The following is a 57,671-nucleotide window of genomic DNA, read 5'->3' on the forward strand; positions in this document are numbered from 1 at the left end:
GGAGGACGATCAAGGCAATACACAAACCTTTACCACCATGGTTGATGCCGATGGCGACTTCTCTATAGAAGTACCGACTGCATTGGCTGAAGGGCCATACAGCATCGAAGCAAGTATTAGCGATGTCGCAGGTAACAGCAATGATATTACCGGTAGCGGTAACATCGATACCACCGCGCCAAGTGTGAGTGTGGATGCACCTATACTCACTAACGACAGTACGCCAGCGGTGACAGGCAGCAGTGATGCGCCTAACAGCACCATCACGGTAATGTTTACTGATGCTGCAAATGTCACTCAAACCATTGATGTGCAAACGGATATCAACGGTGACTGGAGTGCCACCCCTCCAACTGATTTAGCCGAAGGGAGTTACAGTGTTAGCGCCAGCATTACTGATGCTGCAGGCAATACTGGCACAAGCACAGACAGTGGTGAAGTGGATGTAACCCCACCAGATCTGAGAATTATTCCTGCATTTGCAACTGGTAATTTAGTTTCACTTTCGGGAGAGTCGGATTTACCTGAAGGTTCAGTGATCACAATTACTCAGTATTTAGTAGGTGGCGCTGTAGGCGCGACTTACACAGCTACGACAAATGCTGATGGCTCATGGGGTGTTGCAAATATAACAGTTCCCTTACTTGGTCTTGCTTATGTAACAGCAAGTGCAAGTGATGCCGCTGGTAACGTTGTTACTGTTAACTCGCTTGATTTTGATAACGAAGCACCAGCGCTCACAGTGACTGTTGATGCCTTATCGAACGATGCTACGCCTGTAATTTCTGGCGTCACTGATATGGAGGAGGGAGCTGCGATACAACTTACCGTTGTTGATAGCGCTGGGCAGAGTCAAGAATTTACGGCTATTGTTCAAGCAAATGGAGGTTGGTCTGTTGAAGTACCAACAGAACTCTCTCAAGGTCAGTACACTGTAACTGCAGAGGTAAGTGATGAAGTTGGTAATTTAACTAGTGAGCAAGCACAAGGTGAGATAGACAGTATTGGACCGACTCTTAGTGTTAATCCTATTGATACTACAGCAGATACGACGCCAATTATTTCAGGCACAAGTAATGAGATTGGTGCTGATGTAACCATTATTATCGGCGGTCAAACACTAATAGCAACGGTGGATACTGATGGTAATTGGCAAGTCGATGTCCCCGTAGCGCTTGTTGATGGTGATTATACTGCGCAAGTAAGTATTACCGATATCGCTAATAATACCAGCAGCACGACAATTGATTTAACAATTGATACCCAAGTACCTGTTGTTGTGCTTAATGATATAACGGTATTTAATACTGCTACACCAATAATAAGTGGTACTTCAACTGAACCACAGAATACGGTGGTCGATATAGTTATTACAGATAGCAACGGTGATAAACATACTTTAACCGCAATAGTTGATGCTAACGGCGATTGGCAAGTTACGGCGCCAAGCTTGCCAGGTGGCAATTATGATGTAGAGGTAAGTATTACCGATGACGCTGGCAATGCAGGCTCCGATACAGGTTCGAGTTTTATTGATACTCAAGCACCAAGTATTACTATAAACGCATTAGGTACAATTAATGAGAGCACGCCAACTATTTCAGGCACATCTAATGAACCTGAAAACACGAGTATTACAGTAACTGTGACTAACGGAGGTAATACCGAGATTTACACAACTGTTGTTAGTGCAGGAGGTACTTGGACTGTAGATATTACAGATGCACTGACTGATGGTGAAGTTACTGTTTCTGCAAGTGTTACTGATGTCGCAGGGAATGAATCCGTTGCAAATAGTACCGCAATATTAAATACCAATGCGCCTACAATTAATATTAATACAATTGTTGATACAAACGATCAAACACCTGCAATATCAGGCACAAGTAGTGCGACAGATAACACAGAAATCACAGTCGTTATAACTGACGTTAATAACGTTTCACATACTGTAACTACATCTGTGGTAGGCGGGGTGTGGAGTGTCGATGCGACAAATATTCTCCCAGAAGGTGAATTTACTGTTTCAGCTAGTGTTACTGAAGGTGGCTTAACGAGTAATGCAGCGGGCGAGGGCGTGATCGATTTAACTCCACCAGCACTTAATATTACACCGCCGGTAATGTCTAATGATACTACACCTACAATTTCAGGAAGTTCGACAGCTCCACAAGGCGCAATAGTTGTAATTCTACTTACTGACAGCCTAGGCGATGAGCAAACGATTAATGCGACGGTAGGGGCTGATGGTACTTGGTCGGTTGCAGCAAGTATAGAGCTGAGTGAAGGTTCATATACTATAAACGCATCAACTACAGACACAGCTGGTAACCCTGTAAATACGAGCTCTACAGGTATAGTTGATATAACCGCACCAATCGTAACTATTGACGACATTGTTGGAAGTACCGATTTAACTCCCAGTGTGTCAGGTAGTGTTACCGGAGCAACGGTAGGTGATAGCGTTGTTGTCGTATTTATTGATGCACAAGGTAACGAGCACTCTGTAAACACAACAGTGCAAGCCGGCGGTGCTTGGACTGTTGAGGCCGGTAATAGTCTCTCACAGGGAGATTATTCTGTTGAGGTGTTTATTACCGATAATGCAGGAAATACCGGTGATGCACTTGTCACCGCGACTATAGATACCATTGCACCTGAGATTAGTATTAACCAAAGTTCACTAGTACTTACACAAGACAGCACACCTCTGATCTCGGGCACATCAAACGAAGCCAACGCCAATGTTATTGTTACCTTTACTGATTCTGCAGGGGCTTCTCATCAAATGACAGTCCAAACAGACGCTGATGGTAACTGGCAAGCGGCTGCTGATAATATTTTGGCTGACGGTGTTTACAGTGTAAGTGCAACTATTAGCGATGCTGCAGGCAATATTTCTACTGATAGTAAAACCGGTGGCGAAGTTGATACCGTTGGACCTGAGTTAACAATAGTGCCTTCATTTTTAGTTGGAGGGCTATTGTCACTATCTGGTACCTCTGATTTGGGCCCTAATCAAACTGTAACTGTAACAACTAGACTTGCAGGAAGTTTAGTTGATAGTACTTATGAAGTACTCACCGACGCTAATGGTGATTGGGAATTACTTGGCCTGACAATTAATGTTATAGGCTTGTCTACAGTGACTGCATCAGCTACAGATGAAGCGGGTAATACAACGACTATAACAACAGCAGATATAGATAACACAACGCCGCTACTCGATGCAGTCGTTAACTTTGTAACTGGAGAGGGGGATCTGCCTATAATTAGTGGGTCAACCGATCAAGCACCAGGCACGGAAGTGTTAGTTAGAGTTGTTGATAGCGAGAACGCGGTACAAGAGCTAGTTGCAATAGTGCAAGACGATCAATCTTGGGCTATTCGAGTACCACAATCTCTCGCTGAAGGATTATTTAATGTAACCGTAGATATAGTAAACGAAGTCGGTTTAACAACAACAACCTTAGTGAGCGATGTTGTAGATACCATATCACCAACACTTGGCTTAGAGGTTATTGGATCAACATCAGATTCATCGCCAATAATTCAAGGTACCAGTGATTTAATTAATGGTGTGGTAGAGATTCAGCTGGACGGTGGTTCAGTACTCACAACGACAGTGAATGCAGCTGGGTTATTTTCACTCCAGATAGATGCGCTAACTGAAGGGCAACACGTTGCTAATGTGAGCATTACAGATGATGCAGGAAACGTAGTTACCGATACGCTTGAATTCGTCGTTGATACACTGGTGCCAGTGGTTGATATTTTACCACTGAGCATTAGCAATACTGATATATTAACAATTTCAGGTACATCAGAAGAAGCACCAGGTACAGACATTGATGTAACTGTTATTGGCAGTAATGGTGAAGAAACAGTTTTCGATGCTATTGTCGGTAGCGATGGCAAGTGGTCTTTAGTAACAACTAGCCTATTAGATGGTATTTATAGTGTGTATGCGAGTATAACTGATGCTGCAGGTAATACTGGGCAATCACTCATTGAGCAAGTGACTATAGATACCATTCCGCCTGCGTTAGAAATAGATGCGTTCGGAGTACTTAATACTTTAACACCAACAATTACAGGCTCTAGCGATGAAGAAGTAGGGAGTCTAATTACAGTAAATATTACTGACTCAACAGGTGGTGTACAAACAGTAACAACTACTGTTCTTGGAGATGGTAGTTGGTCTGTGATTGCTTCTGCATTACCTGAAGGAGAAATTACAGTGGAGGCTATAAGTATTGATAGCGCTGGTAATAAAACCACTGTAAATCAAATTGGTACAGTTAGTACAACCCTGCCAAGTTTGTTGATAGACCCAATAATTGATACAAGCGATATAACGCCGACCATTAGCGGCACAACAGATGTATTAAATGGCAACGTAGAGGTCGTTATTACTGACAGTGACGGCACGGCTACCACTTATAATACAATGGCTATAGCAGGTTTATGGACTTTAGTACCTGCAGTACCATTAGCTGAAGGCACTTTTACAGTGACTGCTACGGTTGAAAATTTAGGTGGTACAAGTACTACAAGCCTTGATGGCGTAATTGATTTAACACCGCCAACAATTGAAATTGAGCAGTTAGCAGTTACTAATAATCCGCTACCTACCATTACAGGGACAAGTAATGCACCAGCAGGTACAACGCTGAGCGTAGTTATTACTGATGCTAATAACGATTCACAAACTATTACCGCTCAAGTTTCAGGAAGTGGCACATGGTCAGTAACAGCGACTACCGAGCTTAGTGAAGGTAGCTTTAGTGCAACAGCATCAATAAGTGATACTGCGGGTAACTCATCAAGCGATACAATGGTTTCAAGCACTGATTACACGGCACCTATTGTATTTATAGATGCTATCGCAGTTGGTCAAGAAACAACACCTACCATTACGGGTTCTGTAACTGGAAGCTTTGCAGGTGCAGCGGTTATAGTTACGTTTACAGATTCAGCTGGTGCTTCGCACAGTGTTGAAAAAACAGTTGGTGATGGTGGAACCTGGAGTGTTGAGGCTGAAGAAGTGCTTAGTGAAGGTAATTACACTGTAGATGTAAGCACTGCTGATGGTGCAGGTAATATTGGTACGCAATCCACAAGTGGCACAATTGACTCAGGTATTACAATTGACTCTGGGTTAGAAATAACAGCAGATCAAACCCCAATTATAACAGGTACAGCCGCTCCTGGTGAGTCTGTAACTGTTACCTTTAGTGGTCCAACTGAAAGTATTGTATTAATAGAAACTGTTGATGCATCAGGTGTATGGAGTGCTACAGCTAATACGACCTTATCTGAAGGGGCTTATACTGTAACAGCAGTAGCAACTGATGCATCAGGTAATACAACCTCAAGCGGTAGCGTATCTGGGTTGGTTATTGATACAACACCAATTAACTTTACAGTAACGCCTGAGTACCTCCTAGATGTGTCACTACCATTTCTACCTCCTGTGAGTGCTTTAGTTGGTTACGAAGGTACATCTGATGGCGGTGAGGGAAGTAAAGTCTATATTTTCGACTCATTAGTTTTAAGCATTGATTTAGCATTAACTTCAGCACCATATGCAGTTGTAGATGCTCAAGGTAATTGGGACTCTACTAATTTAGATCTGAATCTCTTAAATTTACTGGGTACAGGTCTTGAAAATACGTATTTCTATACTGTGGACGAAGCCGGTAACTATCAAGTTAAAAATGGTAATGATGTGTTTATAGAGTCCGGCAATATTTACGATAATGGAGCAAGCTCAGGTGCTGGCGACACTATGCCTGCGTCATTTTTTGATGAGTCAGCATTGGGTGATACGCAAGGTGATGGAGTGTTAAACACCGAAACCATCAATTTAGCAAATGTTGGAACAATGGCAAGCGCGGCAGAGCAGGTGGTAGAGGTTAGTGAAACAGAGCCGCTAAGCATAAACGATGTAATAATTGACTCTGAAACAGAGCAGTTAGTCGCTTTAAATAATCTACTTGATGAAGAAGGCTCTGCAATTGCTTATAGCCCAGCACAAAGTGGAGGAAGTATTGACGATGCCACGCCAGCAGCCGATGTTCAAAACCAATCAGAGGAAATGATTAAGCACTTAATCGAAAATGGTAATAACCAAACAGATATTTAATCTTTGGTTATAAAGCTAAATATTAAATATATAGATAAGGCCAAAAGTATTCACTTTTGGCCTTATTATTTTTAGGCAATAGAGCCTCTTTATTTAAACTGTATATTTATAAGTTCAAAGCAGTGCTTTTAATTTATAAAGCAGTTCGTGCGCTTGGCGAGGCGATAAATTATCAGGGTCAATAGCACTTAATTGTTCTTCGACTTGTGAAGGCTCAATAACAGCGTCGTTATTAAATGTAAACGCTTGTTGCTCTGTATTAGGCGTAGTAACACTTTGGTGATTTTCAAGTAACTTAAGTTTTTGTTTAGCTTGCGCAATTACCGTTTTAGGCACACCGGCAAGTGCAGCTACTTGTAAACCAAAACTCTTGCTTGCTGCACCGTCGAGAACTGTATGCATAAATGCGATTGTGTCGTTATGCTCTATTGCATCAAGGTGTACGTTTACAAGCCCTTGGGTTTGCTCTGCAAGCTCTGTTAGTTCAAAGTAGTGGGTTGCAAACAGTGTTTTAGCTGAAATTTTTGATGCTAAATGATCAGCTGTGGCATACGCAAGCGAAAGCCCGTCGTAGGTACTTGTACCTCGCCCAATTTCATCCATTAACACCAAAGACTGCGCTGTAGCATTATTTAAAATAGTGGCGGTTTCGGTCATTTCTACCATGAAGGTTGAGCGGCCAGAGGCTAAATCATCACTTGCACCAATACGCGTAAATATACGGTCTATATTACCAATTTTTGCGCTATCAGCAGGGACATAACAGCCAATGTGCGCCATTAATACAATAAGCGCTGTTTGACGCATATAGGTTGATTTACCACCCATATTTGGACCTGTAATAATCAACATTTTGCGCTGGCTATTAAGCTCTACAGGATTTGCAATGAAGGGTTCTTTCATTACCTGTTCAACAACTGGGTGACGACCTTGTTTAATGCTAATGTTGTCGTTGTCGCATAATTGTGGTTTAGCATAATTAAGTGCAAAGGCACGCTCTGCTAAGTTATTTAATACATCTAAATCAGCAAGCGCAGCGGCCATTATTTGCAGCTGTTCAATGTGCGGGGCTATAAATTCAAATAACTCTTCGTATAGTTGTTTTTCAAGCGCGAGCGCTTTTGATTGGCTGCCAAGTACTTTATCTTCATGCTCTTTAAGCTCTGGAATAATATAGCGTTCATTATTTTTAAGTGTCTGGCGACGAATATAATCAGCAGGTACTAAATGTGAATTGGCGCGACTCACTTCTATAAAAAAGCCGTGTACTCGGTTATAGCCAATTTTTAATGTACTAATGCCTGTACGTTCACGCTCGCGTTGTTCAAGTTGTTCAAGTACATCTGTGGCACCTTTACTTAGGTTACGCCACTCATCTAACTCGCTATTATAACCCGGCGCAATCACGCCCCCATCACGAATAAGTACTGGCGGATTATCAATAACAGCACGCTCTAGCAATGCTTGTAGATCTGGTAGTTCTGGCGAGTGTTGGATAATACTTGTTATGCGCGGGTCACTCGCATCACTTAATAAATTATGCAGCGGGGCAAGTGCTTGTAATGCACTGCGCAGGCGTGTTAAATCTCTTGGGCGTGCAGTACATAGCGCTAATCGCGCTATTACACGTTCTATATCACCAATATCTTTTAGTGATTCGTGTAATTCGCTGCAAAGTTGTACGTCTAAAATTGCACTAATAGCATTTAAACGAGAATTAAGCTCATCTTTATTACGTATAGGTGTGTGAATTCGGCGTTTTAATAAACGTGAGCCCATCGCTGTTGCCGTTTTATCAAGTACTTGTGCGAGGGTGTTTTCAAATCCGCCTGATAGATTAACCGTTAGTTCTAAATTTTTACGGGTTGCGGCATCTAAAATAACCGCATGCTCGTTGTGCTCAAGCGTAATAGCACGAATATGAGGTAAAGCAATACGTTGTGTATCTTTTACGTATTGCATTAAACAGCCGGCGGCTACGAGTGCTGAGTGAGCTTTTTCTACACCAAATCCAACGAGATCCTTGGTACCAAATTGCTCGCACAATAAGTGCTGCGCCGTATCTAAATCAAATTCCCACTCAGGGCGGCGGCGGGCGCCTTTTATATGTTCAATTAAATGTGTATTTTCAAAGCTTTCGCTATAGAGTAATTCTGCTGGCGATAAACGCTGTAGCGTTGAGCTAAAAGCTTCGTCAGTATTTACTTCTACAATGTTAAAACGCCCTGAGTTTATATCAAGGTAAGCAATGCCGTATTGGCCTTTTTTGTTTTGCCAAACACTGGTAAGCAGATTGTCTTGTCGCTCTTGTAGTAGTGCTTCATCTGATATAGTACCGGGTGTGACAATACGTACTACTTTTCGCTCAACAGGGCCTTTACTGGTTGCGGGATCGCCAACTTGTTCACAAATAGCAACCGATTCGCCCATTTGTACTAAACGGGCTAAGTAGTTTTCTACGGCATGATAAGGTACACCGGCCATAGGTATTGGATCGCCGCCCGCTTTACCGCGGTGCGTTTGCGATATATCAAGAAGTTGAGCTGCGCGTTTAGCGTCATCAAAAAAAAGTTCGTAAAAATCTCCCATACGATAAAACAATAAAATATCGCGATGCTCTGATTTTATTTTTAGATACTGCTGCATCATAGGGGTTTGTTGTTTTATAGTGTGTGGTGCATAAAGATCAAACGACATGTATTTACCCAAAGGCTGAATATGGAATTACATCAAGAGATTAAAACACTTGCTGCGCAATTAGGCGCTATTTTAACGGATAAATGCTTATGGATCACTACTGCTGAATCATGCACTGGTGGCGGAGTGAGTTATGCGCTTACAGATACCCCTGGTAGCTCGCGGTATTTAGGGCGTGCGTTTGTTACATACAGCAATGAGGCAAAGCACGAATTAATTAATGTAGCGACGAGCACATTGAAGCAATTTGGAGCGGTAAGCGAGCAAACAGTGAAGGAAATGGCATTTGGTGCCATAAACGCGGCTAATGCCGATGTTGCAATTGCTATTTCAGGTATTGCAGGGCCGGGCGGCGCTACTCCCGGTAAGCCTGTTGGCTTTGTGTGGTTTTGCATACAAATTGCTGGTAAGCAATTCACTTTTAAGCAAGTATTTAGTGGTGATAGAACGCAAGTTAGAGTGCAAGCTATTGAATTTTCATTGAAAAAAACTATAGAGAAGATAAATTTATAAATTTCGCTTGATACTGTGGTTTCATACAGTATACTTGTTCGCATTAGCTGGATTTGGAGAACAAAATGAACGATAACAAACAAAAAGCGTTGGACGCTGCACTATCACAAATAGAGCGTCAATTTGGTAAAGGATCAATCATGAAGCTGGGCGACAATAAAGCCCTAAACATTGATGCAGTATCTACTGGTTCATTAGGGATCGACATTGCTTTAGGCATAGGCGGTTTACCTATGGGTCGTATTGTTGAAGTGTATGGTCCTGAATCTTCAGGTAAAACAACACTTACTTTACAAGTTATCGCACAAGCTCAAAAAGAAGGTAAAACATGTGCCTTTGTTGATGCTGAGCATGCTCTAGATCCAGTATACGCACAAAAACTAGGTGTTAACATTGATGAGCTTTTAGTGTCTCAGCCAGATACGGGTGAGCAAGCACTAGAAATTTGTGACATGTTAGTACGTTCAAGTGCGGTAGATGTTGTTATTGTCGATTCTGTTGCTGCACTTACACCAAAAGCTGAAATTGAAGGCGACATGGGCGACTCGCACATGGGCTTACAAGCACGTTTAATGTCGCAAGCATTACGTAAGCTTACGGGTAATATTAAACGTTCTAATACGTTATGTATTTTCATTAACCAAATTCGTATGAAAATTGGTGTAATGTTTGGTAACCCTGAAACAACAACTGGTGGTAATGCCCTTAAGTTTTACGCATCAGTTCGTATTGATATTCGTCGAATTGGTTCTGTAAAAGAAGGCGATGAAGTTGTTGGTAACGAAACGCGCGTTAAAATTGTTAAAAACAAAGTAGCACCTCCGTTTAAGCAAGCCGAATTTATCATCATGTATGGTGAAGGTATTTCTAAGCAAGGCGAGCTAATTGATTTAGGTGTTAAGCACAAAATTGTTGAAAAAGCAGGTGCTTGGTACAGTTACAATGGTAATAAAGTAGGCCAAGGTAAATCAAACTCAATTAAGTTTTTGAAAGAAAACGTAGAAATTGCAGATGAGATTGAAGGCAAACTACGCGACATGTTATTGCTAAAAGCGACTATTGAACCAGAAGACGGTGAAGATAAGTTAGGCGATGACGCAGACCTTTAAGGCTTAAAACGTTCTTTAAGCTTGATTTGACCCGAGCTTTATAAAAAACGCTAACCAGCAATGGTTAGCGTTTTTTTGTTTGTGGGAACCTGTAATATAAATTAGCAGTAATACTTATTTCCAACCTGCATAAGTCTTTGTGAAGCCTAATGAATTAAGTTACACCATAACGTGGTTAAAAGTTTTATTTAGCACAACCAAATAAAAAATATTGCCTAGATTTAGCGCAATTTTTTTAACGCTAGTAAGACCTTATATAAGTAAATTAATATTAATTATTTTAAGCTGCCAGCTTAATGCAGACTATTTAACTGCTTGCAATATAGAGCAATTAAATAGCAAGGAAGTGATGATGTTTTAGCACTCGATAGCTAATAATATAGATTGGAATTTAATTAGCTTTAAAACTGCCGCCTAAAAATAAAAACGACACATATAATGTGTCGTTTTTAAATTAAGCTTATAAAAAATCTATGGTTAGATAGCGCATGAGCATACACTAGTAATTGCTTTGCTCAATTCGGTGCAGAGCAATCATGCGCTATAAATTTTACCCAGTAAAAGCATTTTCTAATAGTTAAAGAATGAGCTCTAAGTAAAATAGTATTTTAAAAGCGGTAAGTTAAGCTAACTTTTCCGCTAATAGGTGAGCCATAAAATCCCACATTAGCTAAGCTAGTAATATATTTTTCATCTGTAATATTATCAATGTTAGCTTGAATTGATAGGTCTTCGTTAGCTTCCCATCTAGCAAATGCGTTCATTAGTAAATAAGAATCCTGTTTAACATTACTGGCTATATTTGCTGTTTTTGATTGCCATTTACCGGCTAAGCCGAATTGAAATTGAGGTAGTTGAGGTAGCGTATAATCTAAAGAAAAATTAACAACATTTTCAGGCTCCCACTCATGAGAGCTATCGCCAGCATCATCATTAATATCTAAGTATGTATAAGCAAATACAGCGTTTAGATCATCAGTTATTTGTCCTGTTAATTCTAATTCAAAACCCTGCGTATCTTGGTCGGCTCCTTTATAGTAAGTAAACCCAGATGCATTTAGCCCAGCATAAGTTGCAATGTTATCTTGCTTTGCGCTAAACACTGCAAAGGTTGCAAGCAGGTGATCATCAAACCATTGAGTTTTAACACCTACTTCGTAATTAACGCCTTTACTTGGATCTAAAAAGTTACCGTCGTAATCGTATTGTTCTTGTGGTTGATAAATATCGGAGTAGCTTACGTACAAGTTAACATCATCATTAATTGCATAGGTTGTTGCTAGGTAAGGGCTTACTTCACTCTCATTATTATCTATATCAACGCCTTGGCTAAATCCTGAGCGCTCATAATCAATAGCGTTAAAGCCTGCAATAACAAATAGGTCACTTGTTAGGTTTAATTTAGTTGAACCAAAAAAACGCTTCAAAGTAACATCAATATCAGCATATTTAGTTTGCTCGCCCCAAATAGGTTCAGCGATCGCATCTAAAGCATATGGAAAAGCAGGAGCTAAACCATAAGCTTCTGTCGTTGCAGCATCGTAAGAGTTAGTAAAAGAGTAGGATGTGCTTTGTGAAATACTTCCACCAAGCATTAATTCATGCTCTTGACCAAACAAGCTGTATTCACCCTTAGCCGTTATATCAAATAAATCAGCTGAGAACTCTGTATCGTATCGTCCAGGAAGACTGACTAAACCTAAATTAGTTTCACTATCAAACATTCCATAAGCGTCATAAAGATAAAGCAATTTGCTTTGATCTTCTGAGTCTTGGTAATTATAAGTTGTTTTAATTTCCCAGTTATTATCAAATACATAAGTATATTCAATAAAAGCAGTGGTATTAAGAGTGTCCCATTTAGTCCATTCTTGAGTTGGACTTGCACTTACGTCCCACTCTGCTTGCGTACCATCGGCATAAGATAGTGGTAAACCTCCCCACATTGTTCCATCTGTATTTGCATCTTGATATGAGGCACCGAATGAAAGTGTTGAATTACCAGTAAGTTGTCCGTCGATTACAGCAGAGAAGTAAGTGCGATCGTTTTCTAAGCCGTCTAGGTATGAATCAGAATCCTCTGCAGCAGCAACAAATCGAGCAGCCCAACTGCCTGAATCTGTTAATAAAAATGAATAATCTGCTTGCAAGCGTTTGAAGCCATATGAACCTACAGATATACCCACTTCACCTTCATTCTCATTTGTTGGGCGCTTTCGAACATAGTTAATAGTGCCCGCAGCATTACCTACACCTGTTAATTGCCCATTAGCACCACGAATAACTTCTATTTTTTCATAACCGTAGCTTTCCATAGCACCTGTAACAAGGCCCCAGTTATTAGGCAGTCCAACACCGTCAACTTGAGTACTCTTAATATCAAAGCCTCGTGAGGTATATCGTGTACGGTTAGTTTCACCTTGCTCTACAGTGATGCCTGTGGCCATTTTCATAGCGTCATTAATGCTGTTTGCTGCAAAGTTTTTAAGTTGTTTGGCATCTATTACACTAATAGATTGTGGTGTTTCATTAAGCTCCATGGTTAAACCTGTAGCACCTTGACTAACTCGGTCTTGACGTACACCAACTATTAATATTTCTTCCATTTTTTCATTATTATTTTCAACTGTACTAGTAGCTGCTGTTTCTTGTGCGTGAGCAGAAAAACCCATAGCCAAAACTAATGAAGAAAGTGCAAAAGTGCGATTGAGTTTCATGTTTTCCCTTAATTAATAGAACTTATTATTTGAGTTTATTTAAATATTTGCCACATTCTACTATTTGAAAATAATAAATTCAAATAAAAACCATTATCATTTGCAGGTTTGTTTCCATTATTTAAAAATCAGTATTTATTTATTAAATATAATTCCGATTGTCGAAACTATATTATTATCAGAGGGTTTTTTAACTAATTGGTTTTATTTGATAATTTTTGGTGTGGGTGGGTGTTTTTACAATTTATTTTGGTTGAATCTTCCAGCTATAAGACTAGCTCACATTAAATTAATGTAGATAGATTATTATGCTTTAAGTTAAGTTTTATAAAAGGATACCTTAATAAGCGCTAATTCAGGTAAGGAAAGAAGAAAATTCCATGTTGTTGCAGGGTCTTATGACAATAAATTAAATTTATAAGTACAAAATAGGCATGTGATTAGATGAATACTTTTTTAATTTAGTTAAAAAAAGCGGCTAAGGCCGCTTAATTGATCATACTGTTTTTACTAATTAAAAAGAGTATTTAACAGAGAATTGTAAACGATCTAAATCGCCATCAACACCGCTTTCTGTTTCACGTTCGGCATGCTTAAACTCAGCACCAAATGTTAAGCGTTTAACTGGCGAGTATAAAATGTTGGCGCTAAAGCTTTGGCTAGACTCAACCGGATCGCCAGAAATAGCTAATAAGTCAGTGTTGTTATCAGCACTAAAGAACGAGTATAAGAACGTAGAGCGCCATTGGCTTGTCCACTTATGTTGATAAGCTACAAAGCCCGATGTTGAATCAATTGCATCAAGCTCATCGTCATTAAGTACTGCGCCATGTGCCACATTTAAGCCTACGTAACGGCCTAAACCTTTACCTTGTGTAAGCATAAATTTAAGGTAGTCTTCACCAAAGTTAACGCGACCAGACGCGCTAATACCAAATGATGTTTCGTCAGCATCGACATCGCCTACTTTATATGTAAGTTGGCGCGCAAGTGCAGCAACTACAATGTTACCCCAATCAGCTTTGTGAGTATAACGGGCGGTAAAGTCAGGCAGTGATGCGTCGTCAGTTTCTACGCGTGTGCCGCCTTGTGTAGTTATGGTGCTTTCTGGATTTTCTAATGAGAAAGACCAAGCACCCGTTGTATATTTAATTTGAGTTTGACGAACAAACACAGTGCCCTCAGCAGGGCCTACAAAATCGAGTGTTTCGGCCAAAGCACCTACATTTTGAAAATTTGACCATGTTTGACCAAATAACCAGCCATCATAAGCCACAAAAGCATGGCGAATGCGCGGTGCGTACGAATTTGATACACGCTCATTGCCACCAGGCGCTGATGCTAAAAAGTCTAACTCAATTTTGGTTTTTACTGTTTTACCGTTATCCATTAACGTAGAAGTACCAAAGTTGAAGCGAGATTCACGTGCATGCATATCAAACACAGCATCAGAGTCATTGTCATCGCCAACAGTAAGTGTACTTGGTACGTAAAAATCGCGACCAACACTTGAGCCAGAAGGTGCACCCGCAGAGTAATCACTCCACATTGTGTCTAATTTAATGTATCCACCGTAGGTAAATTCGGTATCACCAATTTTTGCAGCTGTTGCCGCATAAGCAGTACTTGATAGTGCACATAGTACAGCGCTTGCTGCCAATTTTTTTAATGGGGTAAATTTCATTGTGGTGTCCTTTATAGGCTACTTGTTGTTTGTTGCTTTTTTTTCATATAAGGCTGTATTACTTGCTACTAGTATTACTTACGAATAAAAAAGGGTGCTAATTTGGCTTTTCAATACACATATTGTTTTCATTCGTTAAATAAAGCTTTGGCATGTAATACTGCAAATAACTTTATTAATTACACAAACACTTTTGAATATGCGTAATATTTACTCAATTACCTATTGGTCTATAAGACTAAGGTTTTAGAGTGAACTTGTTTGTATTTACTTACATTTAACATCTTGTATTGGTTATGTAAAATAATTGAAAGCAGATGGATTATAAACTACAAATAGATAAATAAAAGCAGAGTACAACTAAGGTCTAATACTTAATAAAGCACTGCTGAGTAATCCTTGAAAGGAGCCTAAGGCAAGCAATCTTAATGGAGACGAAGATGTCACAAAGTATCTATTCAGTTCCGGCGCATATTAAAGATGCGACTCTTGTTGATAAAAATAAATATAATACGCTTTACAAGCAATCTATTGATGACCCTGAAGGTTTTTGGGGTGAACACGGCAAACGCCTTGATTGGTCCACTCCCTATACTAAAGTTAAAAATACTTCTTTTGATAAAGGCCATATCAGCATTAAATGGTATGAAGATGGCTATTTAAATGCGTCTTACAACTGTATTGACCGCCACTTGAAAACTAAAGCAGACAAAGTTGCGCTTATTTGGGAAGGTGATAACCCCAATGAAAGCGAAAATATTACTTATCAACAGTTACACGATGAAGTGGCTAAATTCGCTAATGGCCTTAAAAAGCTAGGTGTACAAAAAGGCGATCGTGTTGCTATTTACATGCCCATGACTCCTCAGGCTGTTTATGCAATGCAAGCGTGTGCACGAATAGGTGCAATTCATTCTGTGGTATTTGGTGGTTTTTCGCCATCGGCTATAGCGGACCGTATTAAAGATTCTGGCGCTAAAGTGGTGATCACCTCAGATGAAGGGCGACGTGCAGGTAATTGTGTGCCACTTAAAGCGAATGTTGATGAAGCGGTATCGCAAGACTCAGTAACCACAATTGAGCACGTTATTGTGCATCAATTAACGGGCGGTGAAGTTGATTGGAATGATCATGATATTTGGTGGCACGATTTAGTCGCTGATTTACCAGCGCAGTGCGAACCAGAGCCTATGAATGCTGAAGACCCTTTGTTTATATTGTATACATCAGGTTCTACTGGACAGCCTAAAGGCGTGGTACATACCACTGGTGGCTATTTAGTTTATTCATCAATGACTCATGAATACGTATTTGATTTACAAAATGATGATGTTTATTGGTGTAGTGCCGATGTAGGTTGGATCACGGGACACAGCTATATTGCATATGGCCCATTAGTAAATGGGTGTACTCAAGTATTATTTGAAGGTGTACCTACTTATCCAACTGCTGGGCGCATGGGGGAAGTGGTTGATAAACACAACGTTACTATTTTATATACCGCTCCAACCGCTATTCGTGCCTTAATGGCCAAAGGCGATGAGCCAACTGAGTCTTCGCATCGCGATAGCTTACGTATTTTAGGTTCTGTAGGTGAGCCAATAAACCCAGAAGCGTGGACGTGGTATTACGAACAAATTGGTAAGTCAAATTGTCCGATTGTAGATACGTGGTGGCAAACAGAAACCGGTGGCATTATGATCACGCCATTACCAGGTGCGACCGACACTAAACCAGGTTCTGCGACACATCCATTTTTTGGTATTGCACCAGCATTATTTGATGCAGAAGGTAATACACTAGAAGGCGCTGTTGATGGGAACTTAGTTATATTAGATAGCTGGCCTTCACAAGCGCGCACTGTTTATGGCGACCATGAACGCTTTGAGCAAACTTACTTTAGCGCATACCCAGGTGTTTATTTTACAGGTGATGGTTGTCGCCGCGATGAAGATGGCTATTACTGGATCACAGGTCGCGTAGATGATGTACTTAATGTGTCTGGTCACCGTTTAGGTACTGCTGAAATAGAAAGTGCATTAGTTGCGCATGAAGCCGTAGCTGAAGCCGCCGTTGTTGGTTACCCGCATGACATAAAAGGCCAAGGTATTTATGTATATATTACGCCTAACGAAGGCGTAACTGTGAGCGATGAGCTAACTAAAGAGGTACGCAGCTGGGTTCGTAAAGAGCTTAGCCCTATAGCATCGCCCGATATGATTCAGTGGTCACCGGGTTTACCAAAAACACGTTCAGGTAAGATTATGCGCCGTATTTTACGTAAAATTGCTGCAAATGAGCATCAACAATTAGGTGATACGTCAACACTTGCAGATCCGTCTGTAGTGGATGATCTAATCGAGAACAGATTAAATCGTTAAATGCGCGTTAAAAACTTGATTACAAGTTGATTCTAAACGTAGTATATCGGCTGTCAGAAAAGATTTTATATCTTACTGGCGGCCGAATTTATTAGGAGTGAACCATGAGTCAGTTTTTAATAGCGGACGATCATCCGTTATTTCGCGAAGCACTAAAGGGCGCATTGAGTGCAAAGTTTGAAGATTTAGAGGTTTTTGAATCGTCAGATTTTGACAGCACATTACACGTGTTAAGCGAGCAAGAGGATCTTGATATATTACTGCTAGACCTTCACATGCCAGGAAATGGTGATTTATATGGTCTTATTCGTATTAGAGAAGATTATCCGAGCTTACCCATTGCAGTAGTTTCAGGTAGTGAAGACGTTAATATAGTCTCAAAAGTAATGGGCTACGGTGCTATGGGGTTTATTCCTAAATCGTCATCGTCTGATGATATTGCCAGCGCAATAAACCAAATACTTGAAGGCGATACATGGCTACCAAAAGAGCTTAAAAATAAAGTAGCTGAAATTGAAGGTGAAGATAGAGAAATTGCAGCACAGGTTGCATCGCTAACACCACAGCAATACCGAGTGCTTCAATATTTACACGAAGGTTTACTCAATAAACAAATAGCTTATGAATTAAACATATCAGAAGCAACAGTAAAAGCACACATTACAGCCATATTCAGAAAGCTTGGAGTTTACAATCGTACTCAAGCCGTTTTAATTGCAGCTAAATTACAATTAGAACCAATAGAACAAGCATAAAAATTTTAAAAGAGCTTACACGGCTCTTTTTTTATACTTAAAATCTACACGTTATTTACCTTTTATACATGATCTCATTTGCAAACAATGCTAGGTTAGCGAAATTTTGTAATTTATAGAGCTAAGTATGACAGACTCCACACATTCACCTAATAATCAACCTAAAGGCAATAACGGTTTATTTAATCGCTTTTTAGCGACCGTTGAGTTTTTAGGTAATATGCTACCCCATCCTATTACTTTATTCGCGATGTTTGCAGTTTCAATCGTGTTAATCAGTGGCATTGCCGACTGGTTTGGCTTAAGTGCTATTGACCCGCGCCCGGTTGGCGCTGCTGGTCGTGCACCTGATGGTGTTATTGAGGTTGTAAGCTTACTCAGTGCAGAGGGCCTACAACGTATTATGGCAGGTCTTGTGACTAACTTTACTGGTTTTGCGCCCTTAGGTACCGTATTGGTAGCATTACTCGGTGTAAGTGTTGCAGAGCACTCAGGGTTGCTCTCTGCAGCTATGCGCGGCATGGTAATGGGGGCTTCAAAACGCTTAGTTACCTTTATGGTGGTGTTCGCGGCCATAATGTCTAACACTGCATCTGAGCTTGGGTACGTTGTTTTAATTCCTTTGGCTGCAATGATATTTCATAGTTTGGGGCGCCATCCTTTAGCTGGCTTAGCGGCTGCCTTTGCTGGTGTATCTGGGGGTTATAGTGCTAATTTATTATTAGGAACAATAGACCCTCTATTAGCAGGTATTACCACGCCTGCAGCACAAATGATTGACCCTACTTATGAGGTTGGCGCTGAGGCTAACTGGTACTTCATGATGATATCGGTATTACTTATTGCTGCGCTTGGTACGCTAGTGACCGAAAAAATAGTCGAGCCACGGTTAGGTAAATACAACCCAGACGAAGCAAGTATAGATTTATCGCAAAACAATATTGATACGTTAAGCGCACATGAAAAGTTAGGTTTGAAGTGGGCAGGCGTTGCTTTATTGGTTGTGTTGTCGTTATTTGCTTGGACGATTATTCCTGCTGATGGCATTTTGCGCCATCCAGAAACAGGCCAAGTGGCAGGCTCACCTTTTTTAAAAGGGATTGTGGCAATTATATTCGTCACGTTTAGTGTGCCAGGCTTTGTTTATGGACGAGTAGTTGGCAGTATGAAAAACGATAAAGACGTTATTAATGCAATGAGTAAAAGCATGAGCTCTATGGGCTTATATATTGTGTTAGTTTTTTTTGCAGCACAATTTGTAGCCTTTTTTAAATGGACATACTTAGGCACTATATTGGCAATTAATGGTGCGGCTCTTTTGCAGGCGTTGAATCTGACTGGACCAGAAGTGTTTGTACTATTTATTCTAATGTGTGCACTGGTTAATTTGAGCTTAGGTTCATCATCGGCTCAATGGGCCATTACAGCCCCTATTTTTGTACCTATGCTTATGCTCATTGGCTACGCACCCGAGACTATTCAGGCTGCTTATCGTATTGGTGACTCCGTCACAAACTTAATTACCCCAATGATGAGCTATTTTGGGTTAATTTTAGCTGTTGCAGTAAAATATAAAAAAGACATGGGGATAGGGACGTTAGTTGCCACTATGTTGCCATACAGTATTGTGTTTTTTATTGGTTGGGTAATTTTATTTTACGTGTGGGTGTTCGCGTTAGGGTTACCTGTTGGACCTGAGTCACCTATTTATTATAGGCCTTAATAAGGTGCCAATTTTTACTCGGTTATTATATTTTTAAATGAAGAATTGAGTTAAATTATTTGGTATAAAAAAGCCAGCATTAGAGAATCTAATTGCTGGCTTTTAGAATGTATAAAGGTGTTTTAGCTAAACACGACGGTTTTATTGCCGTTAATAAATAGCTTGTGTTCAGAGGCTAGTTGTAGAGCCTTACTAAATACGGTTTTTTCTACGTCTTTACCCATTTTAGCCATCATTTCGGCGGTATTTGCATGTGTTACGCTGGTTACGTCTTGCAAAATAATAGGGCCTTCATCTAGCTCATTGTTTACAAAGTGAGCTGTAGCACCAATAATTTTTACGCCGCGTTCAAATGCTTGATGATAAGGCTTTGCGCCAATAAAGGCAGGCAAAAATGAATGATGAATATTAATGATTTTATTTTCAAAACGGCCAACAAACTCAGGGCTTAAAATACGCATGTATTTAGCTAAGCCAATAATATCTGGGTTGTAAGAGGCAATAACATCACCTACTTGTTTATCGTGCTCTGCGCGAGTTAAGCCTACATGCGATACAACATGAAAAGGTACATCAAAACCTTTTGCTAAGGGCTCTAAATCAGGATAGTTAGCTATTACAGCTAATACTTCAATATTTAATGCTTGCTCAAATTGCTTAAGCAACACAGTGCCTAAACAGTGTGCCTCTTTAGTGGCGAGTAAAACTACTTTTGTTTTTGCGCCATTATGTAAAGTAAGCTGAGCGCCTTTTGGTAATAGTGCTTCTAACTTATCTAAAAAGTCGCTTTGAGGTTCACCAGTTAGTTCTGTGCGCATAAAAAAGCGTTTTGCGTCTTTATCTACAAATTCGTTATTACGTGTAATGTTTAAATTGTGTTCATGACACAGGCCTGTAATTTTGGCTATTAAGCCTACATCATCGGCACATTGGGTGGTTAGTATGTAACTCATTTTCCTCATTCTACCCTGTGGTTAATACGTTATTATTTGGGTTTTAGCGTATAAAGCAAGGGCTTTGTGCACTAATACAGTATTAATCATGTTGTTGAGTATAAAAGAGGTAATAAAGTTAATTGAGGCATAAAATAATGCCACCTTATTTACAAGGTGGCATTATTTGTAACGTTTACTTAGGCTTTAGGTTCGCCAGATAAATTTTCTTCTTGTCTGAGGTAACCCGCAGCTTCCTCGTCATCTTTCGTGATAGCTTGCTGAGTAGGCATCGCACGGGTTTGTTGGTTTAGCTGATGTATTTGCGACGCGTTACCTAAATCGCGCTCACTCGTAATTGAAGCAATAGATTCGCGGTCTTTCAAAAACGCAACTACGTCGTTTTTGATAGCCTGTAATTGGCCTTCGTCTTTATGCATTTCCATAATATGGCGAGGGTGCTCTAGGTTTTTCATACCTGTTGCTGCAAATGTTGTAGAAATAACACGAGATACAATAATCCAAGGCGTTATACTACTACGCACTAATGTATTTTCAGAGCGAGTACTGTCGTGAATACCTGTACCCGTTGAAATTTTCGATTCAGTAAAAGTACCTTCACATTTAAAGTACACAAGTAATGACTCAAATTGCATCTCGGCAAAAAACAGATGCGCATTATTAATAAGCAACTGAGCAAACGCTTTTATAAGTATACCTATTAGTAAAAAGTGAAAACTTGTCATAAGTAGTTCACTAAATTGAATAATGTGCTGGCTATTAAATGCTTGCTCAATAGTATTTATGTTTGTCGCATCAACATAGTGGTAAATACTAATAAGCGAGTAGGCAAAAAGTACAGTGAATGTGAGTGCTACTATATAAAGTAAATTACCGCTTAATAAAGCAAGCAAACGGGCAAGTGAGAAGTTTTTACCTAAATCCATAGGATGTAATTTAGGTTGAACCTCTTGGATCATTTCACCTTTAAAGCCGCCTTTACCTTCTATTTGCTCTTGTAGTTTAGGATCTAATTCGCGGTAAACTCTATTTGGAACCTCTTTATAGCGGCGATTAGCCATTACTAGGTTATCAAGGTTTATAAATATTTCATCTGGATGAACAGACTCTTGCCAATTCTCACGAAGCTCTGATACTTCAGCTGTAGGCGTTACCGAATTTAAACGTGCTTTTATCATTACAAAAACAAGTGCACAGCTAAGAGTAGCCAATACAATAATAGCCACTAAATATAAGCCTGCATGTAAGCTAGGTAATTGTTCTAACCAGCTATCAATTTGCGATTTACTTATATGCTGCTCTTGCATTAACCACGACATAGAAAGGCCAATAACAACAGGTAAAATAAACGACAAAGAAATAATCTTAGCAAGTGCGCCAGTACCTAAAGCTTCGATATTTTTTTCTGCATTACGCGAAATAGGTTTGCCTGAAGAGCGCCAAGAAAAAAGCACATAAAACATCAATATGGCACTGTATACAGGAAAAGCTAATTCACCGGCTTCACCAGTAAAACCAGATAGAGATACAAATGCCACAAGTGCATAAGCGACAAGGGCAACTAGTGTGCTGACCCATGAGCCAAATAAGCGCTGAGCAATGTTACGAATAGGATAAGGTAAAAATAAAAGCTTAGGGATTAGGCTGTGTAACAAGCGAGATAAAAAGCCGTTGGGTTCTTTAAATGTACTGTTTTTACGACCAACTAGCATTTCTTCAAGAGATTGAGCTGAGTAGGCTACCTCTTTTTTCTCTTCTTGTGCGGTTGAGCTTTCTGATTTACTGAAATTATAAGCTAACGACGTTGGGTGGTTTCTGCCCACAAAATACTTGAGGGTAGCGTATATTCCCGATGATAAAGAGCGAATGCCCATTGCTAAAATAAGCATGCCAAATATCATTAAAATCCAACCGGCAGTTGCATCTTCTTTTACCGAACCTGCAGCGATCACAAGTAAACTCACACCAGCGATAGACTCAATAAGCCCTCTTAGTGCAGTAACTTTACCTTCAAGCTTGAAGGGGTTTTTTAGTCCAAGATCAATCGATCCATAATCAAAAGCCATTGAATGCTCCTTTTTAACAGCATACCCAGTTAAGGGGGGATATAAGCGTTATTAAACTAACGAATATAATATGTATTTTTATCTTTTATGGTTTTTGATTATATATCAATAATCTTGTTCAGTTTAAGGTTATTTTAAAATGGTACATTTTATATTTAGCCGTATGCTTTAAATATAATTGGAGGGTAAATGAAGCTAATTTACGTTGACGATAATCTGCCAGGGATCACTCGCAAACTAAAGCATAAAAGCTGGCTTTATTTTGATCCAATCGGTAAGCAAATAAAGGAACAAAATATAATTGATCGTTTGAATGGATTGGCGTTTCCGCCTGCCTATAAAAACGTTTGGTTTTGCCCTGAAGAAAATGGACATATTTTAGCGACAGGGTTTGATAGTAAGGGGCGAAAACAATACCGCTATCATCCTGAATTTAGATCGCAACAAGAGGCAAAAAAATACCAAGCATGTGGAGTATTTGGTAATAAACTACCTTTGTTAAGATCGCGTTTAGAAACAGATTTACAAGGCGATGAGCTTAATATTGAACGTACTTTAGCGGCAGTGGTAAGGCTTATGGATTTAGGTGCGCTGCGGGTAGGTAACGAACGTAACGTAAAGCAAAATAAAAGTTTTGGCGCCACAACACTACGCACACGCCATGCAAAACTCACGGGTAAAAATATCCAGCTAAAGTACCGTGCTAAATCAGGCAAGGAGCGTGAAGTAAACATAACCGATAGGGTGCTTAGCCATGTAATAAAAGACTTACAAGATTTGCCCGGGCAGCATTTGTTTCAGTATATAAATGAGGGTGAGCGCACTAATGTTACATCAAGTGAAATAAATCAGTACATTCAACAAATAATGGGTGAGGAGTTTAGTGCAAAACACTTTAGAACTTGGCGAGCAAGCGTGATTGCATTTAAACAATTAGCTAAAGCTAAAGGAGCGCTTACTTTAAAAAGTATGCTTGATAGTGTCTGCGAGCAACTCGGTAATACCCCCGCTATAGCACGTAAATCGTATGTGCATCCTGATCTAATTTCGCTGTGTAAAGAAGATGAAGATACTCAAACCACATGGAGGGAGTCACTTTCATTACCACGAAAAACGAAGTACTTAAGTCGTTATGAGCGTGGCTTTTTAGCTTTTTTAAACGATTAATTGCCATAGCAACTTTACACACTTGGGCATATTAATTACATATTCACTCATCTAATTTGTTTACGTATAAAACACGGAGTTTAAAAAAACCACTAACTTTCAATGGTTTAGTTTGTTTTTTAATTTGGCATTACCGTTGCACCTTCAAAGTACTACTTAGTGGTAAGTACATAAGCATTTATCAACGATATTTAGCGAGGAGGTACACAGTGAAGGGTCCATTTTCAAATCTAGCGTTTACTAAAGCAAAGCGTTTTACTTTAAAAACTGCATTGTTTATTAGCATGAGCGGCTTATGCTCAGCCCCCACTCTTGCTGCAAATGAGCTTGAGAGTGTAGTGCTTGCAAACTCTTCACTAACTACTTACAACTCACAAAAGTATATGCAAGCTGATGACAGCTATTACTTTGACCAATATTCAGCGCAGTTAATTGAACGTACAGAAAAAGCCATTAATTGGTATCAAGAAATAGTTAACAACGGTGGTTTTACACACTTATATAACGACGAATTACTTGAGCTAGGCAGTAATAGTAAAGAGGTGAGCTTACTTGCGCAGCGTTTATATCAAGAGCGTGACTTAAAAAGTAATGGTTGCGACGAAACCATATGCATGTTCGATAAAGATATAGAACAAGCTGTAAAACAATTTCAAAGTCGTCATGGTTTAAAAGTTGATGGCCGAGTAGGTAAGCGTACCTTTGCAGCGCTTAACATTCCCGCAAAGCAAAAGCTTGATAAGTTAAAACTTAACTTTTACAGAATAACTAACTTTGCAGGCGCAAGTGATGAGCAATATGTGTATGTAAATATTCCTGAGTACAGCTTACGATTTGTAAAAGCGGGCGACGTAAAGTTAAAAAATAATGTAATTGTAGGTAAACCAAGTTGGGAAACACCTGCATTTAGTGACGAAATAGAAAAGTTTGTAGTTAATCCTGAATGGCGTATACCCACTTCAATCGCTACCAAGGAAATTGCTCCAAAAGTAGCCGAAGATCCTGACTATCTTGTAGAAAATAATATTGAGATTAGAAAAAACAGCTACCTAGATTCACAAACTGTCAATCCTAGCAGTATTGATTGGGAATCTATTAAGCCGTACCAATTTGATCATTTTTTAGTAAAACGAGCAGGGAGCCAAAATCCTCTTGGAGAGGTTAAGTATTTATTTCCTAACGCTGAAGCAATTTATGTTCACGATACACCAGCTAAGCAGCGCTTTAACCAATCAAATCGTGCTTTATCGCATGGCTGTATAAGGATAGAAAAACCTTTTTCGTTAGCGCGTGAGATTATTAAGCACGAAGGAGAGGCACAAACACTCAGTCATATTGATAGCGCACGTGACCAAAATAGTACTCAAACGTTTCATTTAGATGAGCCTCTTCCTATTCATTTAGTCTATTGGACTGCATGGGTTGATGAAAACCAACTGGTTAACTTTAGAGATGATATTTATCAACGTGATAAAAAAGCACTTTTAAGCAATAGTAAACAGTCGGTAATTGCTGCTTTGTTAAAAAATAAATAGTGAGAGGATTTATGCAATTTATTCATTATATTTCTATCGCCATATTCACACTTATATTTAGCAATAGTGTATTTGCCGAAGCGCCGGTAAAGGCTGCGCATCAGGTGGTTGACATAAAAAATAAAGCTAACTTTGAAGATGCAGAATTTAGCCTAAAAATTAACGATATAGTTATGCCGTACTCCGTGTTTTCGGTATTTGTAATGCCCCAAGAGCAAGTTGAGTTTGAGGTGCTTTTTGCCCAGTCAAAAAATGCCTACACGCTAATTAACACTCAAGGTAAATCGAAGCTTACAGACACCAACCGTTGGCAATGGCAAGCACCCAAAGAGTCTGGTTTAACAACGGTAATTATTGAGTCGCCCGATAAAAAGCAGCGTATGAAAATCAACGTTTTTGTAAAAGTACCCGCAGACAACGTTGAAGGAGGAAAGCTCAAGTATTACCATATTGGCCACTACCCTAAACCTTCGCAGATTAAAGACACTGCTCATTACATAGTGCCCGATGGATTTGTTGAGGTGACGCCTGAAAATGAAAACGTAAAAATTTCACCTCACTTTTCACTTAAAGAGTTTGTTAGTAAACAGCGAAGTAAGCACCCAAAGTATTTATTTTTACAAAATAAGTTACTACTTAAACTAGAAAAGATACGTAAAGAACTCATTTTAGAAGGTATACCGGTTAGTAACATGGTGGTTATGAGCGGTTATAGAACTCCCTACTACAATAAATCAATTGGCAATGTAAAACTTAGCCGACATGTATTTGGTGATGCTGCCGATATTTTTATAGATAACGATGGTAACTACCGTATGGATGACATTAATAAAGACGGTAAGCATTCAATAGGGGATGCTAAAGCGATGGCAAATATAGTTGAGTCGTTAGCTAGACGAGAGTCATTTAAAGGTTTACTAGGTGGTTTAGGTATTTATGGGCCTAAGTCGCACAGAGGCGTATTTATTCATGTTGATACACGTGGTTTTAAAGCGCGCTGGGTGAGTAAATAATTGCAGCTTCTACACCGCTTAGCACATAGCTAAACTAATTAAGTCGTATATGCGAGAAATTAACGGTGCTAGGTAAAGGAAGCTTTCTTGGCTTTTAACGCTCTTTGATTTAGCGGCATTTTATATGCTTACTGCGCTAGCCTTTTTTGTTTTAGGCTAAGGCGCTTATGCGAGCTATAAACATGGTGTGTATCAGCTGCTTTAACAAGGTATGCATCAATTTCTACAGATATTAGCGCCGATAATGGTTTTATTTCTAAAGTCCCAATACCGTCGAGGTCTGCAGATAGCAGCGTTTTATTACTAATAGCAAAAAGCGTTGTATCAAAATCGTGTAAGTGGTTATTTATATATAACTTAATGCCACCAAACCAATAATTAACTACTTTAATTTTGTTTGATTTGATTGCAAATTCAAATGTCTTTCTCATTAAAATCCCCTAATACTGAAGGTGTGAAGCAACATGTTTATTTTGTAAGAAAAAGCTTTAAATATAAAGGCTGCATAAGCAGCCTTTATATTATGTTATTGCAACATAAACGTTTCATACTCTAAATTTTCAAATTGTTTAGAAAGCCAAAATAGCCCAACAACAGAGGTAATTATAGTGGCTAACGCAAAGCCATAACCATAAAACTGTGGCCCTAAAGCAATTGAAAGTAAGGTTAAAACTACATTTATAACTAAAAATAATCCAGCCAAAAAGAGCACGGTTGACCGTTTATCTAAATAAAATAAAATATTTAAAATAGACAAAAATATAACCTGCACACCTACACCAACTACATCAATAAATAACAGTGTTTTGTAGTTAGGATCAATACCAATAAAGGTAAGTATTTGCTCGCCCCATAACAACAAGCAAGCCACGGTTATGCCTTGAATTTTAAATATGTCGTAAAGCCCAGAGCGAGCGGTTTGGATCATATTATCTTTTAAATAGTAAATTTCTTCTAACGATGAGCCTTCACGAATAGCGGTATAAAAACGGTCGTACTCTTCTACAAAGTCGGTTTCCATTTTTACTAAAAATACTGCCATACCAGGAATGATAGAAAGGTAAGCTAAAAATATTGGTAAGTCGTAAATTGGGCTGGCCCTGAGAGTGCCAATAATTTGAATTGACGTACTAGGCGAATACCAAAAAATAACTTTATCAGCCCACACGCCAATGTTATAAAATAGGCCACAAAAAAACAGACTGTAATACACTTTTTTATTATTTAGAAAATCAAAGCTTATAAACTTCTCACCTGGGTAGCGACGAATAATCATAAATAAGAAGCTAAAAAAGAGTAAAGCCTCTCCTGCAAAAAAGGCAAAAAATAACCCATCTATTTGCCAGTCTCGTAGTAAAAAAGCCAGTAAAACCATAAAGCTGTAACCACTGAGCATAGTAATGAGTATTAACCTGTACTCTTTCATTCCAGAGAGAAATATAGCGCCTAACCATTGATTACATAGGCTTACAAAAGCGCCTAAAATTATTATTTTAGTAACAACTGGCAAGGGTAATAATGGCCACACAGCTAGCCCTACTAATAGTGCCGCTATAGTCGTTACAAGTTGTGCGCCAAGTAAGTTAGGCAGTACCTTTGCATCTTCTTTTTGAAAAAATAAATCAGCAATAAAGCGAGTTAAGAGCAGTTGTAGTCCACCGGTTAAAATAAGTGATGCTGCCATCATGTAAGTTACAAGTGTTAAAAACTGAATGATCAGTACTTTTGGCAGTACTATTCCTAAACTTAATATACCAATAAGCATTAGTGCTAAAATCGAAAGCAGCCAAGGCCCAGAGCCAATTAATCCAGCATAACCATAAGCTTCAAAAACTGAGAGTAGGGTGTTCTTTTTGAGAATTTTACGTATCTCAAAACCTATTCCGGCCATGCCATTGTATCCTTATAAAGTTTATCGTAACGGGCAAACATGTGGCTCTCGTCATAAAATTTTTGCACACGGGTTAAGCCGCTTTGTTGGTACTCTAACCACATTTGCTCATTAGTTAGCATGTTTGAAATTTGCAGTGCAGTTTCGCTTGGAGAGGCAATTGAGACTACTTCACCGGCTTTACCTAATGCTTTATCTTCTTCAGAACCGCCTTCTATTATTTCACGGCATGACCCTACATCACTAGCAAGTACTGGTACACCTGCAGCCATAGCTTCTAAAAGTACTAATGGCTGCGCTTCAGAAATAGAGGTAAGCGCGACAATTCCTAGCTTTGGTAAAATTTGAGCTATATCTTGCATACCAGTAAATTTAATGGTGCTTTGTAAGTCTAAACTGCCTACGAGTAATTGGCACTCTTTGTAATATTGAGGGTCTTCTTCAAAGGGGCCTATGATCCAGCCTTCAACATTTGGCAGGCTCGACTGGGCTTCTTTAATAGCACGTATAAAGGTTTTAATGTCTTTTATAGGCACTACGCGACCTATTAAACCTACTACGGGTGGTATTTTGCTAGGTCGCTTTGCTAGAGATTCAACAAAGCGTGAGGTTTTTATACCATTGGGTACCACAAAGGCTTTATTGGGAGTTGCGCCATCTTTTATTTGGCGCTGCCTGTTTCCCTCATAAAGAGAAATAATTTTGTCAGCTTCTTGATATGTTGTACGGCCAATTTGTTCAAAAAAACTGATCCACATACGGCGTATAAAACCCATTTCGGTATTTAAGTTTTTTCCTAGACTTTGCTCAGACTCTTTAATCCAACTGGCTTGGATAAGATCTATTTTCCGCTCTTTGGTATAAATACCATGCTCGGTTAGCAAAAATGGCGTGTTACTTATTACACTGGCACCTGCGCCTAAAATACCCGCATAACCTGTAGATATAGAATGAATGAGTTTAACGTTAGGAAGTCCGCGTGCAATTTCGGCTATTTTAAATAAAGGTTTATATAGATTACGATACGACCAAAAAAAGTCGATAAAAGAAGATTCATCACAATATTTTAAATAGTAATTAGCAAGTACTTGCCACGATGATTCGCTGTATAAAAAGTCAGCTTCGTTTATGCCATCTTTTTTAGACAATGTTTCAAAAGCAAATTTTAATAACTCTGTAGGTATAGGCTCGTTGCAATCTCTAAAGTAACTTTGCAGTTGCTGCCAAAAATCAAATAACTCTTTTTTATACTTAACGCCATGCTTAGCTTTAATTTCAACAGTGTTATTTTCAACTAAATAATGAACATGCAGTTTGGTTACGTTTTTAGGCAATGTATATTGAATTTCGCTATAATGCTCAGGTGCTCCACCTACAAATATAAGTTCAAAGTTATAATGAGGGAGCCCCTCAATAATCTGATGAACCCAGCTCGAAACACCGCCACGCACGTAAGGGTATGTACCTTCTAAAAGTAGCAAAATATCGGCGTTTTTATTGCTCATGCCAGTACTCCTGTAAATGACGTAACTCGCTACCTTTAGGCTGCATAGGAAGCTCGTTTAGGTAGCGTTTACAGTCATCAAACTTGTTCATACAAAAAGCTACTTCAGCTTTGTATGGCAATACATGCCGCCTTGCCATACCAAACTCTGTGGCGAGTGCTAAATGCTCATGTGCTTGTTGATACTGACCAAGCGCAAGGCATATTCGACCTAAAAATATAAAAGTGGCAGGGGTTTTTACTTGCTCAACGCTTTGCAGCGCAAGTGCTTGTGCTTTTTCTAGGACGTATTGTTTTAGTGCGCCTTGCGCTAAGCCTAAATAGCTTAGCTCCCAGTACAATTGAGCAAGCTGTTTTTGTAAATTGCTTAGTTTGGGTTGCTTGGTTGTATGGGCTATTTCTTGCTGATATAGACTGACTTTTTCATTTATTTTGGCTTCTTTACCATCAAGCGTTGAGTAGGCTAATAAGCGAATATCGTCTTCTAAATCTTTAAGGGCTAGTTTTAATATAGGAATAGCTTGTGAATCGCTCATGTGACGTGCGGCCATCACAGCGCTCAAGCGTTTATTAGGCTCACTGGCATGTTTTAAAATTGCTTTTAAGCCGCCAATTGAGTAGGTTGGCGTCGCTGATATAGCCCTGGCTTCAAAGGGAAGCTCAGGTATTTTATGCTCTTCTATTTCTATATCATCATTTTTAAGTGGTTTACAAAGGGCGTATGTGGTCGCGAATACTACACCAATAACTCCTAAGACAGGCAGTGTAAAAAGTAGTAAAAACAGTAATGTAAAGGCGCTAAAAAGTGTGGTTTTATAATTTTGGGGTATAAAAAAATAGCTAACCACAGCAAACAGAGCGCTCGCTATGGCGTGTAGTGATATTGCCAAAAGCCAATTAGGTTCTTTTAGTACTTCTATTAGTGCAAAGTATTGGCAAATACACCCCACTATAGCGGCCACTATAATTATAATCATGACAGTGAAACCATTCGCTTTATGTCATCAGAGCTTACTGGTAAAGAAACTTGTTGCTCGATAACAATATCAAGCTCAGCTAAGGTGTTGCCTGTACGCTCTTTACACCAGGTGTTCATTCGGGCAATAAAACCTGCTTTTTCAAGCTCATCGGCAAGGGGCATTAATAGCAGTAACACTTGGTTTTCATTGTCGTATAAGTAAATATCTAGCCCACGGCGAGCTTCATTTAAATACCCCATAAGTTGGGTCGATTTATCTGAAATACTCATGGCTCTTATTTTGAGCAGCTGCGATGGAATGTTGTAACGTTCGGCTTCTTTGTTAGCACGTTTAACTTGGCTAATAAAGTAAGGTGACTCTTCTTTATTCATAACTGGGTTTGTTATTTCATGGCGAAGTAGATCGCCAATGTGCCCAGCCATTACGGCAAGAAGCGTAAGTGTGGTATTTTTGAGTGCAAAAAACTGTATCTTTTCAACCAATATAGCGCCATAAATAGTGTTGTTTACATCTATTAGAGGAATAGCGATATGGTACTTACTTAGGCCTGATGATGCTTTTTCATCTTTTACAGATACAAGCTCTTTTTCTTCAAACATAGCAAGTACAAGCGGATCGTTTGCCTCAGGTGTACCCATTTGGCCAATGCTTGCAAGGGAAGGCTCTAAAATAGTATCGTTTTCTACTTTGTATAAAGCCGCTTTTTCTAGCATGCCGTACTCGACAAATAGATCGATAATTTTTGATGCTGCACTGTCTAATCGTCTTTCTTGTAACTGGCCTATGGAGGTTCTAACTTCTTGTAAAGATTCGCGTAAGCTCAGAGTATGTCCTGCTAACATTTGCTCTATTTTATCGTGCGATGAGCTAATTAAATGATATTGGCGAGTAAAGGTTTCTAGTCTGTCAGTTACGTATTCAAGCTCAATACTTTGCTTTTGATTAGTACGTTCCCATATATCTCTAAATTCGCCGGCAATCATAATAACAATGATATAGCCAATCATCGCGTTAATATTAAACCCGCTTTGGGCAGATAAAATAGTTACTTTTAGTAATAATAATTGCCCTACAAGTAAGCATAAAATACTAATAAAACCTTTTGAAAAACCATAGCGTAAAGCAACTAATAATGGGCCAAGTACTGGCCACGAAAAGCCTCCCTCAGTCCAAAAAGGGTCTTCGGCGTTAAATAATACAGGCAGCCCTAAAGCAAGCGCGGTAAATATAACCACCTCAGCCCATATTTGTAGCTCAGGAACCTCTCTGGGTCTAAGGAAATGTGTTTTCACTCACTAACCTCTATGTACGAAATTAAATCAGCAATTACATCTTGTGCTGTTGCAGCAATACTGTCTCGGCCCCAGCCACTTTTAGCTATAGTGCCAGTCCATACTGGAGTTGTTTGTCCATTAACGCTAAGTGATAAAGTAAGCGCTACAACTGGTTCGCCATCAAGGCCTGCTTTATAACGCCACTCTTCAATACTGCCAGATAATACATAATCGGCTTGTTGAGTACTTAACCATTGCATTGCATTATCTAGACGGTACTGATCGTCAAGAGGAGGGAGTTCTTTGGTATTAACGCGAGGAGCACGGATTAATGCCGGTAATTTATTTTGTTGCCAAATGCTTGCTAAAATATCCTCAGCGCGCTCACCTGCAAGTGGGGTTTGTGCGTGGTTTACAAGCGGTAGTAAAGCCACTGTAACACTAGAGTTTAGCTCTACATCATCAGCTACTCTGCTGGTGGTACATGCTGATAATAGTAATACCAAACACGGTAAAATTAAACGAAACATACTCTCTCCTAACATTTAAAAATGTACGTAATAACCTAATTGTAATTGTGTATCTGAGTTACCTACTTTATTGCTACTTTGATAACCCAGCTGTAATTTAAATAAATCGTCGCCCATTACAGACCAGCCTGCGCCACTTGAAACAGATACATCAACCGTATCGTTAAGTGTTTGATACCCAGTACTTATGTCGAATAGCCATGAAGGACTTGCACCTAAATAAGGTGGCTCTAATGAGCCCGTTGATGCAAATGAAGTACCTAGCGCAAAGCGTCTAAAGGGTTGCAAATCAATTATTAATGGTCTTTGCTCTGTATTTATTAATGCGTTAACGCGTTCAAAGTCTTGCCATTGGGCGCTAAAATACGCATTCCAAATTGGACGATCTTTTAAAATACTGTACTGGTAACGAGCGTTATACTCTTGGCCGTTAATTAATGAACTGCCATTATCTCTTTGAGAAAATGACATTGCTGCCGCAGACAGCTGCACGTTTTGTCTATTATCAATGTTGTAATTAACGTAGGCCGTTGCTTTATCTAATTGGGCATAGCTAAGTAGCGCTTCGGACTGGCGATTCTCTACGTTATATTCAAGCTTTAAACCGACTTGTGTTCGCGCATTCCACTGATAACGTGAATCTAAACTTAGGCCTTGGCGGCTTGCAAAACTTCCCTGGTGGGAGTCAATTTTGGCATCAAAGTACCAACGGCCTCGCGTTATTTTGTCTTCAATAGCAAACAGCAATCCATTGTTATTTAAGTTTTGCTGATCGCTAATACTAAGCTTCCACTGACCATTAACATAAGGAAAGTAAACATTTACATCATATTGACTGCTGTTTAATCCGGCTTCTGGAGAGGCATTAACTTCAAGCGCTCTAAAGTACGATGTACGAGCATTTCTAAGTAAGCTCAATTGTGATTCGTTAGGCTCATCGGTTAGCTCTTCGTACCATCGCTGCATAGTGGCATAAGGCTGTTTTAAATAGAGCAGTGCATTAAGTTCATCAAGTTTACTTAGTGAGCCCTTAGCCATAAGCTGTTTAACTTTATTAAATTCACCATTGGTCATATAAAGTTGAAGCTTTTGCCAAGGCTCTAATTTTGTTGCGGCCCGCCTTGCAAGCCACCAATTTGTTCGCGGCTCGCCAATGGTGTCTGAGGCTAGTTCATCCATTGTATTAAGTTGCATTAAGTGAGGCATCGCCATAGCACCTGCCCAGCGAAACATTAAGCCTCTGTATGCGTACTTATCTTTTGGTAAATGCTGCAACAAATAATGATTTAACTCAGTTGCGTTTGCGTAATAGCCTAACTGCTTCATTACGTCAGCTAAGTTAACTAAGGTTGTTAAGTCGCTAGGGTCGCTTATGGCTAATTTACGTAGGTAAAAATACGCGCTGTTATATGATTTTTGATGTATTGATAAGCTAGCTAAAAGCTGTGTCCACTCGTAACTCGGATCATTTTGAGAGTAGTTAGCTAAAATACGCTCTATCATTACAGTATCGTGCATTTGTAGTGCGAGCCAACCTTGCGCTAACACAACATCAGGATTGTATTCACTCAATTTAGCCGCGCGATTTAATGTAGTGTACGCATAGTTTAAGTCACTTTGGTTTTGATACCAGTTAGAAAGCAGCAACCAAGCAGGGTAGAGCGCTTTGTTATAACGCTGCTTATCAAGTTCAGCATGAATACGCGCAACCGCCTCTGCATCATTAACTTGTGTACTAAGCAGTGCTATTTGTATTAGCTGCCTGTCGGTTTTATTTTCACTGGCCCATAAATATGCTAGTAATTCTTTTGGTTTACCTGCAAAGCGTAATTGTTGGTAATGAAGCATATCACCAACGCTTAAAGGGCTAATCTTTTTTAGTTGCTCAAGCGCATATAGCTCTTGGGCTTTATCTTGCACTCGCATAGCCATATCTACTTGGGCACTCCAAAATTCATCATCTGAACTTTGTGTTTTGTTTTTGAGCACTTGTAATGCAGTGTTAAAGTCGTCTTTTAGCCAAAATGCACGGGCGATCCACAGTAAATCTTCTTCTTTTTTAGGGCCTGAGTATGTTGGCCATAAAGCTCTTAGGGCTTTTAAATTTCCTGTATCGTGCAGTACTTTTGCTTTCCAGTATTGAGAAAGGGTACTTTTGCCATTTATTTGCTCAAAGCGTTCTATATGGTTTAGCTCTTGTTTTGGATTACCAATAAACTCATTCGTTTGCATCCACTTTGCAAAACCATTGCCTTTAAGATTTCTATTTTGTGCTTTGTATTCGTATATTTCGTCAGCATCTTGATACAGATAAAGTGCATTAGCATCATTAATGCTGTCGGTGAGCATCGCAGCGGTTACCGCTCGATTATCCATTAACCACTTAAATTCTTTGAGCGCTTCTCTTGGTTTATTTTGCCAACGCTTAATTTTCCAATTAAGCAAATGAAGCTCTTTATCACTTGGGCTTTTTAATATTAGCTTTGCTAATAACTGCTCTGCGCCTTTAGCATTACCATTAGCTAAACGCAGTTGCATGGCCTGCGTTAAATATTGGGTGTTATTAGGTTGTTCCTTGAGCAATACTTCAATAGCTTTGGCGGCATCTTCAGTGTTACCAGCTAAATTAGCTAAATAAAGAGTGCGTTTTGTGTTTTTTGCATCGCCGTAGGTTTTCCACCATGCGTAAGCTTGTTTAGGGTTATCTGCACCTAGGGCGGTTTCAATGGCTTTTACGGCAATATCAGCATTTATATATTTTTTATAAATGGCGAGTGCTTTTATTGGCATGCCAGCACTTAGCCAATAATCAGCTGCAACAAGAGGTTGGTTTTTTTGCGCGTAATATTGTGCGACTTTTTCATTTAAGCCAATTGCTTTGGCTATTTTGAGTACTTTTTCATTCCAGTTATTAAATGCAGTAATTTTAAGCGAAAGCTCTTCTAACCTGTCATCTTCTCTAGCGCCACTATTTACCCATAATGCATAGAGTAGCCTTATTCCAAGCTCCGTTTTTTTATCGCTTTTAGGAAGCTTGTTTAGTTCGTTAGTTGCCTGTGAATATTCGCTTAGCCCAATATGCAGTTCTATTTTTTTTGCACGTAGTTTTTCATTATTTGGGTCAGTATTAAGTGCGGCATTTAAGTATGATTTTTCAAAAGTGTAATCTTGTGAAAGTGCCTCTTCTTCAAAAAATAAAGTGTGTGGAAACAAAGCATAAAGTGCAAAACAACTAACAGCTAAAATAGCTAAAATTGTTTTAAAAGAAACTAATTGAGGGCGTTTTTTGTTATTCATTAAAATGCACCTCTTTTGCAGTCTAAGTAACCATAAAATTGACCTTTTGGCAGCTTAAATTGTGTTAGCTTACCGCGTGAAGTCCCTTTGAAGTGCTTACCCATGTGCGAGATAAATTCACAAGAACGTGCATTAATTAAATCTAAAGCAGCGGGAACCCATGCCTTGAAGCTTACAGGTCCATTAACTTGCCATGTATCAATAGCAACGTTTGCTGATGCTAAATAAGGACTGTTATTGGTTTGAGTATGGTCAAAGCTTAATTGTGCTATATCGTCAGTTATGTGTATGTAATCGCCTTTTTGTGTAACACCTGAAATCCCGGTGCTTTGAGTAACATTAGGTACATCAAAGTCACTTGGGATACGCAAAGTACGTATGCTTTTAGAGCTAAATAGCCACTCATCGTCACTGTTTTTTGCAAGTGCAGAGAAATAAAAGTCTTTTGCTATTTTTGCATAATCACTTAAATGCACGGGTGTATTTGGCCTCGCTAATACGTAGTCTATGTTGTGCTTTAGTGCATCAAGCCCTGCAAGCACTTCTGCAGAATAAAAGTGAAAATAGATAGTATAGGGCTTTAATCTGTATGGTTTTTCTGTAATTTCAAATGTTTCTGTTAAGCGCTTAAAACCATAATATGGGCCGTGCCATAAGTTGGTATAAACATTTTCATTAAGAATAGGCGCATAAATTTGATAAAGTAAATCACGCTCAGGACGGCCAATTGGTGAAACATGTGTAAGGCTAGGATTATCTGCATTTACGTCGGTGTTACCACCATTAACGTTTAGCACGCCAGCATCGCGAGCAAGCTCAAGTGCCTTAGGGCCAGGCGTTGCGTCTCCCGACCAAAGCATCATGACTGTTTTTTTGTTTTTAGGTGTTAGCTTTTCATCAATATATTTTATTGAGTCAGTAATTTCTTTTTTAAGACTAATACTATCGTAACCAGGTACATCTAAATGAAACCCATAATCGGTATCGTCTACGTCAATTTTCTTTCGTCCAGAAAGGGCTGTCCAAAAATATGGATGACTGTAAGTATGTGAAGCAACTTCTACGTAGGGCAGGGCAAAAATATCACGCGCAATAGCTTCAAGTTTCGGGCTCATTTTTGAGTGCAAGCCGCCTTGTTCAATATCGGCTTGTATTACTGATGAAGTAAGTGGCAGTTTGTAATGTTTAATGATTTCATCACGAATGACTTCTGCTGAATAAGGTTTACCCGAAAAATGCGCAACGCTTGTAAATCCATCACCATCTATATGAATAGTGAGCATACGTCGGCCACTAAGAGTGGTGGTATCGGGAACTAAAATTGGCGGTAACCCCATGGCTTTTGTAAGCAGTGTTTTAGGGTCGATAACCCATTTACTACCTTCCATTGGGAGAGTGTCTATTAACCATGGCGCGACTACTACGGCGCCGTACTTCGTTTTTGCCGCTTGAATAACGGTTGAATTGTCTGCAGAGTTAATAGTGATTAATGGCGTTGCATTTTTTGAGAGCTTTAAAAAATAAGGTTTAGTTATCGCCGGCGCAGTCGTTGCTTCGCCTTTTAGCCAAGGCTCAAAGTGAGCTAACTCATAAGGCGCCTTAGGCAAGGTGTTTAACGACTCTACACCTAATTTTAATAACAGTTTAGATGCGTTAGGTAATTCACCTAAAACAAGTTGTGGGACTACACCTAAATTAGATTCAAGCCAATTTGTAAGTGTAGGAGTATAAAAAGCATCGCTAACTGTCCACGAGATAATACCTGCATGTAGGCTTGGATCCACCAATGGCAGCGGGCGCTTTGCCATATCAACGTAATCAGGAATATAACCTAAGTACTCAATCATGGTGGCTAGTTTTAAATGAACAAGTGTGTATATAAGCGGTTTAACATTACTGTTATAAGGGATTAAAACTCGCCTAGGTACCGGTTTTATGCTCGATGTGCCCCATGTTTGTAGGTGCCCATCGGTAACCCATGGAGTAAAACCTGCTTGTTTTATTTTAAGTGCCATTGCAAGGCGGTTATTTTGCTTTGCATAATCGATAACTTGTACATTAAAACCTAAGGTTTGTGCTTTATTAAGCTGTGTAATTAACCATGCCTGATCGTCCTCTGTGGTTAACTTATAGCTGTTATCGCTTGGGTTATAATGACTGTATAAACCTTCAGCCACTATATCGTTGGCAAAACCCGCTAATTTAGGCAATACCTCAAATCCGCGATTAAGAATAAGGTGTTTATTAAATGTATTCGATAAGTTTTTTACGATGTCTACTAAGCCCGCTTGTTGCTCTGGCTTACTATGTTTAGCATCTAAAAGTTGGTAGCTATCTAAGGTATCTAAAAACAAACCACTAAAACCACGCGCTTTTAACGACGCTGCGCTGTTTTGCATATGTTGTTGCCAATGCCTTGAAGTTAAATCGGCAATGTGACTATTCCAGTTAGGGTTTAGTGAAAGTGATGATTCACTTTTATTGAATGATTCACCCACGCTTAAATAGGCATAAACGGCTATGTTACGTTTTTTAAACCATGCAAGCTCATGCTCAGTTACTAAATCAGGTTGTACGACAACTCGCGAGTAAAAAGTCATTTCGGCCAGTGGCATAGGGGATGAGTAGTAAAATGCGATACTATTATTTACAGGTTTTGCAAATACATGGACTGATACTAAGAGCGCAAGGTATAAAAAATACTTCATTTGTAATTCATTTCTATTAAATTATAACTATGACTCAAAGTGATGTTTTCCGTTTTAATGCTAGTTATTCTGTATTAGTAATATAGGCTTATTATATGTTAGTAGGCTGTTGATATCTATAGATGCTGTGATGCTTAACATAATTACTTAAATTGACACGCCACAGGTATGAACTTGTCAGTATAACGGCAGGCAAACTTGCGTACGTAGTGAAATTTGATTTAGATCACTCTATAGGTTAGTTTTTATTTTTACTAATTAAAGAGCTAGCCATTGTAAAGTGTTTACGACTAAAGTGTTGGTATTATTAGTATAAATGCAACACTATAAAGACTATAATGCTTTTAATAGACCAATCTGAATGTTTGCGCAGTCTAGCTTTTATTAATACTTAACTAATCACTTTAAAACTTTAATAAAAATAGAGTTGTAATTATCGTTACCGATAGTGTTAGAACCTGTATTTAGATGGGTATGAATCCTACCACTCAATATATTTATATACTCGGAGAAATAATGAGTAATCTAAGCTTAAAAAACAAACTGTTGTTATTAGCTATTTTGCCACTAATGCTACTTTTGATTAGTTTAATGTTGAGCTCTTATTATTTGGAGAATAAAAATCAGCAACAAAATTTTGACTCATTTAAAACCAAACTTATAAACGATAAGCAAACTTTACTACGCACTGAAATAGAAATCGCCAGTAAGGTTGTTCGTTATCAATTAGCGAATGGTTCACAAGAAGATGCAAAAAAAGCCTTAAGAGATTTAACGTTTGGGCAAGGTGGTTACTTTTTTATTTACGACACTAATGGTGTAAGCGTGTTTCATGCGTTGTTAGGTGATGCTATTGAAGGTCAAAACAAAATAGGTATGACAGACCCTAACGGTAAAAAAATTATTGTGGGGTTACTTGATCAAGCCCGAAATGGGGGAGGCGCTTTTAACTATCACTTTCAAAAACCAGGCACCACCGGCTTAATTGAAAAAATGGGCTACGCAGCCATGATCCCAGGAACAAATTGGATGATTGGCACAGGCGAGTACATGGATGACATTGATGCTGAACTAGCTAAATATCGTAATACTATGACAGAGCACATGAACGATAAAGTGACAACACTATTATTGATTGCGCTATTTTGGCTTGTTCTGACAATTGCATGTGCATTAATAGCTGCAAATACCATGGTTAAACCTATCCAGCGCATGGCGCAAAGTTTAGATGATATCGCCAAAGGTGAAGGTGATTTAACGAAGCGATTAGACATTGATACTAATGATGAAATTGGCCAACTTGGCGAAGCGTTTAATATGTTTGTAAGCAAGCTTCACGGTATTATTGCCAATGTAGTTGATGTTACTCATGATGTAAAAACCGCCTCTGGTGATATAAATACACAAACGCAACTAATTGAAAGTAAGTTACTTAATCATAACCATGAGACTGATCTTGTTGCTACTGCTATTACCGAAATGTCGGCGACATCTCATGAAGTAGCGCAAAATACGACGCAAGTGGCTGAGTCTACCCAATCAGCAACCCAAGAAGTAGCTAAAGCTCAAGAGTGTGTTGATATTTCACTCAGTGAAGTGAGTCATTTAATGAGTGAGATAAACTTAGCTGCTGAACAGGTTGACTCGTTAAGCGATCAATCTAAAAAAATTAACAGTGTATTAAGTGTTATTGGTGGTATTGCCGAGCAAACAAACCTGCTTGCATTAAACGCAGCCATTGAAGCTGCGCGTGCGGGCGAGCAAGGGCGAGGTTTTGCAGTGGTTGCTGATGAAGTGAGAAGCCTTGCGAGTCGAACTCAAGTAAGTACGCTTGAAATTAGTGAAATGCTCAGTGAGTTACACAATTTAGTAACAGCCGCAGTAGAGGCAATGCAAGCAAGCCAGCTAAGTTGCAACCGTTCTGTAGAGTCATCTCGTGCTATTTCTGAAAGCTTGGGCGCTGTTACAAGCTCTGTGAGAAATATTAACGATATGAGTACACAAATTGCGACTGCAGCGATGGAGCAAAGTAGCGTAACAGAAGAAATAAACCGTAACGTATTTGTTATTCAAGAAATAGTAAATGAGTTAACGACGTCGAGTAAAACCACCTCATCAGTGGGCCTTCATTTAGCTGGGCAAGGTGATAACTTGGGTCAGCTAGTTGGGCAGTTTAAAATCTAACAGATATAAAACTCACATATAAAGCTGCAATTTGCGGCTTTATTTTTAAGGGGGCTTATAAAGTTTATTGAATTTTTTTTAGTAAGCTCAGTCTATCTGCATGTAAATATATCTATATAGTGAAATATTCATGTCTGAAATACCAACAATTAAACACTGTGACCGAAATGCGCTTTTGCCTGAGCAAGATTTAGGTCGTTTAGTATCGTTTTTGCGCTCAAGGCTTGCAGCTCATGTTGATGCCAAGCTACTGCCAATGGATTTAACCTCAGCGCAGTATATTGTTGTAGTATTACTCGCCAGAAAGTCTGTAAATACCTTGGCAGGACTGTGTGAGTATATGGTTTATGATCGCGGTGCAATGAGCCGTTTATTAAACCGTCTTGAAGAAAAAGGGTTAATTAACAAAACAAAATGCGAGCTTGATAAGCGCTCAACTATTCTAAGTTTGAGTGAAAAGGGTAGGGCGCTATGCCCTAAAATTATGCCTTTAGTAAACGAGGTGTACGCTCAAGCATTAAATGGCTTTTCTGAACCTGAAAAAAATCAAATTATTGATTTACTATTTAAAGCTATAAACAACCTAGACTCAATACCAAACCCGCCTCAAAAGTAGATTATCAATAAAATAGCGATACTGTCTCAGTAAAAAGTTAGCCAGCGAATTGCCCAACCTGATTGTGTACATATCTTAATCTTGATAATATAGTTGCCTAGGCAATCAAAGTTACTATCTTGTTAGGTTTGTTATGATTGAAAATAATTTGTTAGTGCAATTGCAGCAGGAATTCCCGGAACATTCATTTATGCAACATCATTTAAGTGTTGTTCATAAGGGGCGTTTTGCGAATGCGATTGTGTATAGATATAAAGACGAAAAATTTGATTTAATTGTAAAAGACTTTAGCAAAAGCCCTTGGTTTATTCGTAAAACATTCGCCCGATTATCTGTTAATCAAGAATATAAAGGTTTAAGTCGATTGACGCAGTTAGATGCGGTGGTTAATCGGTATAGTCGTTTATCACCAATCACAGTAGCGTATGGGTATATAGAAGGTACACCGCTTAGAAGTTTAATACATGAAGGCAAAACACTACCGGTTAACTTCTTTCAAGACCTTGAGCACCAAGTTGCAAAAATGCACCGCCAAGGCCTTGTGCATTTAGATTTGCGAAATATGGGAAACATTTTATGCGGCAATGATGGTAAGCCTTATATTATCGATTTTCAGTCAACAATGAGCTTTTCGCGGTTTCCGCGCTGGTTACAACGCTTTATGCGTGGCTCTGATATGTCGGGCGTGTATAAAGCGTGGGATAAACTAAGTGATCAACCATTACCAGATGCTAAGAAAAGTTACTTAACGCGGTTTAATCATGTGCGTAAACGTTGGATATTTAAGGGCTATCCGCTTCAGCGTGGCTATGCTTGGGGGGCTGCACTTGTTACTCAATTCGTAAACTCTGATTTGGTGCGTAATATTACCGACAGACTTTAAAACACCAATTTCTTTATGTGATTAAGCCCATATTAGCTCGCTAATATGGGTTTTTTATCTAAGCCAACCTATTTAATCAGCACTTAGTTTAAAAATCAGTGTAACAATAACTTTCTTGACTGTTTTTAATATTTTTAAATAAACATTAGTACAACATTTGCTTTGCCCATACAATGCGCAAAAATTAGTGAGAGTATGTTTAATAAGTTCTCGATTTCCGCATGATTTTTTTATTGTTTAAGTACACTATTTGCACAGTGCATTTTTTAATTTTAAGGGTTTAAGATGATTGAATATCCGGTAGACCAACTTCCACAGCTCATAAATGATTTGATGCAATGTGAGACTACTCAGCGAAAAAACAAACTTTTAGAAGATGCACAGTTAACGCTTTCAATAGAGCACCTCTCTTTATTATTTGAAGCAATACCTAAAGAGCAGCGCCTTGAAATATGGCAGTTATTAGATGAGGACACACAGCACGAAATTTTTGTTAACTTAAGTGAAGACAGTTGTTTATGGCTACTACAAACGTTAGATGACACTGATGCGTTTAAGTTACTTGACGAGGTTAACGTAGAGGAACTACTTGAGCTTGAAGAAGTTATTCCAGAGCGTTTTGTTGAGTATGCAAAGAAACAGCTCGATGAAGCACAAACAAAGCAATATGACCTTGCGCAGCAATACCCGCCAGAGCAGTTAGGTCACTGGTTAGGCTTTGACTTTTTAAAAGTGTCGGAAAAACTAACCGCTGGTGGCGCTAAAAAGTTATTACATAAAGGCTTGCCGCAATACAGTGAAGTTATTTATTTAGTGAGCCGTAAAGGGAGCTTAATAGGTGAGGTGGCTGTCAATGATTTAATTAAAGCCAATGATGGCGATAATTTAATGACGCTTGCTAACCATGATTTTTCATCGTTGCATGCAGATGACGATTTATATGAAGCTGCTGAAGTGGTAATCCACTCAGAGCAAATGGCAATGCCAGTTGTTAATACAGACAATAAATTATTAGGGCGTTTGACGATTGCATCAGCGTACGAATTACGCCAAGAAATGGCCGATGAAGCAGCAGCTAAAGCCGGTGGTTTACGTGAAGACGAAGACCTATTTGCAAGTGTTCGCAAAAGTGCTAAGAACCGTGGTATTTGGTTAGGTATTAATTTAGTAACTGCTTTTTTAGCATCGTGGTTTATCGGTTTGTTTGGCGCAACAATAGAACAAGTAGTTGCACTTGCGGTATTAATGCCGGTAGTTGCTTCTATGGGAGGAATTGCAGGTAGTCAAACCCTTACTGTTATTGTGCGCGGTTTAGCGCTCGGGCAAGTTACAGACTCTAACCGTAATGCATTACTTAAAAAAGAGTTACGAGTAGGGGCTGTAAACGGGTTAGTTTGGGCTTTTGTAATAGGTGCACTTACTTATTTGTGGTTTAACGACATAATGCTGAGCATAACCATTACGGTGGCTATTTTATTAAACTTAGTAGCAGCGTCACTAGCGGGTGTCGTTATACCGTCTATTTTAGACAAAATGAAAATAGATCCTGCATTGTCGGGGTCGGTTATTTTAACTACTGTGACGGATATTGTCGGGTTTGTAACCTTTTTAGGCTTAGGCAGTTTGTTACTTTTATAAGTATGATGTTTAACTGTCGGTAATGCCTATGGGAGTTTACATAACGTAGGCGTTAGTGTTTTAAAGATTAAGCCACTGTCATCTCTAAAAATGTAAAAAGCCGCTATTAAGCGGCTTTTATTTTACTGTGCGGGTTAGGTTTTATGCCCAGCCTTCGTAGCGTTTACGACGCGACAACACAATTGTTAATATAATACCTAAAAACAAGCCAAAAAATGCAATAGCGCCGCCATAAGTTAAAAGTTGGCGTTTTTCTTTAGAGCTTGCTGCTTGCTTTTGAACTCGCTCTTGCTCAAGGGTTGTTTTGAGTTTTGTAATTTGTGCAGATAGCTGCTGGTTTTGGTCTGTCAGGGTTTGATTTTGCTCTTGTAACTGCGGTAGCTCTATTTGTGCTTGACGCAGTTTTTCTTGAATGGTGCTCATTTCACTGCTTAGCGTTTTGTACTGTTGGTGTATGCCAGTCGTTTTTGAAATAAACTTAGCTTCTATCCAACCTTCGCGGTCTTTATCATCTTTTACTTTAATGAAACCGTTATCTTCACCTGATAATAAAGTTAACTGTGTGCCTGCATCAACTGAACCCAATAACCGATAATTTTTACCTGCTCCTGAGCGCATAAAAGTATACAAGTTGTCGATAATATAAGCGGTGTTTGCATTTGATGAATTTGCTGGTTGAGCTTCTTCTGCGTGGCTCATAAATGTGGTGGCTGTTAAAAGTAGCCCAAATAAACAGTGTTTTAGCATTTATCTACCTTGTTGGTCTTACCGAGTCCGTTATTGTCGTGATTATTATTTCACATAAGTAGTCAGATAGTATGGATTTAATAGCGCAATAGCAAGGTTGATATTGTAACCCAGCAAAGGCTTAGGTCTTAGGGGCTGTTTATCTTTCGAGGTTGAATTTGCAGCAGGCTGTTTGGTATTTAGGCAAGGCAGAGCCTATGTAGTGTGGTTATTCCCCATAAATAGGCGATAACGTAGCATAAATACCAAACATGGGCTGCCCGAAGGGTTCTACCTAGGGGTTATTTACTCTTTGTTGCCTGCATGGATGTAGGTAAGGGGCGTGAGCAGGACGCGGAAGCTTCGCTCGGTTTTTACTTATTCCTACATGGATGTAAGCCAGTAGGGTAACGCAGGAGCAGTTACCGAGCCCACTATGTTACAAACCTCGCGCTGAGATTAAACCGCTCCTAGATTGAACAAATTTCTAATCCTGAAAGGTCAACAGGCCCTAAAAATAAGCCTAAAAAATTTGCATTGTTAAAGCGCTTTGTTTATTTTGAGCACTTATTTATTATAAAGGTAATCCGCAGACCGAATGGATACTGAGATAGAACTGAAGTTTTTGGTATCAGATGCCGTAATTCCACTGATCCCCTCGTTAATTACTCAATTTGCAAAAACGGTTAAAAATAAACCGTCACGCAGCTTACAAAATGCATACTACGATACACCAAGCCGTGAGTTAAGAGCGCTTGATATTGGCTTTAGAACCCGGTGTGCCGATAGCCAATGTGAGCAAACTATAAAGCTTGCAGGTGAAGTAGTAGGCGGTTTGCATCAGCGGCCTGAGTATAATTTACCTATTGACTCAAATCGCCCTAACTTGATGGCGTTTGATGCTAGTATTTGGCCGCATGGTATGCAAGTAAGCGCTATTTCTAAAAACTTGTATCCAATATTTAGTACTAATTTTATCCGTCGTACCTGGTTAATAGAAACTGAAAGTGGCGCTAAAATTGAAGTAGTACTTGATAAGGGCGAAATTGCAGCGGCAGGTAAAATTGAAATTATCAGCGAGCTTGAAATTGAACTGGTTGAAGGTAGCCGCAATGAGCTATTTGCGCTGGCCGATAAGCTTGTAAGCCAAAACTGCATTCGTTTGGGTTTGTATTCTAAAGCGGCGCGCGGATATCGACTCGCAGATGAGAACCCACTAACTCCAAGTAAGTCTATTGGTTTTGTTAAATTACCAAATTCAGCCAGCCAAGAGCAGGCGCTTATAGAAGCTATGAATTTTGGTATTCGTTTTGTTCAAAAGCATGAGCAGTGTTATTTCGATAAGCCAAGCTTAAAAACGCTTAAGCGCGTTACCGATGGCATTAGCTTAATTCGTCATACATTTTGGCTTTACGACGATATTGTTTCTAAAGAAAGTACCGATCACCTTCGAACAGAGCTTAAATGGCTTTTAAGTGAATTAGCATGGGTTGAAAATGCAATTCAACTTAAAACATACACATCTAAGCGCCATGCATTTTATAAAAAAATTAATGCTGCACCAGCGCTTGCCCAAGTGATTGGTGATTTGAAAGAGTTGCAGCCGAGCATTGATGATATAAACGCTTTGTTTCATAGCGCACGATACAATCGCTTGTTGTTATCGTTAACTACGTGGCTAATAGATAAACATTGGCGAAAAGATTGGGGGCAAGTTGAGCTTCAAGCTGCAGAGCAAAGTGTGTCATCTATTGCTAAAAGACTTTTTAATAAAGACTGGAAAAACCTGCACGAACTATTACCTAAAGAAAAAATGCTTGATGTAACGGCGTATTTAAACTTGCGCACTCAGCTTGAAAATAGTTTGCTCAGTGGTAATTGTTTAGGCTCGTTGTTTGATAAAGAAGAGCGCTTGGAGTTTAGGCTACCATGGCTTGATATTTCTCATGGCATATACGAACTCAGTACCCTTGAATATTTAAAACAGCTATGTGCAGGGCAAGAAGATGAACAGTTATCTAAAATCCAATCGTGGCTTGAGCAAAAGTCTGAATACTTAGTAAGTGCTATGGAGCAAAGTCGTATAGCTTCATTTGATATAGAGCCTTACTGGCAATAATGATTAAGCACGTTTGTAAAACTAATATATTACAGATGTGCTTCGTTATTATTTTTTATTAATGAGTCCCAATTCTTACGCTGAGCCAGTCTGGCATTTGTATAAAAACAAAAATGGCGTAAGGGTTTTTTATCAAAATTCCAGTGATAATACTTTTAAAGTAAAAGCGCAGATGAGCGTTAATAGTATATCCACCTATGACTTTTTAGCATTACTAAGTGATACTAAGACCGCCCCCAAATGGCTCGAAAACGTATCTCAAGTAAAAACAATTAAATATATAAGCCCATCCGAAAATTTAGTTTACAGCTATATTAATTCACCTTGGCCGGTGCGGGATAGAGACAGTATTACCCACACTTGTTATTCACAGTTAACTGCAAATAAAAGCCAATTACTTGTTAATGCTCGCTCTAATGTGTTGCCAAAAAATGATGGCGTTATAAGAATTACGACTTTAAACGCACGCTGGCTTCTCACTGAGTCCAAAGACCAACTTACGATTGAATACCAAGTATATGCTCTGCCTAGCGGTGCAATACCTACTTGGCTAAGTAATAAGGTTGGACTGAAAAGTACCTACAACACATTTGTGAGTTTACATTATTTGCTTACACATAAAAAATACACACCAACACCTCCTCTTATTAAAACCGGTAAATGCTAAATACCGAATATGTAATAATTTTATGGTGAGTTTAGTGTTCGTTAACTAAGCTATTAAGTATAAGATACTTAGTAACTATATTTAGGAGCGCTAATGAAGTTTGTAGTTACGCTATTATGTTTATTGTACTGTTCGTGCTTAGTTGCAAAAGAATATACGTTCGGGGTAGTGCCTCAATATGAGCCTCAAAAACTAAATGCTATTTGGCAGCCTTTACTTGCGCAAGTATCTAAACAAACAGGCATAAAAATAAAGTTAGTTACTGTTGAGTCTATTCCGGTATTTGAACAAGCGTTTGCTAATGGTGAGTATGATTTTGCTTATATGAACCCCTGGCACAGCGTAATTGCATACGAGCAACAAGGCTATATACCTCTGATAAAAGACGCTAGCAGGAAATTACAAGGCGTACTAGTTGTTAACGAGAATAGTGGTATAGAGAGTGTAGAAGAGTTGGATGGAGCTGAAATTGCCTTTCCTGCACCTAATGCATTGGGGGCGTCACTACTTATGCGTGCTGATTTAGCGCTACTGTATGGCTTACAAATAAAACCAGTTTATGTACAAACTCATTCATCTGTTTATCTGAATGTAGCACTAAATTCGACAAAAGCTGGCGGTGGGGTGCTTGGTACGCTAAAGCAACAATCTAAAAACTTACAAAGTAAGCTTAAAGTTATTTATAAAACGCGTGAGATAAGTCGTCACCCGATTGTGGGTCACCCTAGAGTAAAAGAGCCGATACAAAAAAAAGTACAGCAGGCTATTTTACAAATAGGCAAAAGCCCTAGCGACAGACACTTACTACAGGGCATACCCATTAACATTCCTGAAATTGCTACTTTGGCTGAATATCAGCAGTTGTCCCGTTGGGGATTACGTGAGTTTTATGTTGAAAATTAGAGGGTTTAGGAGCTTAAGAGCGCAAAGCTTTATTGTTGTATTGCTATGTGGATTACTGATGGCAAGCCTTTTCATATTTTATGCTTTACCTGAGCAGGCTCGCTGGGTAAATGACGACTTATCAAAATCTGCACAGCGATCGCTCGTCCAGTTATCAACATCTATTACTACCCCATTACTTACTAGGCAATATGCGCAGCTATACGAAGAGCTAGACAGTCAACTGCAAATACATTCAAACTGGAAAGGCATTAAAATTGTTGATGCGCAAACAGGAAACCAATTATATCCGCTCGATGATTGGATAGGCACTGCTAATAGTGGCGATATGCTGCTTACTCAGCAGGTTGAATTTTTGGATAAACCACTTGCCTATATTAGTTTAGTTGTTAACTTTGAGGACGAAGTTGCTCAATCATCGAAACTTCACTACACACTAATATCTATACAGTTGATGATTTTGGCCATTGTATTTATTGCCGTAGCGTGGCTTGTTGATTATAGGGTCACATCGCCACTTAGGGAATTAAAGCAATCATTTGCACGTTTAGCTAAAGGCGACTTTGATTGTCATATTGAAAAAAAGCAAAAAAATGAAGTAGGCAGTGTGATAAGTGCGTTTAATAATATGGTTAATGAAGTTGCAAGCAACCATCAAAAGTTAAACAGTTTACGTATTCAAGCGGAGTCTGCGAGTAAGGCTAAGTCTGACTTTATGGCTAGTATGAGTCACGAACTAAGAACACCGCTTAATGCTATTTTGGGTCTTGCACAGTTATACGAATATGATGATAAGGCCAGTAAGGTACATAAAGAAAATGGGAGAAGCATTTATCAAGCCGGTGAGCATCTATTATTACTAATAGATGATGTACTTGATTTAACGGCTATAGAGTCGGGTAATATGCAGTTTACTTTTGACTATGCACCACTAAAAAATATTCTTGAAAGTTCAGTTGAGCTTGTTGGTGAACTTGCAAAAGGCCAATCAATTTCTATCCATACCAGTGGTTTTGACGAGCTTGAAGGTTTAAGTATTTACGTGGATCAGCGCCGTTTTAAACAAGTTATGCTTAACTTGCTCTCTAATGCCATAAAATACAATAAATCCAATGGCAGCATTAATATTAACTGCAGAGTATTGAGTAATAAACAATGTGAAATAGAGGTAATTGATACGGGGTGTGGTTTTGCGCCCGATGACATGAATCGTTTATTTAAACCCTTTGACCGCTTAGGTGCTGAAACAAGTAAAGTAAATGGTACTGGAATAGGTTTAGTCATAACCAAGCAGTTAGTGGAGCGAATGCAAGGGGCTCTGAGTGCTGAAAGTGAGCAACAAAAGGGTTCATGCTTTACCTTAACATTTAACGTTTTTGAACAGGAAAATTTACCACTACAAGAGCATACCGTTAAAGTAACAAAACAAAATTTAAATGCTGTAAGCCTTCCCACGCTTGAGGTATTAGTCGCCGAGGATCAGGTGACTAATCAGCAAGTTTTAAAGCAACAACTTACGATGCTTGGAGTCAGTTCAACCTTTGTGAGTAATGGAGAGCAAGCGTGGCAGACACTTCAAAATAGCCAATTTGATATATTATTAACGGACATTCAAATGCCTTTACTTGATGGACTTGGGCTTGCAAAAAAAATACGTAGTCACCAGCAATTTAATGAATTAGTTATAATAGCCATCACCGCTAACATTACTAAAAATAATATAGATAATTGTTATAATGCAGGTATGAACGGGTTTTTAACTAAACCTATTGAGCTTGTAAAACTTAAGTCTCTTCTCATGGAACACTCTCAAACCATGATGAATACACAACCTCAACAAAGCACGTTAGCAGGTGTAAAATCAGGCGCATTTGATCAATTAGATCTTCCTTTACTTAGATCAATGCTCGGTGATGACCCAATGGTCCATTGCATGGTGTTTAATGCGTTTTTACAAACTGCGGGTGAACAGGTAAAGCTTGCAAGCGCATACGCTAAAAATAACAATTACCCAGATTTAGCTTTTCAGGCTCACGCATTAAAATCGTCTTCTAAATCAGTAGGAGCTATTAAACTTGCCGATATATGTCAAAAAATTGAATCACTTGCAGAAGGTAACTCAATTGATATTGAACACATGAAAACCCTAGAAGTATCGTTTAACGAGGTGGTTACTCAGCTTAAAAGCTATTGCTTAAAGTATGAAAAATAGACATAAAAAATGGCTCAATTTGAGCCATTTATTGAGTGTTATAAAAGCGTTTAATATTTAGCAGCTTGACCACTTTTAGGGAGTGATTGCTCAATAAAATCACGTAGGTCGTTATTAGAGCTTTTTAAATCGGCATGGCGAAGGTACATCATATGACCGCTGCGGTAACCTTTAAAACTTAAACGATCTTTCATTTTTCCACTTGGGTCTAATTGCCATAAAGTGTATTTTGCATCAAAGTAATTAGTAGCACCGTCAAAATAACCTGATTGAATCATCACATTAAGGTATGGGTTTTGCGCCATTGCTAAGCGTAAATTTTCACCGGTATTATTACCTGTTCTATCCCATGGGTGAACATTACCAAACAGATTATATTTTATGTCTGTTTTATAGTTTAACTCTTCACGCAAATAGTGATTAATTGCAGGGGTAAAAGAGTGTAACCAAGAAGTAAGCTCAGCCCAGTAATCAGGTGACTCACCTGCATCGCGTTTATCTATACCTAAATAGCGAGAATCTAAACGCCCTACTGTTTGTCCTCTTTCACGTAATAACTCTTTCCAAAAAAATTGAGTTGGAATATCTAAATTATTTTGCTCAACAAATGTTTCTGAAAGACCCGCATACTTCGCCATTTTTTTAATAATACGACGTTTTTCTTCAGCTCCAATAAAACCGCCTTTAGCGAGCGCAGGAATTAATTCATTGACTGTAAATTGCTCTACTTCAGGTAACAAGTCATCTAAGTCTTTAGATTGTAGGTCTGCACTAAGTGCTTTGTGATACCAAGCAGTCGCGGCAAAGTAGGGTAAGCGATTGGCCGCTTTTATAGGCCCGTCGCGTTTTATGCCAATATCAGTCGGCGACACTAATACAACCCCATTTATGTACATCCATTGACTGTTTTGAAGCTCATGGGCAAGCCCTGATACGCGTGTTGTACCATAGCTTTCACCAATTAAAAATTTAGGTGAACGCCAACGCTCTGCTCTATTTACGAATGTGTTTAGCCATTCAGCTAAATATTTTATGTCGGCTTTTACGCCAAAAAACATTTCTTTTTGTTGAGCCTTTGATAAAAGCTCCCCTTTATCATTTTCAAGTACGCGTGAGTAGCCAGTATTTACAGGGTTTACATACACAATATCGGCAATATCAAGAACAGAATAAGGGTTATCTTTTACGCCGTAGGGCTGAATAGGGTAGCCTTCGTCATCAATTTTTAACACTCTTGGGCCAGTATAGGCTAAGTGCATCCATACGGAAGCCGAGCCTGGCCCGCCATTAAATGAAATAAGTAACGGACGACTTGCTCTATCGTCTACCTTATCGCGAGTGTAGTAAGTGTATTGCAGCGTAGCAACTGCATCGCCTTTATCATCCCACACAGGTTGCGTACCTGTTGTGGCAGTATACGAAAGACGTTCCCCGTTAATTTTGGCTTTATGTTGGGTTACAACTTTGCTGTCTACATCAATACGGCGTTGGTTATCTGCAAATGATGCTGTAGTTATAAATATGGCAATGATAGTTATCGGTAAACTTATAATACGACTAAGCTTCATGGAGGGTCCTTATTATTGTTGATAAACTATTAAAAACATTATTAGCATAAATAACAAAAGTATTGAGACAAGTGGTCGATAATAATAGTTAAGTAAAATATGTTCTGCTTTAGGTTGAACAAATTTAACCATGAAAGGTCTACAGGTTCCAAAAAAACGTATATTATCTTGGTAACCGTCAATATCGGTTATAGTACACGTCGTTTGTATTGACTTTAAATACAAGCCATTTCAAAAAAGTAAATGGATTCTGCTTTTAGCATTTCGTAGCACTCACACCGGATGTTCAATTAACGTTATTCAGTCATCGAACTAAGTAATTTAAGTGTTGTATTTGTAGCATGGCTACAAATTTATTAAAGGTAAGAAAAGCTTTATGCAAAGAGTATTGGTGGTCGAAGACAGTAAAGTAGTACAGCAGGTATTACGCCACTTAACAGCGCAGTATCTTGATGTAGCTGTTGATTTTGCTTGGACTTTAGCTGAGTGTGAAGCATTCGTAGAAAAACATAACTATTCCTTAGCACTAGTCGATTTAACACTACCAGATGCTCCTAATGGCGAAGTTGCAAAGTACACTTTGCTTAACAAAATTCCTACCGTGGTACTTACCTCAAAAATAGATGAATATAAACGCCAGCAAATGCTAGAGCTAGGCGTGGTTGATTACGTTATTAAAGATAACCGCGACTCTTATCATTATGCCGTTAAATTGGTCGCTCAGCTTTTAAGAAACCAAGGTTGTAAAGCCCTAATCGCTGACGATTCATTATTGAGTCGTTCGTTAATGAAACAAATGCTTGAAAAGCAACTGTTTGATGTTACCGATGCTCATGATGGGCAACAAGCGCTTGAGATCTTAAAAGCAGATCCAGACATTAAATTGCTGATGACAGATTATGCAATGCCTTCAATGGATGGTTTTGAGCTTGTTAAAGCAGTACGTAACTTTAGAGGCCGCGATGATTTGGGAATTATTGGTTTATCCGGAGCTGGTAAACACGGTTTATCGGCACGATTTATTAAGTACGGCGCAAATGACTTTTTAACAAAGCCATTTATGAATGAGGAGTTTCATTGTCGTGTTTTGCAAACAATGGAGCAGCTTTCTTTAATTGCTGACATTAAAGAAAGCGCACACAGAGATCATTTAACTGGCTTACACAATCGACGCTATTTTTATCAATATGCTGAAAAGCTTTTAAAAAATAATAACCAAAATAACACGTTAGCATTACTTGATATCGATTTTTTCAAAAATATTAATGATACATTTGGCCATGAAGGCGGCGATCAGGCTTTAAAACAAGTAGGTGCATTAATACGTAGTACATTTGCTAAATTTATAGTAGCCCGTGTAGGAGGGGAGGAGTTTGCTATAATTTTACCAGATATAGAACTATCAAGAGGGCGTGAGTATTTTGAGGCTTTCAGAAAAAAAGTGGCAAATTACGACTTCTCCATTAGTGATAAAGTACTGAAAATTACGACCAGTATAGGTTTAGCTGATTTTCAAAATACCAGCTTAACCGACGCAATGCGCAACGCTGATAAAGCATTATACAAAGCTAAAAACGAAGGCAGAAATTGTGTTTTTTAGCGTACTTTAAAATATGAGTATATGTGCAGCACTAAATGGTGCACCAATGTAGCTAAGTTGTAAAAAAAGCGCACCAAATAGGTGCGTTTTTTTTGTTTTAAATTGCTGTTTTAAGCTTAAGTTTATGATATTTAATTATTTTTAATAGTGGCACAAAGGTTGGATTATTAAAGTCAACAGGATAACAATAAAGAGTCCGAGGGGGCCGCTATGAAAATGATTAGTGCAATCATAAAACCATTTAAATTAGACGATGTGCGTGAAGCACTTGCTGATCTAGGTATTGAGGGGATGACCGTAGTTGACGTTAAAGGCTTTGGACGTCAACGAGGCCATACAGAGCTGTATCGTGGTGCAGAATACCAAGTAGATTTTATTCCTAAGATCAAACTTGAAATTGCAACTCGTACTGAAAATTGCCAACGCGTAGTTGAAGCAATCACTAAAATTGCCTCAACAGGTAAAATAGGTGACGGTAAAATTTTCGTGTACGACTTAGATCAAATTGTTCGTATCCGTACGGGCGAGCTTGATGAAGAAGCAATTTAAGGGGCTGATTAATGGAAAATACAATTGTAGAACTCAAATTTTCACTCGATACCTTTTATTTTTTGATATCGGGAATACTAGTAATGTGGATGGCAGCAGGTTTTGCCATGTTAGAAGCGGGCTTAGTTCGCTCTAAAAACACCACTGAAATTTTAACGAAGAACGTGGCATTGTACTCTATCGCATGTACCATGTTTTTATTAGTTGGCTACAACATTATGTATGTAGACAATGGCGAAGGCGGCATAATCCCTTCAATTGGCGCATTAATTGGCACGCAAGCGGCCGATGCTGACCATTCATTAGAATCTGACTTTTTCTTCCAAGTAGTATTTGTTGCAACGGCTATGTCGATTGTATCGGGTGCAGTTGCTGAACGTATGAAGTTATTTGCTTTCTTAGCATTTGCAGTTGTTTTAACTGGCTTTATTTACCCAATGGAAGGTTACTGGACATGGGGCGGCGGTTTCTTATCAGAAATGGGCTTTGTTGACTTTGCAGGCTCTGCAATTGTTCATGGTGCTGGTGCTGCAGCTGCTTTAGCGGGTGTAATACTGTTAGGTGCTCGTAAAGGTAAATACGGTAAAAACGGTGAAATTTACCCAATTCCAGGTTCTAACTTACCACTTGCTACATTAGGTACGTTTATTTTATGGATGGGTTGGTTTGGTTTTAACGGTGGTTCGCAATTACTTCTTTCAGATAAAGAAAATGCAACGGCTGTAGGTCAAATCTTACTTAATACTAACGCTGCTGCTGCAATGGGCGCAATTGCTGCACTGTTTGTATGTAAAGTGTTATGGGGTAAAGCTGATTTAACTATGGTACTAAACGGCGCATTAGCAGGTTTAGTTGTTATTACTGCTGACCCACTTTCACCATCACCATTAATGGCTTGTTTACTAGGTATTTTAGGTGGTTCATTAGTTGTATTTAGCATTGTTGCTCTTGATAAAGCTAAAATTGATGACCCGGTTGGTGCAATTTCTGTACACGGTGTGTGTGGCGCGCTAGGTATTATGTTGGTACCTGTATCTAACGGCGATGCTAACTTTGTAACACAGCTTATTGGTTTAGTGACTATCTTAGCCTTTGTTTTTGTAGCCTCATTTATTGTATGGGCTATTTTAAAGCAAACTATGGGCATTCGTGTAACCGAAGAAGAAGAGTTAACAGGTATGGACCAACATGATTGTGGTGTTGATGCTTACCCTGAATTTGTATCTGTTCGCAGCAACTAATTCAAAAATATATCATTGTGTGTTTTACAAAGCCCTACCTCTGTAGGGCTTTTTTCGTTTCAGGGAAGGTTAACTTTTCAGGTGTTAGGGTATAGCCAATATGCTAAGCTCACACTCGTGAATGAACTTTGGAATAAATTACACTTAAAAATGGCCAATAACAAAAAAATACCCAGTAGTAAAACCACTCCTAAACGTGCATCTAAAGCAACTAGTTCGACACGTAAATCAAAAACAAAAACGACTAAAAAAAATTCAAGTACAGTTGTTAAACGCTCATTTATGAGAAAAACATGGTCGGTTTTTTGGAAGTTGAGCTTAGCCGTTTTTATTGCTATGGCGATGTACTTTATTTATTTAGACTCAAAAACAACGCGTATTTTTGAAGGAAATAAGTGGCAGTTACCTGCACAAGTGTACGCACGTTCAATGGAGTTTTACCCTGGACAGTTTTTATCTAGCGATGAAGTTGTGTTTGAGTTAGAGCGTTTAAACTATTCATCTGTTAATAGACTAAGCCGCACAGGACAGTTTGTTAAAACAGCAAATAGTATAAAAATTTATCGCCGTGATTTTGAATTTTACGATGGTCTTGAAGAAGCACATATCATTGAACTGCGTTTTGCAGGGCAAAAAGTAGCAACCATTAAAGATAAATTTGGCAGACGACTAAACAGTGCTCGCCTAGAGCCTGTGCAAATAGCACGTATAGGGAATGATTCAAAACAAGATAGGGAGTTTGTACCACTCGATAAATTTCCACCTATGTTGAAAGACACGCTACTTGTGGTAGAAGATCGTGATTTTTATCAACATCATGGTGTGTCAGTATTTTCTATTTTGCGCGCGCTTTATTCAAATATTAAAGCAGGGCGTACCGTTCAAGGTGGGAGTACCTTAACGCAGCAGCTTGCAAAAAATATTTACCTAACGCGTGAACGCTCTTTGGTTCGCAAAATAAATGAAGCGTTTATAGCGCTTATTTTAGATTACCGTTATTCAAAAGATCAGATTTTAGAAGCTTACTTAAACGAGGTTTATTTAGGTCAATCGTACAACCAAGGTGTACATGGCATGGGCCTGGCATCTGAATTTTATTTTTCAAAACCAGTTGATGAACTTGAATATGATCAAATTGCACTGCTGGTGGCCATGGTTAAAGGGCCGTCTTATTATAACCCTCGCCGTTATAAAGAGCGAACTATGGAGCGCCGCGATTTAGTTCTGCGCTTAATGGTTGAAAACAAGCTATTAAGCACTAAAGAGTACCGTGCATCGCTAAAACGTCCAATTGATATTGCGCCGATGAAAGCAAGCTTACAAAAATCTTACCCTGGTTATTTAGAACTCGTTAACAGAGAACTAAATAAATTATTGCCTGATCAGCAAACACTTGATGCAGGTGTTCGTGTATTTACTTATTTTGACTTGCAAAAGCAAACTGCAATGGAAGAATCGATTCAAAAAAGTTTGCCGTACTTAGAAAAACGCCCAAATACAAAAGAGCTTGAAGCAGCGATGATTTCAGTAAACGTCGAAAAAGGCGGTGTGTCGGCTTTAGTCGCTGGGCGCGACGTACGTTACTCCGGCTTTAACCGAGTATTAGATACCAAGCGTAATATAGGTTCACTAGTTAAACCTGCCGTTTATTTAACCGCGTTACAGTTGCCGCATTATAATTTAGCCACTTTACTGGATGATTCCCCAGTACAAGTCACCAATGAGCAAGGTAAAATATGGCAACCAGAGAACTTTGATCATCAATATCGCGGCGCAATGCCGCTATATAAAGCATTTAGTAAAAGCGTTAATATTCCAGCTGTAAATTTAGGCTTAGATGTAGGTGTTGATAAGGTAGCTAACACGCTAAGAAAGCTTGGCGCTAAAGGTCAAATTAGGGAATACCCATCATTACTATTAGGTGCTTTAGAAATGTCGAGCTTTGAAGTAGCTCAGCTTTATACCACCATAGCTGCTGATGGGAAGTACAAAGAGCTTACTGCAATCTCTGCCTTAACGGACTCAGTGGGGAAAGTACTTTATAAACATAAAGTAAAAGCAGAGGCTCGTTTTGATACGGCTGCTATGTACATGACTAAGTACGCGATGAAGCGTGTAAC

The 57,671-nt window shown here is 39.0% G+C and carries 36 protein-coding genes (1 of these 36 running past the window's edge); 21 read left to right on the forward strand and 15 right to left on the reverse strand.

Annotated elements, in window-relative coordinates; genetic code table 11:
• The coding region (locus J8L71_RS16345) for an Ig-like domain-containing protein (RefSeq protein ID WP_211001471.1) at positions 1–6,148 on the forward strand (6,148 nt) is incomplete at its 5' end.
• A gap of 114 nt (positions 6,149–6,262) precedes the next feature.
• On the opposite strand, the gene mutS is transcribed toward J8L71_RS16345, so the two are convergent.
• Positions 6,263–8,845 carry a DNA mismatch repair protein MutS gene (mutS, locus tag J8L71_RS16350; RefSeq protein WP_211001472.1) on the reverse strand — a complete coding sequence of 861 codons (2,583 nt, stop codon included), beginning with the start codon at positions 8,843–8,845 and terminating at the stop codon, positions 6,263–6,265.
• A 21-nt stretch (positions 8,846–8,866) separates the two neighbouring features.
• On the opposite strand from mutS, the gene J8L71_RS16355 reads away from it, so the two are divergent.
• Positions 8,867–9,358 carry a nicotinamide-nucleotide amidohydrolase family protein gene (locus J8L71_RS16355; RefSeq protein WP_211001473.1) on the forward strand — a complete coding sequence of 164 codons (492 nt, stop codon included), beginning with the start codon at positions 8,867–8,869 and terminating at the stop codon, positions 9,356–9,358.
• Positions 9,359–9,423: 65 nt separating this feature from the next.
• A complete protein-coding gene (gene recA / locus J8L71_RS16360) occupies positions 9,424–10,467 on the forward strand; it encodes a recombinase RecA (RefSeq protein WP_058547221.1) in 1,044 nt (347 codons plus the stop codon).
• Positions 10,468–11,075: 608 nt separating this feature from the next.
• On the opposite strand, the gene J8L71_RS16365 is transcribed toward recA, so the two are convergent.
• On the reverse strand, positions 11,076–13,184 hold the full coding sequence (locus tag J8L71_RS16365; protein WP_211001474.1) for a TonB-dependent siderophore receptor: 2,109 nt from the start codon (positions 13,182–13,184) through the stop codon (positions 11,076–11,078).
• A gap of 514 nt (positions 13,185–13,698) precedes the next feature.
• Positions 13,699–14,868, reverse strand: coding sequence for a DcaP family trimeric outer membrane transporter (locus J8L71_RS16370; RefSeq protein WP_211001475.1), 1,170 nt, complete (start codon positions 14,866–14,868; stop codon positions 13,699–13,701).
• Between the two features lie 440 nt (positions 14,869–15,308).
• Between J8L71_RS16370 and acs the strand changes: the two genes are divergently transcribed.
• The 3 genes from acs (at position 15,309) to J8L71_RS16385 (ending at position 19,727) form a co-directional block, all read left to right on the forward strand.
• A complete protein-coding gene (gene acs / locus J8L71_RS16375) occupies positions 15,309–17,249 on the forward strand; it encodes an acetate--CoA ligase (protein WP_211001476.1) in 1,941 nt (646 codons plus the stop codon).
• A 104-nt stretch (positions 17,250–17,353) separates the two neighbouring features.
• Positions 17,354–18,004, forward strand: coding sequence for a response regulator transcription factor (locus tag J8L71_RS16380; protein WP_211001477.1), 651 nt, complete (start codon positions 17,354–17,356; stop codon positions 18,002–18,004).
• Positions 18,005–18,131: 127 nt separating this feature from the next.
• Positions 18,132–19,727, forward strand: coding sequence for an AbgT family transporter (locus J8L71_RS16385; protein WP_211001478.1), 1,596 nt, complete (start codon positions 18,132–18,134; stop codon positions 19,725–19,727).
• 122 nt (positions 19,728–19,849) lie between these two features.
• Here J8L71_RS16385 and purU read toward each other — a convergent pair whose 3' ends face one another.
• Together purU and J8L71_RS16395 are read right to left on the reverse strand one after the other, a co-directional pair.
• Positions 19,850–20,680, reverse strand: a complete 831-nt coding sequence (gene purU, locus J8L71_RS16390) for a formyltetrahydrofolate deformylase (protein WP_211001479.1) — start codon at positions 20,678–20,680, stop codon at positions 19,850–19,852.
• Positions 20,681–20,859: 179 nt separating this feature from the next.
• The gene (locus tag J8L71_RS16395) at positions 20,860–22,746 is read right to left on the reverse strand and encodes a hypothetical protein (RefSeq protein WP_211001480.1); all 1,887 of its coding nucleotides are present in this window, start codon (positions 22,744–22,746) and stop codon (positions 20,860–20,862) included.
• 189 nt (positions 22,747–22,935) lie between these two features.
• Here J8L71_RS16395 and J8L71_RS16400 point away from each other — a divergent pair, with 189 nt between their 5' ends.
• The 3 genes from J8L71_RS16400 to J8L71_RS16410 all read left to right on the forward strand — a co-directional run bounded on the left by J8L71_RS16400 (position 22,936) and on the right by J8L71_RS16410 (position 26,461).
• Positions 22,936–23,913: a DNA topoisomerase IB gene (locus tag J8L71_RS16400; RefSeq protein WP_211001481.1), complete on the forward strand. Its 978-nt coding sequence runs from the start codon at positions 22,936–22,938 to the stop codon at positions 23,911–23,913.
• A 209-nt stretch (positions 23,914–24,122) separates the two neighbouring features.
• Entirely contained in the window at positions 24,123–25,448 is a 1,326-nt protein-coding gene (locus tag J8L71_RS16405; RefSeq protein ID WP_211001482.1) for a L,D-transpeptidase family protein, read from the forward strand.
• Between the two features lie 11 nt (positions 25,449–25,459).
• Positions 25,460–26,461 carry a D-Ala-D-Ala carboxypeptidase family metallohydrolase gene (locus tag J8L71_RS16410; protein WP_211001483.1) on the forward strand — a complete coding sequence of 334 codons (1,002 nt, stop codon included), beginning with the start codon at positions 25,460–25,462 and terminating at the stop codon, positions 26,459–26,461.
• Between the two features lie 128 nt (positions 26,462–26,589).
• Here the strand turns inward: J8L71_RS16410 and J8L71_RS16415 are convergent, their stop codons facing one another.
• The 8 genes from J8L71_RS16415 to J8L71_RS16450 all read right to left on the reverse strand — a co-directional run bounded on the left by J8L71_RS16415 (position 26,590) and on the right by J8L71_RS16450 (position 38,645).
• Complete coding sequence (locus J8L71_RS16415; RefSeq protein ID WP_211001484.1) at positions 26,590–26,892, reverse strand: hypothetical protein; 303 nt, start codon at positions 26,890–26,892, stop codon at positions 26,590–26,592.
• A 95-nt stretch (positions 26,893–26,987) separates the two neighbouring features.
• Positions 26,988–28,352, reverse strand: coding sequence for an exopolysaccharide Pel transporter PelG (pelG, locus tag J8L71_RS16420; protein ID WP_211001485.1), 1,365 nt, complete (start codon positions 28,350–28,352; stop codon positions 26,988–26,990).
• Positions 28,340–29,857 carry a GT4 family glycosyltransferase PelF gene (pelF, locus tag J8L71_RS16425; protein ID WP_211001486.1) on the reverse strand — a complete coding sequence of 506 codons (1,518 nt, stop codon included), beginning with the start codon at positions 29,855–29,857 and terminating at the stop codon, positions 28,340–28,342. The genes pelG and pelF overlap by 13 nt, the downstream gene beginning before the upstream one ends.
• Entirely contained in the window at positions 29,847–30,833 is a 987-nt protein-coding gene (locus J8L71_RS16430) for a HEAT repeat domain-containing protein (protein ID WP_211001487.1), read from the reverse strand. Before J8L71_RS16430 ends, pelF begins: the two co-directional genes overlap by 11 nt.
• Positions 30,830–32,128 (reverse strand): PelD GGDEF domain-containing protein, encoded by a 1,299-nt coding sequence (locus J8L71_RS18655; RefSeq protein ID WP_211001488.1) that lies wholly within the window; start codon positions 32,126–32,128, stop codon positions 30,830–30,832. Before J8L71_RS18655 ends, J8L71_RS16430 begins: the two co-directional genes overlap by 4 nt.
• On the reverse strand, positions 32,125–32,640 hold the full coding sequence (locus J8L71_RS16440; protein ID WP_211001489.1) for a protein PelC: 516 nt from the start codon (positions 32,638–32,640) through the stop codon (positions 32,125–32,127). Before J8L71_RS16440 ends, J8L71_RS18655 begins: the two co-directional genes overlap by 4 nt.
• A 15-nt stretch (positions 32,641–32,655) precedes the next feature.
• Entirely contained in the window at positions 32,656–35,937 is a 3,282-nt protein-coding gene (locus tag J8L71_RS16445; protein WP_211001490.1) for a tetratricopeptide repeat protein, read from the reverse strand.
• Complete coding sequence (locus tag J8L71_RS16450) at positions 35,937–38,645, reverse strand: endo alpha-1,4 polygalactosaminidase (protein ID WP_211001491.1); 2,709 nt, start codon at positions 38,643–38,645, stop codon at positions 35,937–35,939. The genes J8L71_RS16445 and J8L71_RS16450 overlap by 1 nt, the downstream gene beginning before the upstream one ends.
• Before the next feature lie 516 nt (positions 38,646–39,161).
• Here J8L71_RS16450 and J8L71_RS16455 point away from each other — a divergent pair.
• The 4 genes from J8L71_RS16455 (at position 39,162) to J8L71_RS16470 (ending at position 43,966) form a co-directional block, all read left to right on the forward strand.
• Complete coding sequence (locus J8L71_RS16455; RefSeq protein WP_211001492.1) at positions 39,162–40,829, forward strand: methyl-accepting chemotaxis protein; 1,668 nt, start codon at positions 39,162–39,164, stop codon at positions 40,827–40,829.
• Positions 40,830–40,959: 130 nt separating this feature from the next.
• The gene (locus tag J8L71_RS16460) at positions 40,960–41,445 is read left to right on the forward strand and encodes a MarR family transcriptional regulator (RefSeq protein WP_211001493.1); all 486 of its coding nucleotides are present in this window, start codon (positions 40,960–40,962) and stop codon (positions 41,443–41,445) included.
• A 133-nt stretch (positions 41,446–41,578) separates the two neighbouring features.
• On the forward strand, positions 41,579–42,328 hold the full coding sequence (locus J8L71_RS16465; RefSeq protein WP_211001494.1) for an RIO1 family regulatory kinase/ATPase: 750 nt from the start codon (positions 41,579–41,581) through the stop codon (positions 42,326–42,328).
• Between the two features lie 285 nt (positions 42,329–42,613).
• Positions 42,614–43,966, forward strand: a complete 1,353-nt coding sequence (locus J8L71_RS16470; RefSeq protein ID WP_211001495.1) for a magnesium transporter — start codon at positions 42,614–42,616, stop codon at positions 43,964–43,966.
• Positions 43,967–44,107: 141 nt separating this feature from the next.
• Here J8L71_RS16470 and J8L71_RS16475 read toward each other — a convergent pair whose 3' ends face one another.
• The gene (locus J8L71_RS16475; RefSeq protein WP_211001496.1) at positions 44,108–44,713 is read right to left on the reverse strand and encodes a TIGR04211 family SH3 domain-containing protein; all 606 of its coding nucleotides are present in this window, start codon (positions 44,711–44,713) and stop codon (positions 44,108–44,110) included.
• Between the two features lie 577 nt (positions 44,714–45,290).
• Between J8L71_RS16475 and J8L71_RS16480 the strand changes: the two genes are divergently transcribed.
• The 4 genes from J8L71_RS16480 to J8L71_RS16495 all read left to right on the forward strand — a co-directional run bounded on the left by J8L71_RS16480 (position 45,291) and on the right by J8L71_RS16495 (position 50,593).
• Complete coding sequence (locus tag J8L71_RS16480) at positions 45,291–46,811, forward strand: CYTH and CHAD domain-containing protein (RefSeq protein WP_211001497.1); 1,521 nt, start codon at positions 45,291–45,293, stop codon at positions 46,809–46,811.
• A gap of 37 nt (positions 46,812–46,848) precedes the next feature.
• Positions 46,849–47,478: an START domain-containing protein gene (locus tag J8L71_RS16485; protein ID WP_348771820.1), complete on the forward strand. Its 630-nt coding sequence runs from the start codon at positions 46,849–46,851 to the stop codon at positions 47,476–47,478.
• 93 nt (positions 47,479–47,571) lie between these two features.
• Complete coding sequence (locus J8L71_RS16490) at positions 47,572–48,381, forward strand: phosphate/phosphite/phosphonate ABC transporter substrate-binding protein (RefSeq protein ID WP_211001498.1); 810 nt, start codon at positions 47,572–47,574, stop codon at positions 48,379–48,381.
• Complete coding sequence (locus J8L71_RS16495; protein ID WP_211001499.1) at positions 48,368–50,593, forward strand: ATP-binding protein; 2,226 nt, start codon at positions 48,368–48,370, stop codon at positions 50,591–50,593. Before J8L71_RS16490 ends, J8L71_RS16495 begins: the two co-directional genes overlap by 14 nt.
• 50 nt (positions 50,594–50,643) lie before the next feature.
• Here J8L71_RS16495 and J8L71_RS16500 read toward each other — a convergent pair whose 3' ends face one another.
• Complete coding sequence (locus J8L71_RS16500; protein WP_211001500.1) at positions 50,644–52,161, reverse strand: carboxypeptidase; 1,518 nt, start codon at positions 52,159–52,161, stop codon at positions 50,644–50,646.
• A 376-nt stretch (positions 52,162–52,537) separates the two neighbouring features.
• Between J8L71_RS16500 and J8L71_RS16505 the strand changes: the two genes are divergently transcribed.
• The 4 genes from J8L71_RS16505 to mrcB form a co-directional block, all read left to right on the forward strand.
• The gene (locus tag J8L71_RS16505; RefSeq protein ID WP_211001501.1) at positions 52,538–53,761 is read left to right on the forward strand and encodes a response regulator; all 1,224 of its coding nucleotides are present in this window, start codon (positions 52,538–52,540) and stop codon (positions 53,759–53,761) included.
• A gap of 210 nt (positions 53,762–53,971) precedes the next feature.
• Entirely contained in the window at positions 53,972–54,310 is a 339-nt protein-coding gene (locus tag J8L71_RS16510) for a P-II family nitrogen regulator (protein ID WP_004587162.1), read from the forward strand.
• Positions 54,311–54,321: 11 nt separating this feature from the next.
• Positions 54,322–55,551 carry an ammonium transporter gene (locus J8L71_RS16515; RefSeq protein ID WP_211001502.1) on the forward strand — a complete coding sequence of 410 codons (1,230 nt, stop codon included), beginning with the start codon at positions 54,322–54,324 and terminating at the stop codon, positions 55,549–55,551.
• Positions 55,552–55,701: 150 nt separating this feature from the next.
• Positions 55,702–57,671 carry the 5' portion of a penicillin-binding protein 1B gene (gene mrcB / locus J8L71_RS16520; RefSeq protein WP_211001520.1) on the forward strand. It continues 373 nt past the right edge of the window, so only the first 1,970 of its 2,343 coding nucleotides appear in the window; it begins with the start codon at positions 55,702–55,704; the stop codon falls past the right edge of the window.

Source organism: Pseudoalteromonas sp. MMG007 (assembly GCF_018100985.1).
Lineage (GTDB): Bacteria > Pseudomonadota > Gammaproteobacteria > Enterobacterales > Alteromonadaceae > Pseudoalteromonas.

Excerpts from the sequence above, each read along its gene's own strand:
- J8L71_RS16460 (WP_211001493.1), top strand. The coding sequence starts at position 40,960 with ATGTCTGAAATACCAACAATTAAACACTGTGACCGAAATGCGCTTTTG.
- J8L71_RS16385 (WP_211001478.1), top strand. The coding sequence starts at position 18,132 with ATGACAGACTCCACACATTCACCTAATAATCAACCTAAAGGCAATAAC.
- J8L71_RS16430 (WP_211001487.1), bottom strand. The coding sequence starts at position 30,833 with ATGATTATAATTATAGTGGCCGCTATAGTGGGGTGTATTTGCCAATAC.
- J8L71_RS16355 (WP_211001473.1), top strand. The coding sequence starts at position 8,867 with ATGGAATTACATCAAGAGATTAAAACACTTGCTGCGCAATTAGGCGCT.
- J8L71_RS16440 (WP_211001489.1), bottom strand. The coding sequence starts at position 32,640 with ATGTTTCGTTTAATTTTACCGTGTTTGGTATTACTATTATCAGCATGT.
- J8L71_RS16370 (WP_211001475.1), bottom strand. The coding sequence starts at position 14,868 with ATGAAATTTACCCCATTAAAAAAATTGGCAGCAAGCGCTGTACTATGT.
- purU (WP_211001479.1), bottom strand. The coding sequence starts at position 20,680 with ATGAGTTACATACTAACCACCCAATGTGCCGATGATGTAGGCTTAATA.
- J8L71_RS16490 (WP_211001498.1), top strand. The coding sequence starts at position 47,572 with ATGAAGTTTGTAGTTACGCTATTATGTTTATTGTACTGTTCGTGCTTA.
- acs (WP_211001476.1), top strand. The coding sequence starts at position 15,309 with ATGTCACAAAGTATCTATTCAGTTCCGGCGCATATTAAAGATGCGACT.
- J8L71_RS16515 (WP_211001502.1), top strand. The coding sequence starts at position 54,322 with ATGGAAAATACAATTGTAGAACTCAAATTTTCACTCGATACCTTTTAT.
- J8L71_RS16480 (WP_211001497.1), top strand. The coding sequence starts at position 45,291 with ATGGATACTGAGATAGAACTGAAGTTTTTGGTATCAGATGCCGTAATT.
- J8L71_RS16365 (WP_211001474.1), bottom strand. The coding sequence starts at position 13,184 with ATGAAACTCAATCGCACTTTTGCACTTTCTTCATTAGTTTTGGCTATG.
- J8L71_RS16510 (WP_004587162.1), top strand. The coding sequence starts at position 53,972 with ATGAAAATGATTAGTGCAATCATAAAACCATTTAAATTAGACGATGTG.
- pelF (WP_211001486.1), bottom strand. The coding sequence starts at position 29,857 with ATGAGCAATAAAAACGCCGATATTTTGCTACTTTTAGAAGGTACATAC.
- J8L71_RS16445 (WP_211001490.1), bottom strand. The coding sequence starts at position 35,937 with ATGAATAACAAAAAACGCCCTCAATTAGTTTCTTTTAAAACAATTTTA.
- J8L71_RS16470 (WP_211001495.1), top strand. The coding sequence starts at position 42,614 with ATGATTGAATATCCGGTAGACCAACTTCCACAGCTCATAAATGATTTG.
- J8L71_RS16410 (WP_211001483.1), top strand. The coding sequence starts at position 25,460 with ATGCAATTTATTCATTATATTTCTATCGCCATATTCACACTTATATTT.
- J8L71_RS16400 (WP_211001481.1), top strand. The coding sequence starts at position 22,936 with ATGAAGCTAATTTACGTTGACGATAATCTGCCAGGGATCACTCGCAAA.
- J8L71_RS16465 (WP_211001494.1), top strand. The coding sequence starts at position 41,579 with ATGATTGAAAATAATTTGTTAGTGCAATTGCAGCAGGAATTCCCGGAA.
- mutS (WP_211001472.1), bottom strand. The coding sequence starts at position 8,845 with ATGTCGTTTGATCTTTATGCACCACACACTATAAAACAACAAACCCCT.
- J8L71_RS16455 (WP_211001492.1), top strand. The coding sequence starts at position 39,162 with ATGAGTAATCTAAGCTTAAAAAACAAACTGTTGTTATTAGCTATTTTG.
- J8L71_RS16380 (WP_211001477.1), top strand. The coding sequence starts at position 17,354 with ATGAGTCAGTTTTTAATAGCGGACGATCATCCGTTATTTCGCGAAGCA.
- J8L71_RS16415 (WP_211001484.1), bottom strand. The coding sequence starts at position 26,892 with ATGAGAAAGACATTTGAATTTGCAATCAAATCAAACAAAATTAAAGTA.
- J8L71_RS16395 (WP_211001480.1), bottom strand. The coding sequence starts at position 22,746 with ATGGCTTTTGATTATGGATCGATTGATCTTGGACTAAAAAACCCCTTC.
- J8L71_RS16505 (WP_211001501.1), top strand. The coding sequence starts at position 52,538 with ATGCAAAGAGTATTGGTGGTCGAAGACAGTAAAGTAGTACAGCAGGTA.
- pelG (WP_211001485.1), bottom strand. The coding sequence starts at position 28,352 with ATGGCCGGAATAGGTTTTGAGATACGTAAAATTCTCAAAAAGAACACC.
- J8L71_RS16450 (WP_211001491.1), bottom strand. The coding sequence starts at position 38,645 with ATGAAGTATTTTTTATACCTTGCGCTCTTAGTATCAGTCCATGTATTT.
- J8L71_RS16475 (WP_211001496.1), bottom strand. The coding sequence starts at position 44,713 with ATGCTAAAACACTGTTTATTTGGGCTACTTTTAACAGCCACCACATTT.
- recA (WP_058547221.1), top strand. The coding sequence starts at position 9,424 with ATGAACGATAACAAACAAAAAGCGTTGGACGCTGCACTATCACAAATA.
- J8L71_RS16495 (WP_211001499.1), top strand. The coding sequence starts at position 48,368 with ATGTTGAAAATTAGAGGGTTTAGGAGCTTAAGAGCGCAAAGCTTTATT.
- J8L71_RS16500 (WP_211001500.1), bottom strand. The coding sequence starts at position 52,161 with ATGAAGCTTAGTCGTATTATAAGTTTACCGATAACTATCATTGCCATA.